The organism is Streptomyces sp. CA-179760, from assembly GCF_050937045.1.
Taxonomy (GTDB): domain Bacteria; phylum Actinomycetota; class Actinomycetes; order Streptomycetales; family Streptomycetaceae; genus Streptomyces.
In genome coordinates this window covers 2786670-2843607 of sequence record NZ_JBNJLZ010000001.1, presented here as the reverse complement: position 1 = coordinate 2843607, position 56938 = coordinate 2786670, and the positions used below count along the sequence as shown (strand labels likewise).

At 71.2% G+C, this 56938-nt stretch carries 43 protein-coding genes and 5 pseudogenes (2 of these 48 only partly in view); 21 read left to right on the top strand and 27 right to left on the bottom strand.

Annotated features, from left to right (window positions below; genetic code table 11):
* Positions 1–195, bottom strand: partial view of a hypothetical protein gene (locus tag ACQEV8_RS12695; RefSeq protein WP_432972648.1) — the 5' portion only. It extends 75 nt beyond the left edge of the window; the window shows 195 of its 270 coding nt (coding positions 1–195); its start codon is at positions 193–195; its stop codon lies beyond the left edge, outside the window.
* A gap of 287 nt (positions 196–482) precedes the next feature.
* Here ACQEV8_RS12695 and ACQEV8_RS12690 point away from each other — a divergent pair, with 287 nt between their 5' ends.
* Complete coding sequence (locus tag ACQEV8_RS12690) at positions 483–836, top strand: hypothetical protein (protein WP_432959745.1); 354 nt, start codon at positions 483–485, stop codon at positions 834–836.
* Positions 833–2989, top strand: coding sequence for a tetratricopeptide repeat protein (locus ACQEV8_RS12685; RefSeq protein ID WP_432959744.1), 2157 nt, complete (start codon positions 833–835; stop codon positions 2987–2989). Before ACQEV8_RS12690 ends, ACQEV8_RS12685 begins: the two co-directional genes overlap by 4 nt.
* Before the next feature lie 52 nt (positions 2990–3041).
* Here ACQEV8_RS12685 and ACQEV8_RS12680 read toward each other — a convergent pair whose 3' ends face one another.
* Both ACQEV8_RS12680 and ACQEV8_RS12675 read right to left on the bottom strand, forming a co-directional pair.
* Positions 3042–3245: a DUF397 domain-containing protein gene (locus ACQEV8_RS12680; protein WP_432959743.1), complete on the bottom strand. Its 204-nt coding sequence runs from the start codon at positions 3243–3245 to the stop codon at positions 3042–3044.
* On the bottom strand, positions 3242–4114 hold the full coding sequence (locus ACQEV8_RS12675; RefSeq protein WP_432959742.1) for a helix-turn-helix domain-containing protein: 873 nt from the start codon (positions 4112–4114) through the stop codon (positions 3242–3244). Before ACQEV8_RS12675 ends, ACQEV8_RS12680 begins: the two co-directional genes overlap by 4 nt.
* Positions 4115–4318: 204 nt before the next feature.
* On the opposite strand from ACQEV8_RS12675, the gene ACQEV8_RS12670 reads away from it, so the two are divergent.
* Entirely contained in the window at positions 4319–5131 is an 813-nt protein-coding gene (locus ACQEV8_RS12670; protein WP_432959741.1) for an ATP-binding protein, read from the top strand.
* 130 nt (positions 5132–5261) lie between these two features.
* Positions 5262–5657: pseudogene (locus tag ACQEV8_RS12665) on the top strand (Uma2 family endonuclease); the annotation flags it as partial.
* A 248-nt stretch (positions 5658–5905) separates the two neighbouring features.
* Here ACQEV8_RS12665 and ACQEV8_RS12660 read toward each other — a convergent pair.
* From ACQEV8_RS12660 to ACQEV8_RS12645, 4 genes and pseudogenes are all read right to left on the bottom strand, one after another.
* Entirely contained in the window at positions 5906–7432 is a 1527-nt protein-coding gene (locus ACQEV8_RS12660; protein WP_432959740.1) for an HsdM family class I SAM-dependent methyltransferase, read from the bottom strand.
* Positions 7433–7590: 158 nt separating this feature from the next.
* Entirely contained in the window at positions 7591–9213 is a 1623-nt protein-coding gene (locus ACQEV8_RS12655; protein WP_432959739.1) for a type I restriction-modification system subunit M, read from the bottom strand.
* Positions 9214–10061: 848 nt separating this feature from the next.
* A pseudogene (locus ACQEV8_RS12650) lies at positions 10062–10646 on the bottom strand (restriction endonuclease subunit S); the annotation flags it as partial.
* Positions 10643–14323, bottom strand: coding sequence for a DEAD/DEAH box helicase family protein (locus ACQEV8_RS12645; protein ID WP_432959738.1), 3681 nt, complete (start codon positions 14321–14323; stop codon positions 10643–10645). The pseudogene ACQEV8_RS12650 and the gene ACQEV8_RS12645, both read right to left, overlap by 4 nt.
* A 278-nt stretch (positions 14324–14601) precedes the next feature.
* Here ACQEV8_RS12645 and ACQEV8_RS12640 point away from each other — a divergent pair, with 278 nt between their 5' ends.
* Complete coding sequence (locus tag ACQEV8_RS12640; RefSeq protein WP_432959737.1) at positions 14602–14724, top strand: hypothetical protein; 123 nt, start codon at positions 14602–14604, stop codon at positions 14722–14724.
* 8 nt (positions 14725–14732) lie between these two features.
* On the opposite strand, the pseudogene ACQEV8_RS12635 reads toward ACQEV8_RS12640, so the two are convergent.
* The 4 genes and pseudogenes from ACQEV8_RS12635 to ACQEV8_RS12620 form a co-directional block, all read right to left on the bottom strand.
* A pseudogene (locus ACQEV8_RS12635) lies at positions 14733–25393 on the bottom strand (amino acid adenylation domain-containing protein).
* Positions 25353–26690, bottom strand: coding sequence for an MFS transporter (locus ACQEV8_RS12630; RefSeq protein ID WP_432959736.1), 1338 nt, complete (start codon positions 26688–26690; stop codon positions 25353–25355). Before ACQEV8_RS12630 ends, ACQEV8_RS12635 begins: the two are co-directional and overlap by 41 nt.
* Before the next feature lie 158 nt (positions 26691–26848).
* The gene (locus ACQEV8_RS12625; protein WP_432959735.1) at positions 26849–27199 is read right to left on the bottom strand and encodes a MazG-like family protein; all 351 of its coding nucleotides are present in this window, start codon (positions 27197–27199) and stop codon (positions 26849–26851) included.
* A gap of 202 nt (positions 27200–27401) precedes the next feature.
* On the bottom strand, positions 27402–27977 hold the full coding sequence (locus ACQEV8_RS12620) for a DoxX family protein (protein ID WP_432959734.1): 576 nt from the start codon (positions 27975–27977) through the stop codon (positions 27402–27404).
* A gap of 230 nt (positions 27978–28207) precedes the next feature.
* Between ACQEV8_RS12620 and ACQEV8_RS12615 the strand changes: the two genes are divergently transcribed.
* Together ACQEV8_RS12615 and ACQEV8_RS12610 are read left to right on the top strand one after the other, a co-directional pair.
* On the top strand, positions 28208–28534 hold the full coding sequence (locus tag ACQEV8_RS12615; RefSeq protein ID WP_432959733.1) for a nuclear transport factor 2 family protein: 327 nt from the start codon (positions 28208–28210) through the stop codon (positions 28532–28534).
* A 58-nt stretch (positions 28535–28592) separates the two neighbouring features.
* Positions 28593–29579, top strand: a complete 987-nt coding sequence (locus ACQEV8_RS12610) for an aldo/keto reductase (protein ID WP_432959732.1) — start codon at positions 28593–28595, stop codon at positions 29577–29579.
* 253 nt (positions 29580–29832) lie between these two features.
* On the opposite strand, the gene ACQEV8_RS12605 is transcribed toward ACQEV8_RS12610, so the two are convergent.
* Entirely contained in the window at positions 29833–30612 is a 780-nt protein-coding gene (locus ACQEV8_RS12605; RefSeq protein ID WP_432959731.1) for an SDR family oxidoreductase, read from the bottom strand.
* Between the two features lie 134 nt (positions 30613–30746).
* Between ACQEV8_RS12605 and ACQEV8_RS12600 the strand changes: the two genes are divergently transcribed.
* Complete coding sequence (locus ACQEV8_RS12600; RefSeq protein WP_432959730.1) at positions 30747–32387, top strand: alkaline phosphatase D family protein; 1641 nt, start codon at positions 30747–30749, stop codon at positions 32385–32387.
* Here ACQEV8_RS12600 and ACQEV8_RS12595 read toward each other — a convergent pair.
* Positions 32374–33417 carry a Gfo/Idh/MocA family protein gene (locus ACQEV8_RS12595; protein WP_432959729.1) on the bottom strand — a complete coding sequence of 348 codons (1044 nt, stop codon included), beginning with the start codon at positions 33415–33417 and terminating at the stop codon, positions 32374–32376. The genes ACQEV8_RS12600 and ACQEV8_RS12595 overlap by 14 nt on opposite strands.
* Before the next feature lie 85 nt (positions 33418–33502).
* Here ACQEV8_RS12595 and ACQEV8_RS12590 point away from each other — a divergent pair, with 85 nt between their 5' ends.
* From ACQEV8_RS12590 to ACQEV8_RS12575, 4 genes are all read left to right on the top strand, one after another.
* The gene (locus tag ACQEV8_RS12590; protein ID WP_432959728.1) at positions 33503–34846 is read left to right on the top strand and encodes a multidrug effflux MFS transporter; all 1344 of its coding nucleotides are present in this window, start codon (positions 33503–33505) and stop codon (positions 34844–34846) included.
* Positions 34847–34857: 11 nt separating this feature from the next.
* Positions 34858–35973, top strand: coding sequence for a serine hydrolase domain-containing protein (locus ACQEV8_RS12585; RefSeq protein ID WP_432972645.1), 1116 nt, complete (start codon positions 34858–34860; stop codon positions 35971–35973).
* A 187-nt stretch (positions 35974–36160) separates the two neighbouring features.
* Positions 36161–37150 (top strand): small ribosomal subunit Rsm22 family protein, encoded by a 990-nt coding sequence (locus tag ACQEV8_RS12580; protein WP_432959727.1) that lies wholly within the window; start codon positions 36161–36163, stop codon positions 37148–37150.
* 82 nt (positions 37151–37232) lie between these two features.
* A complete protein-coding gene (locus tag ACQEV8_RS12575; RefSeq protein ID WP_432959726.1) occupies positions 37233–37586 on the top strand; it encodes a hypothetical protein in 354 nt (117 codons plus the stop codon).
* 215 nt (positions 37587–37801) lie between these two features.
* Here ACQEV8_RS12575 and ACQEV8_RS12570 read toward each other — a convergent pair whose 3' ends face one another.
* Positions 37802–38014: a DUF6243 family protein gene (locus tag ACQEV8_RS12570; protein ID WP_432959725.1), complete on the bottom strand. Its 213-nt coding sequence runs from the start codon at positions 38012–38014 to the stop codon at positions 37802–37804.
* Positions 38015–38127: 113 nt separating this feature from the next.
* Here ACQEV8_RS12570 and ACQEV8_RS12565 point away from each other — a divergent pair, with 113 nt between their 5' ends.
* Complete coding sequence (locus ACQEV8_RS12565) at positions 38128–38757, top strand: TetR/AcrR family transcriptional regulator (protein ID WP_432959724.1); 630 nt, start codon at positions 38128–38130, stop codon at positions 38755–38757.
* Here ACQEV8_RS12565 and ACQEV8_RS12560 read toward each other — a convergent pair.
* On the bottom strand, positions 38736–39656 hold the full coding sequence (locus tag ACQEV8_RS12560; protein ID WP_432959723.1) for a glycerophosphodiester phosphodiesterase: 921 nt from the start codon (positions 39654–39656) through the stop codon (positions 38736–38738). The genes ACQEV8_RS12565 and ACQEV8_RS12560 overlap by 22 nt on opposite strands.
* 191 nt (positions 39657–39847) lie before the next feature.
* Between ACQEV8_RS12560 and ACQEV8_RS12555 the strand changes: the two genes are divergently transcribed.
* Complete coding sequence (locus ACQEV8_RS12555) at positions 39848–40576, top strand: bifunctional DNA primase/polymerase (RefSeq protein WP_432959722.1); 729 nt, start codon at positions 39848–39850, stop codon at positions 40574–40576.
* Positions 40577–40619: 43 nt separating this feature from the next.
* Here the strand turns inward: ACQEV8_RS12555 and ACQEV8_RS12550 are convergent, their stop codons facing one another.
* From ACQEV8_RS12550 to ACQEV8_RS12525, 6 genes and pseudogenes are all read right to left on the bottom strand, one after another.
* Complete coding sequence (locus tag ACQEV8_RS12550; RefSeq protein WP_432959721.1) at positions 40620–41612, bottom strand: hypothetical protein; 993 nt, start codon at positions 41610–41612, stop codon at positions 40620–40622.
* Positions 41575–42538, bottom strand: a pseudogene (gene efeU, locus ACQEV8_RS12545) (iron uptake transporter permease EfeU); the annotation flags it as partial. The gene ACQEV8_RS12550 and the pseudogene efeU, both read right to left, overlap by 38 nt.
* A 4-nt stretch (positions 42539–42542) precedes the next feature.
* Positions 42543–43784 (bottom strand): iron uptake transporter deferrochelatase/peroxidase subunit, encoded by a 1242-nt coding sequence (efeB, locus tag ACQEV8_RS12540; protein WP_432959720.1) that lies wholly within the window; start codon positions 43782–43784, stop codon positions 42543–42545.
* Positions 43785–43796: 12 nt separating this feature from the next.
* Positions 43797–44945, bottom strand: a complete 1149-nt coding sequence (gene efeO, locus ACQEV8_RS12535; RefSeq protein ID WP_432959719.1) for an iron uptake system protein EfeO — start codon at positions 44943–44945, stop codon at positions 43797–43799.
* 97 nt (positions 44946–45042) lie between these two features.
* Entirely contained in the window at positions 45043–45873 is an 831-nt protein-coding gene (locus ACQEV8_RS12530) for a heme ABC transporter ATP-binding protein (protein ID WP_432972642.1), read from the bottom strand.
* The gene (locus tag ACQEV8_RS12525) at positions 45873–46958 is read right to left on the bottom strand and encodes a FecCD family ABC transporter permease (RefSeq protein ID WP_432959718.1); all 1086 of its coding nucleotides are present in this window, start codon (positions 46956–46958) and stop codon (positions 45873–45875) included. The genes ACQEV8_RS12530 and ACQEV8_RS12525 overlap by 1 nt, the downstream gene beginning before the upstream one ends.
* A 64-nt stretch (positions 46959–47022) precedes the next feature.
* Here ACQEV8_RS12525 and ACQEV8_RS12520 point away from each other — a divergent pair, with 64 nt between their 5' ends.
* Positions 47023–47667, top strand: a complete 645-nt coding sequence (locus ACQEV8_RS12520; protein WP_432959717.1) for a PhzF family phenazine biosynthesis protein — start codon at positions 47023–47025, stop codon at positions 47665–47667.
* 70 nt (positions 47668–47737) lie between these two features.
* Here the strand turns inward: ACQEV8_RS12520 and ACQEV8_RS12515 are convergent, their stop codons facing one another.
* Positions 47738–48385, bottom strand: coding sequence for a heme oxygenase (biliverdin-producing) (locus ACQEV8_RS12515; protein WP_432959716.1), 648 nt, complete (start codon positions 48383–48385; stop codon positions 47738–47740).
* A 353-nt stretch (positions 48386–48738) separates the two neighbouring features.
* Here ACQEV8_RS12515 and ACQEV8_RS12510 point away from each other — a divergent pair, with 353 nt between their 5' ends.
* Positions 48739–49572: a PIG-L family deacetylase gene (locus ACQEV8_RS12510; protein ID WP_432959715.1), complete on the top strand. Its 834-nt coding sequence runs from the start codon at positions 48739–48741 to the stop codon at positions 49570–49572.
* 439 nt (positions 49573–50011) lie between these two features.
* Here the strand turns inward: ACQEV8_RS12510 and ACQEV8_RS12505 are convergent, their stop codons facing one another.
* Positions 50012–50248 (bottom strand): hypothetical protein, encoded by a 237-nt coding sequence (locus ACQEV8_RS12505; RefSeq protein WP_432959714.1) that lies wholly within the window; start codon positions 50246–50248, stop codon positions 50012–50014.
* A 138-nt stretch (positions 50249–50386) separates the two neighbouring features.
* Positions 50387–51244: a type I methionyl aminopeptidase gene (map, locus tag ACQEV8_RS12500; protein ID WP_432959713.1), complete on the bottom strand. Its 858-nt coding sequence runs from the start codon at positions 51242–51244 to the stop codon at positions 50387–50389.
* A 58-nt stretch (positions 51245–51302) separates the two neighbouring features.
* Here map and ACQEV8_RS12495 point away from each other — a divergent pair, with 58 nt between their 5' ends.
* Positions 51303–51533 (top strand): hypothetical protein, encoded by a 231-nt coding sequence (locus ACQEV8_RS12495; protein WP_432959712.1) that lies wholly within the window; start codon positions 51303–51305, stop codon positions 51531–51533.
* On the opposite strand, the gene ACQEV8_RS12490 is transcribed toward ACQEV8_RS12495, so the two are convergent.
* Positions 51534–52802, bottom strand: coding sequence for an MFS transporter (locus tag ACQEV8_RS12490; protein WP_432972639.1), 1269 nt, complete (start codon positions 52800–52802; stop codon positions 51534–51536).
* Positions 52803–52933: 131 nt separating this feature from the next.
* A complete protein-coding gene (locus ACQEV8_RS12485) occupies positions 52934–53539 on the bottom strand; it encodes a hypothetical protein (RefSeq protein WP_432959711.1) in 606 nt (201 codons plus the stop codon).
* A 148-nt stretch (positions 53540–53687) separates the two neighbouring features.
* Between ACQEV8_RS12485 and npdG the strand changes: the two genes are divergently transcribed.
* Together npdG and ACQEV8_RS12475 are read left to right on the top strand one after the other, a co-directional pair.
* Entirely contained in the window at positions 53688–54407 is a 720-nt protein-coding gene (npdG, locus tag ACQEV8_RS12480) for an NADPH-dependent F420 reductase (protein WP_432959710.1), read from the top strand.
* Positions 54408–54481: 74 nt separating this feature from the next.
* On the top strand, positions 54482–54661 hold the full coding sequence (locus ACQEV8_RS12475; protein WP_432959709.1) for a hypothetical protein: 180 nt from the start codon (positions 54482–54484) through the stop codon (positions 54659–54661).
* A 4-nt stretch (positions 54662–54665) separates the two neighbouring features.
* Here ACQEV8_RS12475 and ACQEV8_RS12470 read toward each other — a convergent pair.
* A pseudogene (locus ACQEV8_RS12470) lies at positions 54666–55465 on the bottom strand (site-2 protease family protein).
* Between the two features lie 113 nt (positions 55466–55578).
* Here ACQEV8_RS12470 and ACQEV8_RS12465 point away from each other — a divergent pair.
* On the top strand, positions 55579–56154 hold the full coding sequence (locus tag ACQEV8_RS12465) for a DUF6578 domain-containing protein (protein ID WP_432959708.1): 576 nt from the start codon (positions 55579–55581) through the stop codon (positions 56152–56154).
* 77 nt (positions 56155–56231) lie between these two features.
* Positions 56232–56938, top strand: partial view of a BTAD domain-containing putative transcriptional regulator gene (locus tag ACQEV8_RS12460; protein WP_432959707.1) — the 5' end (the start) only. Its footprint extends 2569 nt past the window's final position; only the first 707 of its 3276 coding nucleotides appear in the window; the start codon lies at positions 56232–56234; the stop codon falls past the right edge of the window.

Below are 56938 nucleotides of genomic sequence, written 5' to 3'. Positions count from 1 at the left end.
TATCGAGACGCCCGGCGGCAACTTACCGCTGAGTGACTCCGTGAGGTCCCGGCCGATGACGGCGATGTCTCCGTTCGCAAGCTCCCAGATGTCGGGGCAGTCAGGGTTGTCGGTGGTGTTTCCCAGTTCCTGTGGTGACTTTCCCAGGCGTCGCTTGAATGTTGTGGCCGGATCGGCTTCCCAAGGCCTACGCATGGCCATCGCCCCCTCGATTAGGCCAAAGTCTCCCCAAGTTAGCACTCGGCCAATCGGCTTGACCATGCCAAAACCGGCCTGGCCGATGATCCCACGCTGTTCCATCCGGCTCGGGAGTGCGACGATGAGTGGTCACGAATCGGCAAGCTATCAAATCCCGGCAGATGCCGAGAATCCTACCTATTTGGCATATGGTCGTAAGATTCATAATCCTTGCTCAGGGGGGAACTGCGGACCCGGAGACAGCTTTACTCGCACAGAGCGCGGGAGTCACGCTGGTCACCTTGATGACAACCGACGTCTGGCATCGCACCCGGGAAGGAATCACGCAACTATGGCGTCGGACGCAGCCGCACCGTGCCGAGGCCGTCGTCGCGGAGTTGGAAGCCACCCGCGAAGACGCCTTGGCGGCCGGTGAGGCCGACGACCGGGAGACACTCGGCGAACTGCACCTGGAGTGGCAGGGACGACTCCGGCGGCTGCTCGCGGCCCACCCAGGCGCCGCTGAGGAACTGCGCCTGCTCCTCCACGAACTTGAGCCGAGGGACGCGACCGGCTCCGTGATCACCCAGCACGCCAGCGCGTCCGGCCAGGCCCGGATCTACCAGGCCGGACGAGACCAGCACAACGCGCAGCCATGACAGGGGCGATGGACGGACACGCCGAGGATCGTGGCCGTGTCTACCAGGCGTCGGGCGACCAGCACATCAGCGAACACCACCACTACGCCGATGAAGCGGCCACGCCAGGGGGCCCCGACTCGGTTCGCCGCCCGGCAGTCGGTCGGCCCCCGGTCCTTCTGCGCGACCGCGTCGAAGTGCTGGAACGTCTGAAAGCGGGTGTACGCGCGGGACGCGGTGGTGAAGCCTATGTGCTGTACGGCATGGGGGGCTGCGGCAAGACCGCGGTCGCCTACACGTTCTTCCAGGCGGTCGTCCACGAGTGCGGCAGGGTCGGCCTGTGGGTCAGCGCATCCGACCGCGCGAGTCTGCGCGCCGGCATGCTCGCGGTCGCGGCCGACCGAGGCGCCCGCGACGGCGAACTGCTGGCCGCCCGCAACGGCCTGCGCGCCGCCTCCGATCTCGTCTGGCACTACCTCGACCGCTCCGCCGAGCCCTGGCTGCTGGTGCTCGACAACGCCGACCAGCCCGAGATCTTCCGTGACGGCAGCTGGCTGCGCACCAGTCCCGGAGGCATGGTCGTGGTGACCACACGCCGTTTGGCCGCCCGTTGGTGGCCCGGGGCGGAGTTGCAGCACATCGGCGTACTGCCTGGTGAGGACGCCGCGCGCGTACTGCGCGACCTCGCCCCGCACAGCGGTACCCAGGAGGAGGCGGAGCGGATAGCGGAACGACTCGGCAGGCTGCCACTCGCCCTCACCCTGGCGGGCGGCTTCCTCTCCCAACAAGTGCTCGATCCCTGGACCCTGGAGGCCTACGGTCGCCGTCTCGACGAGGACGAGAGGGTACGAGTCGGGCTCATCGACCAAGGAGCCGATGCCTTGTCCCCACAGGACCCCCGGCACATGGTGGGGCTGACGTGGCAACTGACACTCGACGCGTTCGAGGCACGAGGGCTGCCCGAGGCGACCGCGCTGCTGAGACTGCTGGCCCGTTTCGCGCCCGAACCGTTGCCGCTGGTTCTGCTCAACCGACCCGAGATCGACGCCGCGCTGCCTCGCGCTCGCTGCGAGGCAGCGCTGAGAGCACTGCTCGACCAGTCGCTGACCGAGTTGGTCGACGTCGGTGCGCGATGCGCACAGAGCCACGGGGTGCTGCTCGACAGCGTGGCGGCGGCGACTCCGGCCGCATCGGTCCCGGTACTCGACACCACGGCCGTCCGCCTGCTCGACGCCGCCTTTCCCGCGCTCCCCGACGCGGGCCCGCACGATCCGCTGCTCCGGCTGCTCGTTCCCCATGCCCTCGCTCTGCTACGACGCGTCGACGGCCCCCCGACCTCGGCGGACGCGCTGGCCGTGGCTACCCGGCTGGCCGTCGCCCTGCACCGCACCGGAGACTACGTCTCTGCCTGGGAGACCGCCCGAGCCGCAGCGGACACCGGTGAGCGGCAACTCGGCGCGGAGCACCGGTCCGTACTGGCCGCCCGTTCCAGGGCAGGCCGCGCGCTCTTCCGCATGGGCAGATACGCCGAGGCCGAGGCGTTGCTTGAGCGCGTCCGAGCGGCTCAGAACCGTCTGTTCGGGACTGACGATCCCGACACTATGGACAGCGCTCATGGTCTTCAGCTCGTGCTGGGGAATCTCGGCAGACGGGACGAAGCACTCGCGCTCCTCCGGTCCGTGGTCGCCGGCCGAGGCAGGGCGCTGGGCCCCGCGCACCCTTTGACCCTGCGCTCCCGCTCCAGCCTGCTGGTCCTGCTGTCCGCCTCCGAGGCCGTCACCGAACAAGACGGCGCACTGCTTAACCTGCCCTCGGAATGCGACCGCCTTCTCGGCCCGGATCACACGGTGACCCTGGGCGCCCATCACAACCGCGCCTGGGCGCTGTACCTGTTGGGCCGTTTCGACGAGGCCGACCAGGAGATACGGCAGGTCACCGAGGCCTACTGCCGGCGCTTCGGCCCCGACTACCCGACCGCGGTCTCGGCCCAGCAACTCCTCTCCCGCACCCGGGCCGCGCTCGGCCATGTGGAGGCGAGGGCAGAGCTGATGACGGATGTCGTGGCCCGACGGGAACACAGCCTGGGGCCCGACCACCCGTTCACGGTTGCCGGCCGGAAACTGCTGAACGCGTTCACGTCGGGGCGGTGGCGCCCGCCTGGTGTGGAGGGGTGACGGGCATATGTACGGCTGTCGGGGCCGACCTCGGCGCGTTGGCGGGCCGTTCTCAGCGGAGGTGGTCGACGAAGGCGACCCAGGCGCGCGGGGAGAAGGCGAGTGCAGGGCCGCTGGGGCGCTTGCTGTCGCGGACGGGGACGAGGGCGGGGAGGTTGTCGGCGACCTCGACGCAATTGCCTTGCCCGCCGCTGTAGCTGCTGGCACGCCACGCCGCTCCCGGGAGTGCGGGACGTATGTCGTGGTCCTGGCTCATGCTCGGTACTCCTTGGCGGTGCGGCGGATCAGCCTGAGCGATTCCGTCGGTGGCAGCGCGGTGGTGCGGGCATCGTCGAAGAGGGCGCGGTAGTACGCGACCTCCGGCTCACGCTCCATCCAGATGTTGCCGGTCGGGGTCTCCGTCAGTACGAGGTCGAGCGATGTCACCTGGGGAAAGCTCAGCAGCAGGTACGGGCCGAACATACCTGAGTGGGCACCTCGTGAGAACGGCAATACCTGGACGGTGATGTTGGGGAGCTCGGCCATCGTGGCAAGGTGCTCCAGTTGCGCTCCCATCACCGCGGGACCTCCCACGTGCTGTCGGAGGACTCCTTCCGCCAGTACCGCCCAGAGCGACATGGGGTCCTCGTCGGTGAGGCGTTGCTGTCGAGCGAGCCGCACCTGGACGAACTGGTCGATCTCCTCCGGCGTCGTCCAGGCCCTTGAAGCGACTGTCACGGCACGGCCGTACTCAGAGGTTTGGAGGAGGCCCGGGACGAGCTGCACCTCGTAAGTCCGGACGGTGTCGCAGATGGCCTCCAGCTCGATCTGATCGCGGTACGAGTCGCCCAGGACGGAGCCGTACCGGTGCCACCATCCGTCGCGACGGCGCCGGTTGGCTCGCAGAGCCATGGCTGCGAGGCGGTTGCGTGTCTCCGGGGCCTCGACCCGGTAGGCGTGCATGAGCGCGTTCAGATCAGGGGTGCGGACGGGTACGTGCCCGTTCTCCATCCGGCTGATCTTCCCCTTGGTGCAGTCGAGCAACTCGGCGGCTTCAGCCATGGAGACACCCGCAGCCTCACGGAACTTGCGGAGTTCGTCGCCAAGTTGACGCCCGAGCACGGTGGACGGTTTGACAGTAGGCATGTCCGACTCCTACCAGAGGCTGGCGGTTTAGAGCTTGGCACTTACCCGAAGGAGTGAAACAAGCCTAATAGGCTCCATGCAATATTGCGCCGATCCATATGCTGCGGAGCACTGCTGATGCTCGCTACTCGACTGGCGCGGCAGCGCGGCAACTCGATCACTGGCTACCGACCCTCAGGGGACGTCATGGCACGGAACTCCACCTTGAACGAAGTCACCTTCCGCCTGCCCCGGTCCCGTCAGAGCGTGCCGAGGTCCCGGGCCGCCTTACACGCCGTACTCGGCGGCTGGGGCGTTAGCCAAGACGTCCTGGAGCCCGCGGAGTTGGTGCTCTCCGAGCTCGTGACCAACGCGCTGCGCGTGCCCGTGCCGCGCGACCGGCAGGTGGGCGTACGGATCGCGCGATCGCTGGAAGACGGGATGTTGCGGCTGGAGGTCAGCGACGCGGGCGCGGGCAAACCGGAAGTTCGGCTCCCCTGTGACGAGGAGACCGGCGGGCGCGGGCTGCTGCTCGTGGAGGCGATGGCTCACCGCTGGGGCGTGGAGGAGCGCGTTGGTGGGGTCGGGAAGACGGTGTGGGCCGAGCTGAAGGCACAGGACATCATGGCTGGGCCGGTCGGGAGCGTGGTGGTCGTAAGCGGATCCCTGGCCCGAGGTGGACATATGAGTGCGCGGCACGCCGAGACACCGGACCCAGGACTGCGGCACCTCAGGACTGTGGCCGACATCCGTGCCGCGCTGCGGGACGGGCAGGGCTTCCCGGGCGACGCCGAGAGCTTTGAGGCCGACCTCGATCGCGCCCTGGACCCTGCCACGGCCCCCGACCTTCACCAGGTCGCCGACGTCATCAAGCCGTATGCGGCCAGCATCCGCGCCTTCAGCGAACCCGGCTTCGACGATGTGGTGCAGGAAGGGCTCGACCTCATCGCCGAGATCAAGAAGGCGACCAGGAGTGAGCCGTGCCAGCCTGTTCTCCCTCTCCGCCCAGCAGTGAGATCCACGTCGCGTGATTGTTGAGACGCTCCCGGCAGGAGATCCAGCCAGGCAAGGAGAGCGGTGGCACCTTGGGCACCCCGGCTCATCACCCCATTCCCGTCCGCGTGGGCACCTGCGCGAGGCCGCGGAGAGCGTCGAGCAGGCCACGGGTATGAGTGTGGGGATCATCGGAGGAACACTCGTGATGTCCCCCAGCCCGAGCGGCAAGCTCGCCGGGATCATCATCGACCTGCGCGATGCCGTCCGCCCCGGGCTCTCGACCTCCTACGACGCGTTCGAGAACGTGCCCGTCCCGATGCCCGGTGATCCGGACGACTACGCGACCCCCGATCTGACTATCGGCCCTCGTACGTTCAAGGACGACGACGGCTGGCTCCTGGACGCCGACGCGGTCGAACTGGCCGTGGAGGTCATCTCTCCGACCGAGCGGCTCAAAGGCATCAACGAGAAGACCGCCTGGTACGCGGCTGCGGGTGTGGCACTCCTGTTGCAGGTCGACCCGCGGACGGGCACGTGGTCGCTGTTCGGCTGGCCTGGGGAAGGCGAGTACAGGAGCGTCGTCCGCGGCAAGTACGGCGAAAAGGTGCCGTTGCCCGCCGAACTCGGCGGCGATCTGTCCACGGTCGGCCTGGGCTTGTACGGGACGCGACCGGGTCGCTGGCCGTGGAGTGCCCTCCCTCGGGGAAAGCGGGTATGCGGGAGTGAGCAGCCCTTGGCTGGTTCACCGTGGTCATCCGGTGGGCGGGTCGCCGTCGGTCGGACCGAGTCCTTACCGGCGACGACCCACTGTCGCGCTCACTGCCCCAGCAGCGCCTCCGCGACCTGGCGGAAGTGGGCGGCGGCCTCGTCGAGCCGGTCCGCCACCTCGGAGGCGATTTCCTTGGGGGAGCCGAAGTCGCCGAGTTCCGGGGCCAGATGGGCCTTGAGGTCGAGGCTCGTCTTCGGGCGGGCGAGGAGTTCTGCCGCCGGGTAACGACGGAAACGTTTCGACGCCGACTCAGTCCGTGCGGTGAAGCCCCCCTCGGGGAGGCAGGAGGCGATGAAGTCCTCGAAGTCGGCCTCGGTGACCGGGTTTCCGGTGTCGGTGTGGTGGTTCCCCGTGCGGGCGTCGTACACCCACAGGTCCCTCGTGGCGGGATCACCGTTCGGCTTGGGGGCGGACTTCGTGAAGAAGAGGATGTTCGACTTCACGCCCTTGCGGTGGAACAGCCCGGTCGGGAGCCGTAGGAGGGTGTGCACATCGCAGTTCCTCAGCAGGTTGTGGCGCACGATGGCCGCCGCGCCGCCGCCGAAGAGGACGCCGTCAGGGACGAACACGGCCGCCCGCGCACCCTGGGGCAGGGTGATCGCCAGGTGCTGGAGGAAGTTGGTGGGGAAGTCCCCGTAGGTCCAGAAGTCGTCGCGCATGGTGGCGTCGGGCTGGACGCCGTTGCTCTTGAAGGGCGGGTTGCAGATGGCCACGGTGGGCACGACACCGTGCACCGACCGGACGACCGGGCTCCTGCGCTTGAGTGTGTCCGCGAGCTGGATGGGGGCGGGGGCGGCGAACGGACGGCCGGTGTGCAGCAGGATGTTCAGCATGGCCAGCCGGCACATCTGCGCGTCCAGGTCGGCGCCCGCGAGGGCGGTCGGCGGCAGCTGCTGGTTGGCGGCGAGCATGGCGTTGTAGGCGGCGATGAGCGTCGTGCCCGTGCCGCACGCCGGGTCGATCACGATGTCCTCGGGGCCCACGCCGAGCACCTTCGTGATGGCGTTCAGGATGGGGAGGGGCGTGAGGGTCTGACCGGTGTCGATCTTGCGGTCGATGTCGTCGCGGCAGTCGCGCAGCATCCGCGAGAAGGCCCCACCCAGTTCGGCCTGGCGGACCGTCAGCCACTGGTAGGGGGCGATCTGCTCGACGATCAGCTTGTTCAGCTCGGCCATGCGGTCGAGGTCCCAGGGCTGGGCGTCGCGGAAGACGACGCTCGCGGTCTGCCGGTCGGGACGGTTGGCGAGGCTCTGGTCGCCGAGTTCGTCCATGAGCCTGGTCAGTGCGGTGTGCAGGGCGTCACCGCTGAGCAGCGCGAGGTCCGGCCAGGCTCCGGTGGGCGCGACGGGCGGGTGCGCGAAGCGGGCCGAACGCTGGGCGCGCTCGTGGTCCAGCTTGAGGAAGAGCAGATAGCCGACGTGCTCCACGAACTGAAGGCGGGTGATGGCCCGGGTGCTGGTCTCCTCGCGGTAGAACTTCCAGAAGCGGTCCGCTATCTCGTCGCCGTTCCAGAGTTTCTCCGGTCGTACGGTTGCCGCCGCCGCGCCGTTGCCTCGGCCGAACCCGTTGGCCATGTGTCACCCAGTCCCTGTGTCAAGTCCCTGGCCTGGCCGTCCGTGTCCGTACTGTCCGCACGGATACAGAGGCCATGCCTCCCGTTACCGGGAGCGGGCTCTGGCAGGCCCTCGGGCCACCGGAGCCTGTGTGAGGCTCGGCCGGGAGGGAGACCGGGTTACCGCTCCTGGGGTGTGCTGTCGTCCGTGGTGCCGTCTTCGGAAGCGCTGGTGGTGCTGGTGGTGCCGATGGAGCCGTCGGTCGCCCTTGCGTTCGCGGCCTTCTTCAACGCCTGTGCTACAGCGGTGAATTCGGCCAGGGCCGTCTCCAGGTCCTCCACGATTTCCTGGGCGATCACGTCCGGTGGAGCGAGCGCGGCGGAGGAGGCGGAGGCCGACTGAAGGACCGTCAGGTCGAGGTTGACCTTGTCACGGGCGATCAGTTCATCGTACTCGTATGCACGGAAGCGCTCACTTGGCTTTCGGGCCGAGTAGTCCGTGCCGCCCGAGTGGAAGGCGGCCACGAACTCGTCGAGGTGCTCGCGGCGCAGGGCGCGCTGCTTGAGCGTGAAGCGCTGGTCGGTGCGGAAGTCGTAGACCCAGAGCTGCTTGGTCGCGGGCTTGCCGCCGGGGCGGGGCGGGCGCTTGTCGAAGAACAGGACGTTCGCCTTGACGCCGTTGGCGTAGAAGATGCCGGTGGGCAGGCGCAGCAAGGTGTGGACGTTGGTCAGGTCCAGCAGACGGCGGCGGATCTCGGCGCCCGCGCCGCCCTCGAACAGCACGTTGTCGGGGAGGACCAGGGCGGCTCGGCCGTTTGTCTTCAGCAGGGTGTAGATGTGCTGGAGGAAGTTGAGCTGCTTGTTCGTGGTCTGCGTCCAGAAGTCCTTGCGGGAGGTGTACGCCTCGCCGGTGACCGAGCCGACACCGAAGGGCGGGTTGGCGAGCACGATGTCGTAGAACTTGTGCGGCGACTTCGCCAAGGAGTCCTGGATGGTGATCAGCGGGCGGGCCTCAGACGTGCCGATGCCGTGCAGCAGCATGTTCATCAGGGCCAGCCGGGCCGTCTCCCGGACCAGTTCGTAGCCGGTGATCGCGCCCGTCTGGAGCTTGCGCGCCTCGTCGCCGTACAGCTGCTCCTCGTAGCGCTCGACGATGTGGGCGTGCGCGGCGATGAGGAAGCCACCGGTACCACAGGCGGGGTCGGTGATCGACTCGCCGGGACGTGGTTGCAGGCAGTCGACCATGGCGTCGATGAGTGGGCGGGGCGTGAAGTACTGGCCGGCGCCCGTCTTGCGGTCCTCGGCTCCGCGCTGGAGGAGGCCCTCGTAGGCGTCGCCCTTGAGGTCCTGGTTCTCGCGGGTCCAGGTGTAGGGGTCGATCAGGTCCTTGATGAGGCGTTCCAGGACGGCGGGCTCGTGGATCTTGTTCTGCGCCTTCGTGAACACCTCACCAAGCATCGTCCCGCCGTTGCGGCCCAGCTGCCGGAGGACGTGCTCGTAGTGGTCCACCAGATCCTCGGCCGACCGGCTGGTGAGGCTCTGCCAGTCCAGGCCCGACGGGACGAGCGGCTCCTCCGGCATGTTCTTGCGGAACCTGGCCGGCCGGTTGGCGCGCTCGTCCGCCATCTTAAGGAAGAGGAGGTACGTCAGCTGCTCGACGTAGTCGAGGGTGGAGACGCCGGAGTGGCGCAGCAGCTCGCAGTACGACCAGAGCCGGTTGACGAGGGTCGAGGTCGTCTCACCGGCGGAGCGGCGGGGGCCTGGGGTGGTGGCGCTGTTCATGAGGGTGGGGGTGGTGCTCATTCGGGCAGTTCTCCCTGACCGGGCGGGGCGGGGCGCGGCTTGCGCGGGGCGCGCTTGCGGGGTGCCGCTTTTGCGGTCACGCGGGCGGCGCGGATGCGGTCGAGCAGGGCGGAGGCAGGCTCGTCGGCGGGGTCCTGAGGGACGAGGGCGCCGGTGAAGGCGGCGTGGAGGAGGGCGGCGCGAAGTTCGGTGCTCTCTTCCTGCGCCGCGATGACGGAGGCCGCGAGGGGCGCTATGGCCGCCTCTTGCTGCATGACCCACTCAATGGATTCACGCTGTCTGGGGAGCGAAGGCAGCGGGAAATTAACATTCTCAATCGTTGCCTGATCGATCTTAGGCATGGATCCGGAAAGGCCGCGTGCGTTCTGGCGGAAGTAAAAGAGGATCCGGTTTGTGCGAAGAGCCAATGCCACGTACTCCGGTAGTGCACGAGACTGGTCAACACGAACGCGGATGAGGAGGTCGGGGTAGATTGCCCAGTTCCTATCTCCTCGATAAATAGCGGACGTGCCCACAAGCTCGGCAGAATTGGAGCGCTGTACGAAGATGTCCAGGTCTTCTAGCCAAAGGCTCTTTACCCGGTTTGGGTCTGCGCTGGTGACTTTGGTGAATTGTGGGTCGAAATCATTCTTGGTCACGGCGGTTAGCGTGAGCGTTCGAACGCCAATTCCGTCCGTCGCCGCTTTAGCTGACACACCGTTTCGAAGGGGTTCTCGCAAAATCTCCTGCAACCTTGTCCATGAGGACTGGGAATGCTGCGAGATGGCTGCGTCGGCAATGCTGGAACGGAGGTCTGACGTCAGCCTGTTTGCGTCGACCAGTGCCTCTTCACCTGCTTCGATGTGGCTGTTCTGCTGCTCAATCTCGGCAACGATCCGGCGCTGCTCAGCAATCGGCGGCACGGGAACTTTAAGCGATTCCAGGTAAGGTCGAGGAACGCGTCGTTGACCTACGGCGCCAGACATGTTCTGCTCTGCGTTGGCGCGCACATCGCGCTGTAGCAAATAGTGCATCAAGTATTCCGGAAGCACCGCCCCGCAGCTCCGCAGAACATGGAACTCGGTGCTGCCGAGAGCACGACCGTCGAGCAACCCTCGGGCTACCGCGATCTTCCCGTTCTCCATGCAGGGCGTGATCTTGGCGAAGAGAACATCGTTCTCCTGGAAACGTGTGAGGGACTTCTTCTTCAAGTCTCCGTATCGCACATGGCTGGACGCGTCGATGCGCCCTGTTTCGGCCTCGACCGAAGCCATGGGTACCTGGGAGATGAAGTCGTCGTCGCCGGGATCGTCATCGAAAGCGCGAGGGTTGACATCGCACAGTTCCTGCAGCGTCGCCCACGCCCACCCTGGTGGCAACCCACCGCCAACCCCGCCCGGAAGCTCCTCGCCGCCGTCACCGGAATCCGAACCCAGTCCTAGACCCAGCGTCACGCACCCAGCTCCCTGTCCAGTTCGTCGAGGATCTCTTCCGCCCGCTCCTCGCCGAACTCCGCGAGGAATCCGTCCGTGCCGTTCATCTTCGTGAACGGGGCATAGTCGAGGTCGGCGGTGTCGAAGCGTACACGCTGGATCGTGGCCTCGGCGATGCGGTCGAGCCACCACCGTTCGGTGTCCGTGAAGGTCACGCCCGCCTGTTCCTGCCCGGCCAGCCAGGCCGCGTACCGCTCCTCCACCGCCTCCGCGTGGGGGCGTGGCGGGGTGGCGCCCCCGTCCGCGCCGCCCTCCAATTCGTAGCGCAGCAGGGCCAACAGGTCGGCTGCCGTGCGGGCGGCGGAACGGTTTGCCGTCACGGCCTCGCCCACCTGCTCGTACGACCGCCACAGCTTGTCCGCCGTCCAGGAGCGCGGCGGGCGGGCCACGGCTCGCGCCAGGTCCTTCAGGCGCCGCAGAGCCTCACGCGGCGGTACCGGCGACTCCGCCGAGAAGGCGATGGCGAGCGCCGCCATCTCGCCCCGGTGGTCCTTGACGTACGCCTGCCAGTCGCGGACGGTCTCGCGCGCCGTCGTCTCGTCCTCCGGCACTGCGCCGGCTGAGACGAGGGCGTCGCGGCTCGTCTCGTCGTAGAGGATGTCCTTCGCGCGGCGCATCTCCAGCAGTCGGGTGCGCAGCTCGGGGTTGGAGGCCAACGGGCGCAGCGCCCGTTCGGTCACGTCCTTCACGGCCTGGGCGGGGTCGAGGCCGAGGCGTTCGGCGGCTTCGCGGGTCTTGCCCTGTTCGTCGATCGAGACGGCGTCGACCATCTTGTGGACGATGTGCTTCAGCGGTACGCCGCCGGTCAGGCCCTCGATCTCGGTGCGCTCGTCGTCGGTCATCTGGAGGTCCAGCTTGGCCAGACGGGAGGCGAGGGTGGAGATATGGCTGTCCTCCGCGACGCCCCGGGCGGTGAGGCGGAGGAGTCTCTCCAGGTTGAGGTCCTTCTCCGTGTGCTGCTCCAGCGGACCGGCGTCCACCTTCGGCTTCCGGGTCACACCCACCGCGTCGACGATCACGAAATGCGTCTTGGGGCCGACGCCCGGGGTGACACGCTCGAACTCGGTGAGGGAGAGGGTGCGGGCGCCGCGGCCCTTCATCTGCTCGAAGTAGGCCCAGCTCTTGACGTCCCGGAGGAAGAGCAGGCATTCGAGCGGCTTGACGTCCGTGCCCGTGGCGATCATGTCCACCGTGACGGCGATGCGGAGCTGTGGCAGGTTGCGGAAGTCGGAAAGCCGTTCCGCGGGCTTCTTCGCCGCGTGGGTGATCTTGGCGCAGAAGTCGTTGCCCTTGCCGAAGACGTCACGGACGACCTCGACGATCTCCTCGGCGTGGTTGTCGTTCTTGGCGAAGATCAGGGTCTTGGGGACGTACATCTCGTCCCACAGCAGTTCGCCGGTCTCCCCGTCGCGCTTGGCACGCGCCGGGAAGATCTCGGTGAACAGACGCTCGCGGAAGGTCTGGATCACCGTACGCAGCTGGTCCTTACTGATCACGCCGACGCCGACTTCCGTCGCGCCGTAGGAGACGTCCTCGTCGAAGTCCTCGTAGCGCTGGCGTCGGGTGCGGCGGTCGCGGACCGGGATGACGCCCCGCGCGATGACTCCGCCCTCACCCGTTATCCGCGTCACGATCTCGTACACCTGGAAGTCGACGTTGACGCCGTCGGCGACCGCCTCAGGGTAGGTGTACTCGCTGACCAGGTTGCCGTTGAAGTAGCCGAACGTCTGGGCGACGGGTGTCGCGGTGAGGCCGACCACGGGAGCGTCGAAGTACTCCAGGACGGAACGCCACTTGCCGTAGATGGAGCGGTGGCACTCGTCGACGATGATTAGGTCGAACGACTCGGGCGGGATGCCGGGGTTGTAGCCGACGGAGATCTCGCCCGGCGTGTCGTACGAGTACTCCTCCTCGCCGTCCTCGCCTGGAGTGGAGGGGACGGTCGCACCCGTCAGCTCCATGTACAGGCGCTGCACGGTGGAGACGACGACCTTCGCTGAGGGGTTCATGCCGTCGGCGCCGAGGCGCTGCACGTTGAACAGGTCGGCGAAGGTGCGGTTGGTGTCGGGCGTGGTGAAGTTCTCGAACTCGTTCTGTGCCTGGGCGCCCAAGTTGTTCCGGTCCACCAGGAACAGGACCCGCTCTGCCTGCGCGTACTTGAGCATCCGGTACGAGAAGGTGACCGCCGTGTACGTCTTGCCGGCTCCGGTCGCCATCTGGACCAGGGAGCGGGACTGGCCCGTGCCCTGCTGGCCCTTGCCGTGCGCCACCGACTTCTCCACACCTTGCACCGCCGTGATCTGGGCGGGGCGCAGCGGGCGCTTGTCCAGGTCAGGCATGCGTAGGCGCAGCCGGGCCCGGTAGGAGGGCGCCTGGGGGTCCTGATCGGCCTGGCGGATCCAGCGGGCCAGGGTGCGGGGCTGGTGGAAGGAGAAGATCCGCCTGCTGCGCGAGTCGGGGTCGAGGGTATTGCGGAACCGCGTCTCGCCGCCGTCCGAGACGTAACGGAAGGGCAGCGGGGTGCGCCAGGCGATCAGGCGACGCTGTGCCTCGGTGGGGTGGTCGGCGTACCGGTCGGCCTGCGCCTCGGCGGCGGTCAGGTCGGCGCCCTCCCGCTTGGCCTCGATCACGCCGACGAGCTTGCGTTCCACGTACAGGGCGTAGTCGGCGCGGCCGGTGGCCGTGGTCGTCTCGCGGACGGCGACGCCGCTGCCGCGCCGGTCGCCCTGCACGTACAGGTTGAGGCTGCCGCCCGCGTCCTGGACACTCCAGCCCGCCTCGGCGAGCATCTCGTCCAGGCGGGTGCGGACCTGCGCCTCGGTGAGGGGCTCGCGGGCCGCCTGCTCGGCGTTCTCCAGAAGACGCGCGCGCTCGGCCACGGCCTCGGAGGCGGCGGCGGGACTGGTGATCTGAAAGCGCAGCAGCTGGGCGTCGGCCGCGGACTGGGCCTGCTGCAGGTCCGCGAGCCGGTCCTGCATTGCTGCCACCTGGCGGGCAAGCTCCTCGCGCTCTGCCGCAGCTTCGGCGAGTTCTCTTTCCGCCGTGAAGCGGGCGGTCTGCTCCGCCTGTGCCTGGGACGCCTGGCCCTCGTAGGTGAGACGGGCCTCCTCCAGGGCGCGCCGGGTTTCCTCCACCTGTTTGCGCAGGGCGGTGTTCTGAGCGGCCGGCGTGAGTACCGGGTCCGGCGGAACGAACGTACGCTGCTCGCGGGACCCCGTGAGCAGGCGGTGGTACCAGACACCCAGTCGGTGACAGGTCCGCAGGGCGCTGAATGCGTCGTCCGGATCGTCGTAGTCGTCGTGGTTGGCCTTGTTGCCGAGCACGCGGACCTCGTGGAAGGCCGGCCCCACGTTGCCGTGCAGATAGCCGTCCTTGTCGAGGGCGGCTAGGCGCTCGATCTGCTTGCTTCCGGTGAACTGGACGCGGCCTCGGCGCACCAGGTCGGCAGCGAGGGCCTCACCGAACTGCCGGGACTTGATCAGCGAGGTGTTCGGGTCAGCGAAGACGTTGGCCTCGGCGCTTGAACCGTAGGCGACGAGCAGCGGCAGATGGTCGTACAGGAAACCGAAGTTTCGTGATGTGCGGGCGAGTTCGGCGAGTCTGGGATCCGGCGTCTGTGCCGCGCCACCTGCGCTCATCAGAGGGGTACCGCTCTTCCTGGGCTGCTGTACAACGTAGGACCCACTGGGTGTTTGAAGGGCACTGAAGGGATCATCGAGCCTAGCGCTGGAGGTGGGTAGACGCCAGGAGTTTCGACGTCATGGGGGCCGACTGGAAAGTGCCCGGTGACAGGCCATAGTGGCCCGCCGTCCGCCGCTTCCAGTGGCAGGAATACTCGGGATCAATACGACGCCGGTGACGATCTATGCCGTTCTCATGCCCCAGTGGCCCTCCGCCCTCGGCGCTCCGCCCACCCATGATCGTCATCGCCGTGCTGCCCGGCCGCAAGGCCACGGGCAAGCCCGGCGACGACGAGCCGGCGGCGGAAGCGGACCGGGACGAGGAGTCCGCGGAGCCCGCCGGGTCCGCCCAGCGGTGACGCCCGGCCTACCCCCGCAGGAACCGGGTGAACGACCTGGCCCACCCCTCGACGGTCTCCCCGGTGAACAGGTCCGTCGAGTACTCGAAGGTGACCGTGACGCGGTTGCCCTCGGGGGCGATCACCACGTACAGCTCGTTGCGGGACACGCCCCGGACGGGGAGGGCGCGGACGGCGGTCGAGACGCCCTGGAGGTCCAGGGCCGGCGGCTCCGTGGTGATCACTGTGAACAGGACCGTCGGGAACAGGGCGCCCTTCAGGCCGGGTGACACCAGGGACACCACGTCCGTCAGGGGGAGTTCCTGGTGGTCGAGGGCCGTGAAGAGGGAGGTGCCGAGTTGCGCGACCAGGTCGGCCAAGGTCTCCGCTTCGGACAGCCGGGCCCGCAGCAGTACGGCGTCACCCAGGATGCCGACGGTCTCCGAGCGGTCCCGTCGAACCCGGTTCGCGCTGGACGCCGCCAGGACGATGTCGTTCCCCTCGCCGCACAGGTCGCCCAGCCACCTGGCGAACAGGGCCGCGAGGACCGTGTAGGTGGTGGTGCCCAGGCGGGTCGCCGTGTCGGCCAGGCGGGCGGGGGTGTCGTCGTCGATGACCCAGGTGTGCAGGGCGCCCCGGCCGGACAGCGTGCCGGGGTGCGGGTGGTCGTAGGGGAGGGACGGGCGCAGGGGGATGCCGTCGAGTTCCGTGCGCCAGAAGCGTTCCAGGGCTGTCCTGCGGTCGTCCGGCAGGGCGTGTTCCGACCGGGCGAAGTCGGTGAACTGGGATACGTCGACGGGTAGTTCAGGGTACCTTCGCGCCCGTCGCGCGTTGTACAGCTCCTCCAGGTCGCGCCGGATGATGCCCAGGGACCAGCCGTCGCAGACCGCGTGGTGGAAGACCGTCACCAGGATCCAGTGGTCCGGGGCGAGCCTCGCCAGGCGGAAGCGGTGCAGCGGGGCTCGGTCCATCGCGAAGGGCGTGGACACCTGCGCGTCGCACCAGCGGTCCACCCTGTCCGCCGACGCCCCCGTGAGGTCGGTGATCGGCAGCGGGACCGGGATCTCCGCCAGGACTTCCACCGCGTACTCCCCGTCCCGCCGCCGTACGGAGCGGCTGCGCAGGGCGTGATGGCGGGCCACCAGGTCCGTGAGGGCCTGGTGCAGGGCGCCGGGGTCCACATCGCCGCGCAGGTCCATGCGGTGTGCGATGTTGTAGACGCTCGGGTCGGTGAGCGCGTGGTGGCGGCGCCACAGCCGGCGCAGGGTGGACGGCATCGGCGCGCTGTCCACGACACGGCCCCGTGCCGCGCTGCCCCGGACGGTCGGGTCCAGGAAGAAGTCGGCCATCGTGAGGTCGACGCCGGCCTCGTCCCGCATCCGGTTCAGCAGCCTGATCGCGCTCAGGGAGTGACCGCCGAGTTCGAAGAACGACGTGGTGACCGGGACCGGGTCCGCGTCCAGTTCCTCGCACCACAGGTCGTGCAGCGTCTTCTCCAGGGCCGTGGCGGGCACGGAGGCCACAGCCGCGTCGTCGGAGCCGTCGCCCGGCTCGGGCAGGGCGGCGCGGTCCAGCTTGCCCGAGGCGTTCACCGGGAGGCGGTCCAGGGACACCCAACGGCGGGGCACCAGATGGTCGGGCAGGTCGGCGGCGAGCGCGGCGCGCAGGGAGTCGAGGCCGGCCGTCGGGTCGACGGGGACCACGTACGCGACCAGTTCCGTGTCGCCGTGACGGTCGCGGCGCGTGAGGACCGCCGCGTCCCGGACGGACGGGAGTGCCGTCAACGCCGCCTGGATCTCGCCGGGTTCGACCCGGTAGCCGCGGATCTTGACCTGGTCGTCCGCACGGCCCAGGCAGTCCAGGGTGCCGTCCGTACGCAGACGGCCCAGGTCGCCCGTGCGGTACAGCACCCCGCCCGTGCCGTCGTCGAGGAAGACGGCGGCGGTCTCGGCGGGGCGGTCGTGGTAGCCGTACGCCACCGGGATCCCGCCCACATGGATCTCGCCGACCGCCCCCACCGGGACCTGCCGGCCCGTGCCGTCCAGCAGCAGGACGCGTGCTCCCGGCACCGGGGTACCGATCGGCGGCCACTCCTCGCCCTGCGGGTCGACGCGATGCGAGGTGACGATGACCGAGGTCTCCGTGGGGCCGTACTGGTTGAACAGCGTGCAGCGCGGGTGCGTGGTGAGGAAGCGGCGGAAGGCGGCCGTGAGCTGGAGCGCCTCGCCGGCCGAGAACAGCTCGCGCAGGGACGGCAGTTCGGGGGCGGTCTCCATCAGGTACTTCAGGGGAGTGCAGGGCATGAACATCCGCTGCACCTCATGGCGGCGCACCGACTCGGCCACCGCCGCCGGGTCGTGCCGTACAGCGTCGTCGACGAGGACCAGCGCGGCTCCCGAGGCCAGCGTCGTGAAGATCTCCTGCACGCTGACGTCGAACGCCGGTGACGTCCACTGCAGGGTACGGAGCGCCGGGTGGCTGCTCAGATGCCCCTGGACCAGGTTCGCCGGGCCCCGGTGGGGTACGACGACGCCCTTCGGACGGCCGGTCGAGCCCGAGGTGTGGATGCAGTACGCCGGATCCTCCGGGCCGGATCCCTCCGGCACGGGCCCGGTGGGGAGCGTGTCGTCCACCTGGTCCACCCACTGGACGGGCAGCCCCGTCGCCAGGTCCGGGTGCGCGGTGAGGGCGGCGTCGGAGGTGAGCAGGAGGACGGGTGGGGTGTCGGCGAGCAGCAGTGCGAGACGGGGGGTGGGGAGGGACGGGTCGAGGGGGAGGTAGGCCGCCCCGCTCTTGAGCACGCCGAGCAGGGCCGTGATCAGGTGCGGGCCACGCGGCAGGAGCACCGCCACCCGTTCCCCGCGTACCGCGCCCCGGGCCCGGAGCTGCCGGGCGAGGCGGTCGGCCGCCGCGTCCAGGTCCGCGTAGGAGAGGTGCTGGTCGCCGTTGATCAGCGCTACGGCGTCCGGGGTGCGGCGGGCCTGCCGTTCGAACAGGCCGTGCAGGGTGCCGGGGGACGCCGTGTCGTCCACGCCCGCCGGGTGCTCCCAGCGGGCCAGGGTCTCGCGGTCGGCGGCGGTGAGGGCGGTGAGGGCGGTCAGTTGGGGCAGGGGCGCGTCGGGGGCGGCCAGGGCGCGGCGCAGCACCTGCTCGACGTAGTCCACGAAGCGGCGCACCGTGGCCTCGTCGAAGAGGGCCGTGTCGTACTCGACCATGAACCGGACGCCGCCCGCGTGATGGGTGAGATAGACGCTGAGGTCGAACGGGGCGCGGGCGCTCGGCACGTCGAGCAGGGTGGCCGTCAGACTCGGCGGGTCGAAGGGGGCCTCGCCCTCGTTCTCGTACTCCACCATCACCTGGAACAGCGGATTGCGGCCCGGGTCGCGACGCGGGTTGAGCGCGCCCACCAGCTCGTCGAAGGGGACGCCACTGTGTTCGTACGCCGAGGTGCTGCTCTCGCGGACCCGGCGCAGCAGGGCCGGGAAGTCCGGGTCCCCGGTGAGGTCCAGGCGCAGCGGCACGGTGTCGAGGAACAGGCCCACATGGTCCTCGGCACCGGCGGGACGCGCGGCTACCGCGGTACCGATCACCACGTCCCGCTGCCCGCTGAACCGGCCCAGGACCGCGCCGATCGCGCCGGTCAGCGTCATGAAGAGCGTTGCGCGATGGCGGGCCGCGAACGCCCGCAGACCGCCGGTCAGTTCGGCGTCGAGGGCGTGCGTCAGGCTCGCGCCCGCTCCCGATCTGACCGGTGGGCGGGGCCGATCGGTGGGGAGCGTCAGCTCCGGCGCGTCGCCGAGTCGCCGCCGCCAGAAGTCGAGGGACGCGGGGTCCGGTTCGGTGGCCGTCGGCGGTTCGGACAGGGGCCGCGGTCGCGGACTTCCGTCCCGCCGCGCGCGGTAGTACGAGGCCAGGTCGCGGGCCAGAACGGCCGTGGACGACGAGTCGAAGACGATGTGGTGTGCCATGAGGAACAGCAGGTGGTGCTCCGGGGCCAGACGGAGCAGGCGGGTCGTGACCAGCGGGCCCGAGGCGAGGTCGAGTCCGTGGTCCGCCGCGAGCGTCGCCCGCAGCGCCTCCTCCTGCGTCGACCCCGTGTGGTCCTCCACCGGGCAGTCGAGCGGCATACGGTCGCGTATCTCCTGGTACGGGACACCGCCCGTGTCACCGAAGACCGTGCGCAGCGCCGGGTGGCGGTCCGCGACGCGGTCCAGCGCCCAGCGCAGCGCCGGTACGTCCAGGGGGCCGTCCAGGCGGATCGCCTTGGGCTCGTGGTACATGGCGGTGCCCGGGTGCAGTTGCTCCAGGAACCAGATGCGGCGCTGGGCCGGGGTGAGGGGGGTGCGGGGCGGCGTGCGGCGGGGCTCGGGCAGGGCCCGCGCCTTCGCCTGAGGGGTCCCCTCGGGGGTCGCCTCGGGGTCGCCTTGGGGGTCGCCTTGGGGGTCGCCTGCCGCAGGCGGTCCAGTACCGGCAGCGCCGCCAGCACCTTCTCCCTCGGTACGCCGAAGTCCACGAAGCAGGCGATCTCGTCCGCTCCGCTGGCCAGCAGACGCCCTACGGTCTCCGCCGCCGTGTGCTCGTCGCCGATCAGCGCGCGGGAGTCGCAGTAGCGTTCGTAGGCACGCCCGAGGAGGAACTCCACGTCCTCCTCGGGGGTGTTCTCCAGGTCCACCTGGAAGCCGAGACTGTTGGTGACCTGGTCGAAGAGGGAGAGGGAGGACCGCAGATACGACAGGAACGGCCGGTACGCCTCGGCGCGCGCCCGCTCCGCGTCGTCCTCCAGGTACGTGTGCACCAGCACCACGACCCGCCCCGCCGCCGGGTCCAGACCGTGCTCGGCTCGGCAGCGCCGGTACAGCGCGATGTTCTCGGCCAGCTGCTCCACCGTCTGCGTCATCAGATTGGTGACCACGCCGAGGTCCTCGGCGGCCGCCCGGCGGTAGCTGTCCGGGTTCCCCACGACGGCCACGTACATCGGCGGCCGTTCCTGTACGGGACGCGGGTGCAGGCGGACCTCCACCGGGGTGCCGTCGCCCGCCGTCGTCTGCAGCGGCTGCCCCGACCACAGGTCCCGTACGGCCGCCAGGTGCTCGTACATCACCTCACGGTGCCGCCCGAAGTGCTGCGGGGCGAGCGCGAAGTCGGTGGCGTGCCAGCCGCTCGCGAAGCACAGGCCCGTCCGGCCGCCGGAGATGTTGTCGACCACCGACCATTCCTCGGCGACCCGGGCCGGGTGGTGCAGCGGCAGCACCACGGAACCGGCGTGCAGCCGGACCCGGCTGGTCCGGGCGGCGAGGGCCGCGGCCAGCACCGAGGGGTTGGGGAAGAGCGCGCCGAAGGAGTTGAAGTGCCGTTCGGGGAACCACAGGGCGTGAAAGCCGTGCTGGTCGGCGAAGTCGGCGGCGGCCATGATCAGGCCGTATTTGTCGTGGTCGGTGTGCTCGGGGTAGTCGCCGAAGAAGTAGAGGCTGAAATCGACGGCTCCTGAGGGGGCGGTGGGCTCGGCCTGCGCGGAGCGGGGCGCCGGCACCTGTTCCGGAGCGGTCGGTGCCGTCGTGGCGCCGGGCGCTGCCGCGAGTACGTCCAGCTGGCGGGAGATCATCTCGCCGACCTGGTCCACGAGTCGCTCCGCCAGCCGTAGCTGCTGACCGAACAGGGAGTGGAGGTCCGGGGAGGCCTCCTGGGGAGCGGCGGGCGTCACCGGTGGGTCCTCGGCCACAGGCTCCCGCACCACCGGTGCGTCGCCCCGCAGCGGTGCGACCCCTCGCAGTCCCGAGACCCGTTCGGCCAGTCGGCGCGGCGTGTCGGCCGAGTCGAACACCTCCCGGACCGGGACCCGGACGCCGTACCGTTGTTCCAGCTCCGTCGTCATGCTCATCAGGGAGAGCGAGTCGGCGCCGAGTTCGAAGAAGGAACTGTCGGGGGTGACGTCGGCGGTCGAGCGGCCCAGCTTGTCCGCCGTCAACTGCCGGATGGTGTCCACGACTTCGTCAGTGCCCGGTTCCGGCCGCTCGGGTGCCGCCACCGGCGTCCCGGTTCGGTACGGCACCCTGCTCCGTCGCAGGGGATGCCCGGGGAGCGGTACCCGGCCGGCGTCGTCGCCGAGGAGCGCCCGCCAGTCCAGGTCGGCACCCCTGCGGTACAGCGAGCCGAGGGCCGTCAGGAACCCGTGGGCCTGCTCGGCGGCCTCGTCCCCTTCGCCCTGTCCGCTCAGCCAGCGGGTGTCGGGAACGCAGTGCCGGCCGAGCCCGGTGAGGGTCCGCCCCGCGCCGATCTCCACGAAGTCCCGGAAGCCCTGCTCGACGGCCTTGTCCATGGCGAGGTCGAAGCGGACCGGCTGCCGGGCCTGCCGGGCGAGGTAGTCCACGTCGACGGTCCAGCCCACCGGGCGGGGTTCGCCGTCGGCCGTGGTCACCAAGGGGGTGTGCAGCGGCCGGTACGTCACCTCGCGCGCCCGGGTCCGGAACTCGTCCAGGGCGCTGTCGATCTCCGCGGAGTGGAACGCCCGGTCGACCGGCAGCGCACGCCATCGCAGGCCGTCCAGGTCGAGCAGCCGTGCCGCCTCCTTCAGGGCTCCCGGCGGGCCCGAGAGCACCTGGGCGCGCGGGCCGTTCACCGCGGCGAGTTCCGCACCGGCGGCGTCCGCGACCCGCCGCGCGGTGGCCCGGTCGGCCCGGACGGCGAGCATGCCCCCGGCCGGGCAGCGGGCCTGCATGAGGCGCCCGCGCCAGGCGGTGAGCCGCAGCCCGTCCTCCAGGCTCAGGGCACCGGCCGCGTACAGGGCGGCGTACTCGCCGACGCTGTGGCCGAGCAGCAGACCGGGGCGTATCCCGGCGGCCCGCCAGGCGTCGGCCAGCGCCGCCTGATGGGCGAAGAGGGCGGCCTGCGCGGTCTCGGTGGGCCAGATGTCGTCTTCCACAGAGGGACCGGCGAGACCGGGGGCGGCCAGGAGCGTTTCCAGCAAACTCCCGCCGAACTCCCCGGCGTAGAGCTCCTCGCACCGGTCGAGCGTGGCCCGTGCGGCCGGTTGTGTGGCGTGGAGGCCGCTCGCCATGCCGCGGCGGGCGCTGCCCTGGCCCGGGAAGGCGAACGCCACAGGACCGGGAGGGGCGGCCTCGGGGCGGCCGTCCTCCTCCAGCGCGCGGGCGAGTTCGCCTGCCGTGCGGCCGACCACGGCGGTGCGTGCCGCGCGGTGCGGCCTGCCGAGGGCCAGGGTGGCGGCCACGTCGGCGGCCGGGAGGCCGGGCCGGGCCAGCAGCCGGTCGCGGAGCGCGGCCGTGAGCTCGGCGAGGGCCTCGGTGTCGTGAGCCGACACGGGTACCAGGACGGGCCGTTCCTCAGCGGAACGAGGGCGAGCGGGCGGGGCCTCCTCCAGCACCACATGGGCGTTGGTGCCGCCGACGCCCAGCGCGCTGACCCCGGCCCGGCGAGGCACACCGTCCGCTACCGCCCAAGGCCGCAGTTCCGTGGCCAGCGTCAACGTGCCGTCCGCCAGCGGGAGTTCCGGGTTGGGACGGTTCAGGTGCGGTGTCGGCACCAGGGTGCGGTGGCGCAGCATCAGGACCGTCTTGATGAGCCCGGCCATTCCGGCACAGCTGTCGAGGTGCCCGATGTTCGGCTTCACCGAGCCGACGACACAACCGCCGGAACGGCCCGAGCACCCCGCGCCCTCGCCCAGCACCCGGGCCAGCGCCGTGAGCTCCACCGGGTCGCCGAGCCGCGTTCCCGTGCCGTGTGCCTCCACGTACGAGATCGTCTCGGCGGGTACGTCGGCCCGGCGCAGGGCCTGCCGTACGACATCGGCCTGCCCCTCGACTCCGGGTGCGCTGAAGCCGACCTTGGCGGCGCCGTCGTTGTTGACCGCGGAGCCCAGGATCACCGCGTGCACGGTGTCGCCGTCGGCCAGCGCCCGGTCGAGGCGCTTGAGCAGGACGGCGGCCACACCGTTGCCCCCGACTGTGCCGTCGGCCTCCGCGTCGAAGGCACGGCACCGTCCGGTGGGGGACAGGATCGACCCGGGGTGGCTGCGATAGCCGGACTCCTGGGGCAGATGCACGGCCGCCGCGCCCGCCAGCGCCAGGTCCGTCTCGCCGGTCAGCAGCGCCTGGACCGCCAGGTGCACCGCGACCAGCGACGTGGAACAGGCCGTCTGCACACCGATCGCCGGGCCGGTGAGACCGAGCCGGTAGGCGACCCGGGTGGCGAGGAAGTCGGGCTCCTGCCCGATGGCCCGCTGCATGTCGGCAGCCGGATCGGCGGGGTCGGCCGGGGCGTGCGGCGAGCCGGTGGCGGACGGCTGCTGGTGGTCGTAGAGGTTCATGCCCGACCCGGCGAACACCCCGACCCTGACGCCCGGCGCGGTCGCCGCGTGGCCGCCGTCCTCCAGCGCCTGGTGGCAGCACTCGAGGAACAGCCGGTGCGCGGGATGCGTGAGCCCGGCCTCCTTGGGGCTCAGCCCGAAGAAGTCCGTGTCGAACTCCTCGACGCCGTCGAGGACTCCGGCGACGGGCACGTGCCCGGAGGTCGTGGGCACCGGCCCGGATGCGATGGGCTGAGGCTCGCCGAACACCCGTACGCTGTCCACGCCGTCCCGCAGATTGGCCCAGAACCCTTCCGCCGAGTGCGCGCCGGGGAAGCGCAGCGCCAGCCCGATGACGGCGACCCGTCGCTCGGGGGAGTGGGTCGTGCCGTCACAGGTCTCCGTTTCCGGCGCGGCTGCCGTCGCGGGCCGGCCCGCGAGATACGCGGCCAGCGCCGTGACGGTCGGATGCTCGAAGAACGCGGTCTGCGCGATCGGCATGCCGAGTCGTTCCGCCAGCCGGTTCCGCAGGCGCACCAGCAGTACGGAGGTCAGGCCGAGTTCGTAGAACGGCACGTCAGCTTCGACCGGGCGGCCGAGTACGGCGGCCAGTTCGTCCCGGACCGCTCGGGTGACGGTGTCCGCGTCCGGCCGGGCAGCCGGGGCCGTGGCGTCGAAGCCACCGTCGATCAACCTGCTCTGGAGTTCCGCGCGGCGCACCTTGCCCGCCGGCGTGCGCGGGAACTCGTCCGCCGGGACGGGCAGGACGTACGCGGCGGTGAGCCTGAGGCGGGTGAACAGGGCCGCCTTCAGCTCCGCGGCGATCCGGGTGTCCTCGGGGGCGCCGCGGCTGACGAAGAACACGGCGAGTTCCTCCGTGCCCCGCTCCGGATGCGGGATGCCGCAAGCGGCGATCTCGCCCTGCCGCACACCGTGGACGGTGGTGGCGGTCTCCTCCACCTCGTGGCAGTACACGTTGTGGCCGTTGAGGATGATCAGGTCCTTGCGCCGGCCCGTGATGACGACCTGGCCGCCGTCGAGGAAGGCCAGATCGCCCGTGTCCAGCCAGTCCCGCCCGGCGGGATAGGCCGCGGCGTCCGCCTCGGGGTTGTCGACGTAGCCGGGAGTGAGCCGCGCGGGGGAGTGGACCTGGAGCCGGCCGATCCGGCCCGGCGGGGCGAGGTCGCCGTGGTCGTCGACGACGCGCAGGGTGACGCCGTGGGCGGGCGAGCCGGACGCGACGAAGGTGACGCAGTCGGCGTCCGGGGCGTCCGCTCCGGCCGGTACCAGGTCCCCGCCCAGGCTGCTCTTGAGCAGGCGGTGCACGGTCCCGGGCCGGTCGATCCGGCCGTAGGTGACGGCCGTGACCGTCTCCGCCATGCCCCAGGCCGGGGCGAGGTGCTCCTCGCGCACCCCGTACGCGGCCGTCGCGTCGAGGAAGCGGCGCAGCACCGGCAGCACGACCCGCTCGCCACCGCACAGCAGCGACTTGAGGCCGCGCAGATCCCAGTGGCCGTCGGGACGCTCGGCGAGCGCGTCCGCCACCAGCCGGTAGGCGAAGGTGGGCGCCCAACTGTGCCGCGCCCGGTGTTCGTGGAGAAGGTCGAGCCAGCGCAGCGGGTCGGTGAGCACCTGCTCGGTGGGCGCGTGGACGTTGGTGCAGCCGGTGAAGACGGCGAGCAGGTGGTAGAGCAGGAAGGCGCCGCTGTGGTCGACCGGCAGCCAGTTCACCATGGTGTCGTCCGGGCGGACGTCGAGGATCCGCCGGCTGCTCGCCGCGAAGTCGGCGAGTCCGGCGTGCGTCAGCCGCGCCACCTTCGGTACGCCGGTGCTGCCCGAGGACAGCATCAGCAGGGCGGTGTCGGACGGGTCCGGCGTGACGTGGTCGCCGTCGGCGTCTCCGGCCGGTGCGTTCAGGCAGTCCGCGGCGAGGGCGACGCGCGGCGCGGGCGTGGTGTGGGCGAGTGCCGCCGCGCCGGGCGCGTCGGTCAGGACCAGGGGCCGGCCGAGTAACGCGCAGGCCTGCCGCAGTCGTTCGAGGGCCGGAGAGCCCGGCGCGGGATGCTCGGCGATGGCCACCGGCAGGGCACCGCCCAGCACACAGGCCCAGAAGGCGGGGAAGAACTCGGCGAGCGGCAGCCCGCACAGCACCACCGCGTCGCCGCGCCGCACCCCGCGGGCTCTCAGGCCGGCGAGCATACGGCGGGCCGCGTCCAGCAGTTCGGGATACGACCGCGAGGCCGTCGTGCCGTCGGCGGCGACGGTGACGACGGCTCCGCCGGAAGCGGACCGGGCGGCGCTCAGCAGCGCCCGCACGGCGTCGACCGGATCGGCCTCGGTGCGCTCGGGCTCAGGGCCCTGGCAGAGGGCGTGCCCCCGTAGACGTTCCATGCGTGTCTTCTCCCTTGTCCCCGCTGATTTCCCTGTCGGCGGACGAACGGTCCGGTTCTCCGCCGGTGGACGATCGGTCTGAGTGATCCTGGTCTCTACGCGCGTCGCGCCGCCGGACGGTGAGCAGCAGCAGAGTCAGCGCCCCACACGCAGCCGCCCCGTGGAAGAAGCCCACGACCGCGAGCGCGGGCAGGGCCTCGAGCGCGGCCGCGGCGGCGATCGTGCCCAGGGCGAACCCGGACTGCTCGGCGGTGGCGGACAGTCCGAACAGCCGGCCGCGCTGCCGGTCCGGGGCCGCCTGGAGGCGCGAGGTGTAGACGATCTCGGTCCAGCCGTCCGCGAACCCGGCCGCCACGGCCGCCGCGATCAGGGCCGGGGCGGGCGGTCCGGTGAACGCGGCAACGAAGCACAACGACATCGCGCAGGTGCCGAGGGCGAACGCGCGCTCGCCCCAGGACGTCCCGTGCGACCGTCGTTTGAGGACCTGGTGGGCGAGCAGGGTGCCCACCGCCCACGCCGCCCAGAACCGGGCCATGAACACCGCCGGCTCGGACGGCTCGGCAGCGTGCGCCGCCAGTGGCAGGGCGACGTTGTGCGACGCGGACGCCAGCGCGTCGAGCCCCCGCAGCGCGATCAGGCCGAGCAACGGGCCCGCGAGGCCCGCGATCCGGCGCCGCAGCCGGCCGTCACGCTTCAGCGAGGACCCGGCCCGACCGTCTTCCGCGGCGCCCGGGTCGCTCACCGAGACGCCGTCGCCGCCGGTGTCGGTGCGCGGCCGGAGCATCAGCACCGCTGCGGCGGACACCGCGAAGCTCGCGGCGTTGACCCCGAACGCGACGCCGAAACCACCGAGCGAGATGACCGGCGCGGCCGACGCGAAGCCCAGCACCGTGGCGACGGACCGGGCCGTGACCAGCACGCCGTTCGCCCGGGCGCGGTCGTCCTGCCCGACCATGACCGGAACCGCGCTGCGCAGGGCGACACTGAAGAACGTGTTCCCCGCGCCCAGCACGACCACCGCCCCGAGCAGCACCCACAGCGGCGTGCGCGACGCCCAGAGGGCGAGCACCACCATGGCGAGGGTCTGGGCGAGGTCCGTCGCCACCATGACGGTCCGGCGCGTGAGCCTGGCGGTCACGGCCCCGGCGGTGAGCCCGGCCGTGACACCGGACAGCAGCCGCACCGCCATCACCGCACCCACGCCCAGGGCGCTGCCGGTGACCTCGTACGAGAACAGGCTGAGCGCGATCAGATTCAGGTAGGTCCCGTAGGCCGACACGGCGTGCGCGACCACCAAGGACCGGAACCTTAAGTCCACCCCCGTCACCAAACTCCCCACCCGGCAGGGCCAGGATTCGGCCGCTCGGCATATTCGTTCGAAGCGTAGCCCGGCGAAGCGGCGGGGGCGGGGCGTTGCCGACTATCGGATGATCAGCGTCGGGGAGTATCGGGTGATCAGCCCGGCGAGGCCAGCGACCGCTCCCTCACCCGCTCCAGATGCCGGGCGAACACCGCGCGCGCGTCCGGCGTCAGGGTCCGCAGGGCCACCAGCGCCGTGATCACCACGTCGCACAGTTCCGACTGGACGTCGTCCCAGTCGTGGGTCACACCCTTGCGCGGGTTCTGGCCGGTCGCGCCGATCACCGCCTCGGCGACCTCCCCGACCTCCTCGGACAGCTTCAGAATGCGCAGGAGCACGCCCTCGCGGCCCTCGACGGGGCGGTTGGTGTCGAGCCACTCCCACAGGTCGTCGATGGCACCCCACAGCTCGGGCGAGGGCGGGGCGGGCGGTGTCTGATCGTTCATGGGGCGGCAGCCTGCCACGAGGGTCTGACAGTGAGGATGTGGGCGGCATCGCTCGGGGGTCTGACTCTGGGTCTGACTGGCGCTTCGGCTGCCTGTGTGTTGAATCGTCGGCCCGCGGGTGGTGTCACTGCGTGTGCTCGCGGGTGTCCGTGACCTCATAGGAGCTTGGCCGTCGGGCCTCTTCAACGCCCGGTCCGCCGCCCTACTCCAGGTACTCCTCGTCGAACAGCGGGTCCTGCTCGCCCTCCCTCGCCTTCCGCAGCCGCCTGGTGCGCGCCCCCACGACCAGCACGGTTCCCGCCGCCGTCGCGGCGAAAGCCGCCGGAATCATCCAGCCCCGGTTCACCGCGTGCCCGAGCAGATGGTCCAGGGAGAGCCGTCCCGGGCCGGTGACGGCCAGGCCGGCGGCCGTCAGGCCCAGCGTCGCCGCGTACTCGTAGCCGCCGCCCTGGTTGAAGAACCCGTTCGGTGTGTGCACCGAGGCCGCCCCCGCCATCGCGCCGGCCGCCGCGGCCCCGGCCGCCGGAGTGGCCAGGCCCAGGGCCAGCAGGGTGCCCCCGCCGGTCTCGGCGAGGCCGGCCGCCGTCGCGCTCGCCTTGCCCGGGACGTAGCCGACGGACTCCATGAACTGCCCGGTGCCCTCGATGCCGCCCCCGCCGAACCAGCCGAACAGCTTCTGCGTGCCGTGGGCGGCCAGCACACCGCCCGTCCCCAGCCGGAGCAGCAGCAGGCCCAGATCACGTCGGTGGCTCAGATCACGTCGGTGGTAACGCCTCACGTCGTCTCCCGGAGCAGACAGCAGGAACACGGACAAGCAGGAACACGGACAAGCAGGAACACGGACAAGCAGGAACACGGACAAGCAGGAACAGCGGACGGCACAGCGGAGCACTCCTCCGTTTCCACCGTCGCACCCCTGACCCCCAGCGACACCCGGCGGAGCCGCCCGGGACGCCGTTCGGGTGGCACGGGTGGCGGGGGCCGCCGACCGGCACGAGGCTGACTGGCATGACGATTCAGACCACGCGCCTCAGTGACCCGGCCGTCCGTGCCTTCGTGACCGCCGTGAACAACCACGACCGCGACAGCTTCATGGAGCTCCTCGCACCGGGCGCGACCATGGCGGACGACGGCTCCGACCGCGACCTCGCCGACTGGGTGGACCGGGAGATCTTCCTCTCCCACGGCCATCTGCGGGTCGACAGCGAGTCCAACGACGGCCGTTCCCTCGTCGCCCACTACAACAACGACACCTGGGGCGAGATGCGCACCCGGTGGAGCTTCACGGTCGACGAGGACGGCAGGATCTCCCGCTTCGAGACCGGGCAGGCCTGAAAAGACCCTGCGCGAGGTCTTGTGTTCGTCCGCGCTCCAACTCATAGCGTCCCCGGGCATGGACACCACACGCACACTGGGACGCAGCGGCATCGAGGTGAGCGCCCTGGGCTTCGGCTGCTGGGCGATCGGCGGGGAGTGGCAGGGGCCCGACGGGCAGCCGTTAGGCTGGGGAAAGGTCGACGACGAGGAGTCCGTACGCGCGGTGCGGCGCGCCCTCGACCTGGGTGTCACCTTCTTCGACACGTCCGACAACTACGGCACCGGGCACAGCGAACGCGTGCTGGGCCGGGCCCTCGGCAAGCGCAGGGCCGACGTGGTCGTCGCCACCAAGTGGGGTTACCTCTTCGACGAGCGGACGCGGACCGCCGACGGCAGCGACGACTCCCCGGCCCATCTGCGCCGCGCGCTGACCGCGTCCCTGCGCCGCCTCGACACGGACCATGTGGACCTGTACCAGTTCCACATCGGGGACGCGGCCCCCGAGCAGGCCGCGCGGCTCCGTGACACCTGCGAGGACCTGGTGCGCGAGGGGCTGATCCGCGCCTATGCCTGGAGCACCGACGACCCGGCCCGCGCCGCCGTGTTCGCCGAGGGCCCGCACTGCGCCGCCGTGCAGCACGCCCTCAACGTCCTTCAGGACGCACCGGAGATGCTCCGGCTGTGCGAGGAGGCGGGGCTGGCCAGCATCAACCGCAGTCCGCTCGCCATGGGGCTGCTCACCGGGAAGCGCCGGGCCCATCAGCCGCCGGAGAGCGGCGACATCCGCAGCAGGCCGCCGGTCTGGCTCCAGGGGTTCGGTGACGGATCCGGCGCCGACCCCGAGTGGCTCGCCCGCGTCGAGGCCGTCCGTTCCCTTCTCACCAGTGAGGGCCGGACCCTCGCCCAGGGCGCCCTGGCCTGGCTGTGGGCCCGCAGCCCCGCCACCCTCCCCATCCCGGGCTTCCGCTCGGTCGCGCAGGCGGAGGAGAACGCGGGTGCGATGGCGAAGGGAGCACTGACCGGCGGGCAACTGGCCGAGATCGACCGGTTGCTCGGCCGGTAGCCGCCGTCGAGCTGTGCGGCAGTCGTTCCACGTACCGGTGCGTACCCCGCGGTCCCACGCGAGGTCCACCCCCACCCGGTGCCGTGGAACGACTGCCGCCTCCCCCCTGGATGTGGCTGACGGAAGCTCTCTGCTCCAAGTGTGAAGCTTTGGTGTAGGAGAGTTGAGCATAAGCGCCCGACCGGCCGCAATAGGGCGGACGTTGCAATTCCGGTTGTGCAGGTTGACGAGTTGACGACTGCGGGACCGGCGTTCAGCCGCGCCCGATGTACGGCATCGCCGTGGCGAGCACGGTCGCGAACTGCACGTTCGCCTCCAGCGGCAGCTCCGCCATGTGCCGCACCGTGCGGGCCACATCGGCGACGTCCATCACCGGCTCCGGCACCACCTCCCCGTTCGCCTGCAGCGCTCCCGTCTGCATACGGGACGTCATGTCGGTCGCCGCGTTGCCGATGTCGATCTGCCCCACCGCGATCCCGTACGGCCGCCCGTCCAGCGACAGCGCCTTGGTCAGGCCGGTCAGCGCGTGCTTGGTCGCCGTGTAGGCCACCGAGTGCGGCCGGGGCGTGTGCGCGGAGATCGAGCCGTTGTTGATGATCCGCCCGCCCCGCGGGTCCTGCTCCTTCATCTGCCGGTACGCCGCCTGCGCGCACAGGAACGCCCCGTTGAGGTTGGTGTCCACCACATGCCGCCACGCGTCGTAGGGCAGCTCCTCGACCGGCACGCCGCCGGGCCCGAACGTGCCCGCGTTGTTGAACAGCAGGTCGACCCGCCCGAAGCGCCCGACGGTGTCGGTGAAGAGGGCGGACACGTCCTCGGGGCGTGAGACGTCCGTCCGTACGGCGAGGGCCGCGCCCCCGGCTCCCGGAGCCGCGCCCCCGGGCGCCAGGGCCGCCGTCTCCTCCAGCGTCTCGACGCGCCGGCCCGCCAGCGCCACCGACCAGCCCGCGCGGAGCAGTTCCACGGCGACCGCCCGGCCGATGCCGGAACCCGCCCCGGTCACCACCGCGACCGCATTTTCCTTGGCATTCATGGGCCCGCAGCGTACGGGAGGCCCGGCCACGCGGAACTCATCCGTCCGTCACGTGAGCGCGGTGTACACGTCGACCAGGTGTCGACCCCGGCCACTCCAATGCCCGGTGCAGCCATTCGCCAGGGGAGGACCGGATGACACCCGCAGCACGCCCGTCCCAGCACGCCCCCGAACTCCGCGCGGCAGCCCGGCACATCGGCCGCCGCGGCTTCCTCACCACCACCGGGGCCGCCGCCGCGCTGGCCTTCGCGACCAATCTGCCCTCGGCCGGAGTCGCGGCCGCCGCCGAACTCGACGCCGCGCGGATCACCGGGAACCCGTTCACGCTGGGCGTCGGCTCCGGCGACCCCCAGCCCGGCTCCGTGATCCTGTGGACCCGCCTCGCACCCGCCCCGTTCCAGGCCGACAGCGGACTGCCCGCCGAGCGCGTCACCGTCCAGTGGGAGCTGGCCCACGACGAGCGGTTCCGCCGCGTCGCCCGGCGCGGCACCGTCACCGCGCACCCCGAGTTCCACCACACCGTCCACGTCGAGGTGAGCGGCCTGGAGGCCGGCCGCGTCCACTACTACCGCTTCCGCGTCGGCCGTTGGGTCAGCCCGGCCGGCCGCACCCGAACCGCCCCGGACCCCGGCAGCCGCGTCTTGGGACTCACCCTCGCCGCCGTCTCCTGCCAGGCCTACCACGACGGCTACTACACGCCGTACGCCCATCTCGCCGCCGACGACGTCGACCTCGTCCTCCACCTCGGCGACTACCTCTACGAGTACGCCGTCGACTCCGCCGGCGGGCAGCGCAAGTACACCGACCGCGTCCTGCCCGGCCTGTTCGACCGCGAGACGCTGACCCTGGACGACTACCGCCTGCGGTACGCCCTCTACAAGTCCGATCCCGACCTGAGCGCCGCACACGCCGCGCACCCCTTCGTCGTCACCTGGGACGACCACGAGACCGAGAACAACTACGCCGACGAGATCCCCGAGAACGACGTCCCGCCGGAGGAGTTCCTGCTGCGCCGTGCCGCCGCCTACCGCGCCTACTGGGAGAACCAGCCGCTGCGGCGCCCGCAGCGCCCGGCAGGACCGGACATGCGGCTCTACCGCCGCCTGACCTGGGGCAGGCTCGCCCAGTTCGACGTCCTGGACACCCGCCAGTACCGCTCCGACCAGGCCTACGGCGACCAGGCGCACGTCCCGGGACCCGAGTCCGACGACCCGGCGCGCACCATGACCGGCGCGGCGCAGGAACGCTGGCTGCTCGACGGCTGGCGCTCCTCGCGGGCGCTGTGGAACGTCGTACCGCAGCAGGTCATGTTCGCCCGGCGGCACATGGACGCGACCACCCCGTCCCGGGTGTCGATGGACGCCTGGGACGGCTACAGCGCCTCACGCCGGCGTGTCCTCGACGGGGCGAAGGCCGCCGGCGTGGAGAACCTGATGGTGCTCAGCGGCGACGTCCACTCGGCGTACGCCTTCGACATCAAGGACGACTTCGGCGACCAGTCCTCGGCCACGCTCGGCACGGAGATCGTGGCCACCTCGATCTCCAGCGGCCGGGACGGCGCCGACAAGCCCGCGACCTGGGACACCTACATGGGCGCCAACCCGCACCTGAAGTTCTTCAACGGACGGCGCGGTTACGTCACGGTCGCCCTCGGGCAGGAGTCGGCACGGGCCGACTTCAAGACCGTGCCGTACGTGACCCGGCAGGGGGCGCCGGTCACGACGGCCGCGTCCTTCGTCACGGAGGTGGGGGAGCAGGGGCTCAAGCCGGCGTGAGGTGCGGCTCGCCCGTCTCACCGGGGTACTCGCCCGTCTCGCCTGGGTAGCGGACGCCGACGCGGTCCCGGATCGCGTCGAGCGTCCGCATCACGGCGAGCGTGCCGTCGAGCGGGACGAGCGGCGACTCGGTCTCCCCGGCGCGCACGGCGCGCATCACCTCGGCGGCCTCGTGGCGCAGGCTGTTGCGCGGCCCGTCCGCCGGATCGGCCGTGAACTCCTCGGCGTCCCGGCCGTCCCGGTGCAGGACGAAACGGTCCGGGAAGAAGAACCCGCCCGGGATGTCGATCCGGCCCCGCGAGCCGGTGACCGAGGCGGAGGTCGCCGTACCGCCGACGATGGAGCAGTGCACCGAACCGAGAGCGCCACTCTCCCAGGAGAGCAGTGCACCCGTCTGGAGATCGACGCCCTCCTCCGAGAGCACCGCTCGCGCCGCGATGTCCGACGGCTCCCCGAGCAGCAGCTGCGCGAACGACACCGGATACACGCCCAGATCGAGCAGCGCGCCCCCGCCCAGCTCCGGGTTCCGCAGCCGGTGCGAAGGCGGAAAAGGACCGGCCAGCCCGAAATCGGCCTGCACCGTGCGCACTTCGCCGATCGCCCCGTCGTCCACCAGCGCCTTCAGCCGCCGCACCAGCGGATTGCAGTACATCCACATCGCCTCCATCAGGAAGCGCCCGTGCTCCCGCGCCAGCGCGACGAGTTCCGCCGCCTCGCCGGCGTTCAGCGTGAACGGCTTCTCGCACAGCACGTTCCGCCCGGCCGCCAGACACAGACCGGCGGCGGTCCGGTGCGCCGTGTGCGGAGTGGCCACGTAGACGACATCGATGTCCTCGTCCCGCGCGAGCTGGTTCCAGTCGCCGTACGCCCGGGGTATCCCGAACCGCTCCGCGAACGCCTTCGCCGACTCCTGTGACCGCGACGCCACCGCCACGACCTCCGCGTCCGGCAGGTCGAACAGATCCGCCGTGAACGCGGCCGCGATCCCACCGGTCGCCAGGACGCCCCACCGCACCGTGTCCGCCGTCATACCGCGCCGCCTTCGCCTTGTGACCCCGAGCAGTCCGTACGAGCTGAGAGCATAGGGGGCGATCGAATCGAACAGGGAGGGACTCATGCCCGAGGGTGGGGCGTCCATATCGAACACCGCGCAGGGGGCCGCAGCAGGCACGGAGCACCCCGACCTCACAGCGCACCGCCGCACCGGGCTCCTCGTCACCTTCCTTCTCGGCAGCCTGACGGCCGTACCGCCGCTGGCGATGGACATGTACCTCCCGTCGCTGCCGGAGGTCACCCGGTCCCTGCACGCGCCCGCCGCGACGGTCCAGCTCACGCTCACCGCCTGCCTGGCCGGCATGGCCCTCGGCCAGCTCGTCGTCGGGCCGATGAGCGACCGCTGGGGGCGCCGCCGGCCGCTGCTCGCCGGGCTCGCCGTCTTCGTCGTCGCCACCGTCCTGTGCGCCCTCGCCCCCACCGTCGAGCTCCTGGTCGCCTTCCGACTGGCCCAGGGCCTCGCGGGCGCCGCCGCGATCGTCATCGCCCGGGCCGTCGTCCGCGACCTCTACGACGGCATGGCCATGGCCCGCTTCTTCTCCACCCTCATGCTGATCTCCGGGGTCGCCCCGATCGTGGCGCCGCTGATCGGCGGACAGGTGCTGCGCGTCACGGACTGGCGGGGCGTGTTCGTCGTCCTCACCGTCATCGGCGTCGCGATCGGCGTCCTCGTCTGGACGAAGCTGCCCGAGACCCTGCCGCCCGCCGAGCGCCACAGCGGCGGCGTCGGGGAGGCCCTGCGCGCGATGCGCGGCCTGCTCGCCGACCGGTCCTTCGCCGGCTACACCCTCACCGGCGGCTTCGCCTTCGCCTCGCTCTTCGCCTACATCTCGGCCTCCCCCTTCGTCATCCAGGAGATCTACGGCGCCTCCCCGCAGACGTTCAGCCTGCTGTTCGGCGTCAACTCCGTCGGGCTGGTCCTCGTCGGCCAGATCAACGGCAAGATCCTCGTCGGCCGGGTCAGCCTGGACCGGGTGCTGGGCATCGGCCTCGCGATCGTCATCACCGCCGCGACCGCGCTGCTGCTGATGTCCACGGGCGTGTTCGGCGAGGTCGGCCTCGCGCCCGTCGCCGCGGCGCTCTTCGTGCTGATGTCCGCGATGGGCATCACCCTGCCCAACACCCAGGCCCTCGCGCTGATGCGCACCAAGCACAACGCCGGCTCCGCGTCCGCCCTGCTCGGCACGACGTCGTTCCTCATCGGCGCCATCGCCTCCCCGCTCGTCGGCGTCGCCGGCGAGGACACCGCCGTCCCGATGGCCGTCGTCCAACTGGCCGCCGCACTGGTGGCGGTGGCCTGCTTCGTGGGAATGTGCCGACCTTGGAAGGCCTCCAAGGACTCGAAGGCCTCGAAGGACTCGACGACGCAGAGCACGCGCGTGAGCGTGGAGGGAGAAGACAGCTGAGCGCACCGAGACTGCGCGACGGCACGCCGGAACGGGCCGGACTCGACCCCGCGGAACTGCGCCATCTCGTCCGGGAGGTCCACGTCCTCACCACCGGGCGGCGCCCCTGGGCACCCGGGGCGGTCCTGGTCGTCGGGCGGGGCCCGGTGATCGCGGTGGAGGAGGCGGCGGGCTGGGCCGTCCGCTACTCGGCGTACGACGAGGACGCCGACGCCGGTGTGGAGCTGCCCGCCGAGGACCGGGTCCCGATGACCGTCGGCACACCCTTCGACCTGGCGTCCCTGACGAAACTGTTCACGTCCGTGGCCGCCGTGCAGCAGCTCGAGCGCGGCACGCTGGGCATCGACGCGAGGGTGGGGGCGTACCTGCCCGACTTCACGGCCGCCGCCCGGCACGGCATCACCGTGCGGCAGCTGCTCACCCACACCTCCGGGCTGCGGCCCGAACTCCCGCTGTACGACTGTGCCGACGCCGCGCACCGGCGGGCGATGCTCCAGGCGGAGCCGCCGGTCGGCGTGCCCGGCACGTACTGCTACTCCGACCTGAACATGCTCCTCCTCCAGTACGTCCTGGAACGCGTCACCGGCCGCGCCCTCGACGTCCTCGTCCGCGACGGCATCACCCGGCCGCTGGGCATGACGGCGACGGAGTTCGGGCCGTGCCCGGGGGCGGCGGCCACGGAGGACGAGCGGCGTCCGTGGGCCAAGGCGGACCGGGGGATGCTGCGGGGCGTGGTGCACGACGAGAACGCGTGGGCGCTCGGCGGTGTGGCCGGCCACGCGGGCCTGTTCTCCACGGGCCGGGACCTCGCGGTGTTCTGCCGCACCCTCCTCGCCGGCGGCTCCTACGGCCCCGCCCGCATCCTCGGCCCCGACTTCGTCGACCTCCTCTTCACCCCACCCGGCCTCGGCTTCTCCTTGGACCAGCCCTGGTTCATGGGCGACCTCGCCGGCCGGGGCGCGGCCGGCCACACGGGCTTCACCGGCACGTCCCTCGTCCTCGACCCGGCGACGGACACGTTCCTGATCCTCCTGACGAACGCGGTCCATCCGATCCGCCGCCGCCCGGACAGCGCCCCGAGGGCAGCGGCGGCGGCACGGGTGGCCCGGGCGGTACGGGGGATATGAGGGCGCCGCTCTCCCCGAGGGCAGTGCGCTCGGGGGCGACTGCCGCTCTCGGAGACGAGCTGCGGACCAGCCGGGCCGAGCGCCCGAGCGGTGCCCGCCCGGCTGCGCCGGCTCTCCACGCCCGAGCCTCCCCCGGCCGCGTGAGCGCCGCTCTCTCCCACCCACTCGCCCCTCGTAGAATCGCCGGGTGAACGCCCCCGCACCCCCGGCCGCCGAAACCCTCCGTGCCGCTCTCGCCGGCCTGCTCGACGGGCTGCCGCCCCGGCAGGCCTCGCGGGCGGTTGAGCGGCTGATCGCCAGTTATCGCGGGGCGACTCCCACCGATGCTCCGATCCTCCGGGACCGGGCCGATGTGGCCGCCTACGCGGCCTACCGGATGCCCGCGACCTTCGAGGCGGTGCGGTCGGCGCTGGAGGCGTTCGCGGATGCCGTGCCCGAGTGGGCGCCCGGCGGGCATCTGGACGTCGGCGGCGGTACGGGCGCCGCGGCCTGGGCCGTGACAGCGACCTGGGACGGGGAGCGGCCCGTCACCGTGCTCGACTGGGCCGAGCCCGCCCTGGCCCTGGGACAGGAGATCGCCGCGGCCGATCCCGCCCTCAAGGACGTACGGTGGCAGCGCTCCCGGATCGGAGCGGCGCTCACCCTCGAGAGCACCGATCTCGTCACCGTCTCCTACGTCCTCAACGAGCTGACCGCCCCCGACCGCACCGCCCTCGTCGACGCCGCCGCGGCCGCCGCACAGGCCGTCGTGATCGTCGAACCCGGCACCCCCGACGGCTACGCCCGTGTCATCGAGGCGCGGGAACGGCTGATCGCCGCCGGCTTCCACATCGCCGCCCCCTGTCCGCACAGCGCGGCCTGCCCCATCGTCCCGGGTACGGACTGGTGCCACTTCTCCGCCCGGGTCAGCCGTTCCTCCCTGCACCGCCAGGTCAAGGGCGGCTCCCTCCCGTACGAGGACGAGAAGTTCAGCTACGTCGCCGCCGCACGCTTCCCCGTGGAACCGGCCCCCGCACGCGTCGTACGCAAGCCCCAGATCCGCAAGGGCCAGGTACTCCTCGACCTCTGCGAGACCGAACCGTCCCTGAACCGCACCACCGTCACCAAGCGCCACGGCGACCTGTACAAGGCCGCACGCGACGCGGACTGGGGCGACGCCTGGCCGCCCGCCCCCTGATCACCGGCCTCCTGCCGGGTACGCCTAAGATCAACTCGCGCCTCTGGGCGTGAGCATGACGTACCAAAAACGGGAGGAACCTTTGAAGAAGCTTCTGATCGCCCCGGTGGCGGTCGCGACCCTGGCCCTGGCCGGGCTCGTGCCGAGTGCCTCCGGCACGGCGACCGTACAGAGCGACGACATGACGACCGTCGCGGCCACCGCGAAGTGCAAGAGCCTCACGGCGCTGTCGAACGTCAACGTGCGCAAGTCGGCCAGCACCAAGTCGACCATCCTGCGCCTCTGGTACAAGGGCACCAAGGGCTGTGACATCAAGGGCGTCGACGGCGGCTCGTACAAGAACGCCTGCGGGATCAAGAGCTACCACTACTGGCGCAAGGTCAACTACCGCGGCACCGTGGGCTACGTGCCCAACGTCTGCGTGAAGTACTCCTGACCGACTTAGCGGAACAACGCCTCCTCCGCCGACGCCCGGTCGGCGGGGGACTGGCTCGCGATGTCGACGCTGTGATTGCCGTGCGCGCATCGTGTTTCCTCCCGGGGGTCCGTCGGTGGCGGTCCGGTCGCGGTGGGCCCGACCGCTTCAGTGCCTCCGCCGGACGTCCCGGGAGGATCCCGCACGCGAGGGGGCTCCCCCCGGGCGGGGGAGGTTCACGACGACCGGCCGGTCGTACCGCCCTCCTGTCCTTCGCGCTGTTGCTGTCGCTTCTCCTGGAGCTTGCGCAGCAGCTCGCGCTTCTGGGCCTGCGGATCGAGACCGCCGCCGATCCGGCCGCCCCGGTCGCCGCCGCGCAGCGCCTCGCGGCCGAGGTTCCTGCGGGATCCGCCGACGCCCAGCATGTTTCCGGTTCCGCCTCGGGTCATGTCGAGGCTCCTCTCCTGAGTGCGATGAATACGACGAGACGTATCGTCTCGCTAATTGACTTCACCACTATCAGGCGAGACGCACCGTCTTGTCAACCTGATAAATTCGAGCCATGACCCTGAAGAAGACCGCGCAGCCCGCCCCCGACTCCACCCGGCGCAGCGAGAAGTCCCGTCGCGCCATCTACGACGCCGCCCTCACCCTGGTCGCGGAGGTCGGCTACCCCAAGACCACCATCGAGGGCATCGCCGCCCGGGCCGGTGTCGGCAAGCAGACGATCTACCGCTGGTGGTCCTCCAAGGCCGACGTCCTGCTGGAGGCCTTCCTCGACCTGAGCGAACAGGCCTCCCGGGACGCGGGTCCGGAGTACGAGTTCGCCATCCCGGACACCGGCGACCTGGCCGCCGACCTCAAGGCCGTCCTTCGCCTCACCGTCGACCAGCTCCGGGACCCCCGCTTCGAGGGCCCGTCCCGCGCCCTGGCCGCCGAGGGCGTGGTCGACGAGCAGCTGGGCCGCATCGCCGTGGCCAAGCTCCTCGAACCCTCGCTCCAGATGTACGCCGACCGGGTGCGCTCCGCACAGGAGGCCGGCCAGGTCCGCCCGGACGTCGACCCCCGCATCGCCCTCGAACTCTGGGTCTCCCCTCTCGCCCAGCGCTGGCTGCAGTACACCGGCCCGATCTCCTACGAGTACACCGACACCCTCGTCGACTACGCCCTTCACGGCCTCGCGCCCCGCTGAAGGGCCCTCCGGGCGTCCCGCTGGGCGACCTCCCTGGCCTCCCGGGCCTGCCAGGCCTCCAGCTCGGCGATGCGCGTCAGCCGTCCCGGCGCGTCCGTGATCACCCCGGTGCACCCCAGCTCCAGCACCCGGTCGCGCTGCGCGTCCGTCACCACCGTGTGCGCCCACACCCGCGCGATCCCCGAGTTCACCGCCCGCGCCAGGTCCGCGTCGCGCGCCCGGTGGTCCACGTCCAGCAGGTCGACGTACGACCGCCAGCGCTCCGGGCGGTCCGTGCGCAGCTGCCGCGCCGAGCGCCACAGCTGGGTGAGCAGGCCGAGGCGGTGGGCGCGCCGGGCCACCCCGGGGTCGTTGGAGTTCACGAAAACCGAGCGGGTCAGGCCACGGGCCCGGATCAGGCCGGCCAGCCGGTCCAGACTCCGCGGATCCTTCGCCTCCAGCATCAGCACGATCCGCCCGCCGAAACGGTCCAGGACCTCCGCCACCGTCGGCGGCCGCTCCGACCGCCAGCTCCCGGGCAGCACATCCCTCGGGCGCAGCCGTACGCCCTGCCACTCCCCGGCGTCCAGGCCGCGCACCGCGCCCCCCAGGTAGGTGGTGCGGTTCAGGGTCTCGTCGTGGAACACCACCGGCGTGCCGTCGCGCAGCAGCCGGGTGTCGAAGTCCAGCACCTGCGCCGTACCGCGCCGGTAGGCGGCCATCAGTCCCGCCATGCTGTTCTCGGGGACCTCGTGGGCGCCGCCGCGGTGGGCGACGTACGTGATCCGGGGGAGTGCCGCCACCGTCAGCGGGCCGGTGCCCCACTCCAGCGGCATCGGAGCGGTGCCGTGTCCCGTGAGGGTCAGCGCGGCCACGGAAGCCGCGGTGGCCAGGCCCGTCAGCGTGATCGTTGTGACCATGGCGATACGGTAGGGCGCGATATCAGGTCAAAGCGGGCAATGACACCGATCTTGGTGCGGCATATGCCTCGCTCGCCCCACCGGTACCCGTCTCATCGCTCCTGCCCCGGATGTGGGCACTGGCCCCCGGTGCGCGGGAAGATGGGACCATAGGGCATGCTGTTCCGCACGACGGCGAGGCGAGGGGATAGATGAGCGCGGAGTTCGGCGGCCGGACCGGCCTGCAGGGCAAACTCACCCAGTGGCTGCGCGCCGGGCGCCGGCCGAAGGAGACCGCCGGTGACGGCGGCCGTGAGGCCCTGCTGCTCGCCGCCGCCGGCGCGGGACTGCCCCTGGCGCCCGCCGCCCACCCGGCCGGCTACCGCTGCTCCTGCGACCGCGTCGGCTGTCCCACCCCGGCCCGGCACCCCGTGTCCTTCGCCTGGCAGACGCAGTCCACCACCGACCGCGCCCAGATCGAGCGCTGGGCCCGCCATCAGCCAGAGGCCAACTTCATCACCGCGACCGGCATGGTGCACGACGTCCTCGACGTGCCCCTGGATGCCGGTCGCGACGCGTTGGAGCGGCTGCTCGCGGCGGGTGTCGAGGTCGGTCCGGTCGCCGAGAGCGACGACGGCCGCATGCTCTTCTTCACCCTCACCCGCGGTACGCCCGAGGACGAGGACGAGTGGTGGCCGTGCGAGCTGGACTGCCACCCCGAGACGGCGGACGAGCACCCCGGGCTGCGCTGGCACTGCCGTGGCTCCTACGTCCTCGTGCCGCCCGCCCGGCTGCCCGGTGACGGCCAGGCGGTGCGGTGGGTGCGCGGGCTTGAGCACGAGCTGCCGGACCCGCTGAGCCTGCTGGAGGTGCTCACCGAGGTCTGCGGGCGGTACGTCGACGCCGACTCCGCGGGGTCGGCGTGGCCCTCGCGGCGCTGAGGCCCTGAGCGGGCCTGGGGCCTGAGCGGGCCGAGGCCCTGGGCTACGAGCCCTCCGCGGAGGTCATGCCCTGGATCCGGCCCAGGATCGTCACCTTGCCCTGGCCCTTCGGATCCAGCGCCACCTCGTTGGAGACGAACTCCAGCGTGAGTGACTGCTTGATCTCACCCTTCGTCAGGGCGAGTACGTCCTTGTTGGGGGTCGGGAACGTCGTGCCCGCGTAGGCCGTCTGCTTCTCGTAGTGCCGCGTCGTGAAGAACACCAGCGCGCCACCGTCCGTCGTGCGCAGCGCCAGCGGCCCGTAGTCGCCGTTCGTCAGCGGCTCGTCGATGTACTGGGTGACCAGGCCCGGCCTCTTGGTGTTCTTCTCGCGCAGGGCGCGCCACTGGCTGGTGTGCGCGCCGTCCGCGAAGGCGGCCCCGCCGTTCTTCAGATACGTCGTGTAGGTCTGGCTCAGATCGCCGGGCTGCGCCGCCAGGCCGGGCGTCTTCACGGGTACCGACTCGGCCCAGCCGTCCGCGTCCTTCTTGAACTCCGGGACCTTGCCGGGGGCGACGAGGGTCAGGTACGCGACCTGGAACGGGTCGTCGAGACCGCTGCGGGTGAACACGAGCAGCCAGCGGGCGGTGCCGCCCTTGTTGCCGGCGGCGTCGACGACGAACCAGCGGGGCCAGCCGGCCTTCTTCGGGATCGTGAACTTCGCGTCCGTCAGCTTCAGCGGCGAGTGGTTCGGGTTGCCGCCCGGGTTGTTCTTCCGGCCGGCCTCCAGACGAGCCGAGTCGATGTCGGCGAGGGCGCCGGTGGTGTGCTCGGCGTCCAGGGAGGCGTCGTAGGCCTTGTCCGCGTCGTTGTACGCGGTCGTGAACTCCTGGAGGGCCTTGGCGGCTTCGGCGCGGGTGGTCGACGGGAGGATCTCCCGTTCGCCGTGCACGACGACGCATCCGCTCGCCGTCAACGACAAAGCGGTCACCGAGGCCGATATGAGGGTCCTCCGGCCAAGCGTGCGGAGTGTTCGAGGGTCGCGATCCCTGATCATCGGGTGCCTTCACCTTCCCCTTTCCGGAGGCGAACCCTACCGGGTGCCTCCGGCGGTGGGGGCGGGGTGGGGTGGAGTGCGCCTCAGCTGTCCCGGGCCGGTGCTGTCGTCGTCCGGCGTTGGCCGAAGCCCGTCGGCGCCAGGAACAGCACCATGGTCGGGATCAGGTACAGCAGCCACACCGTCACCTGGAGGACCGTCGGGTCGGGCTGGAAGTTGACCACGCCCTTGAGGAGGGTGCCGTACCAGCTGTCCGGAGGGATCGTGCCGGAGATGTCGAAGGCCTTGTCGGTGAGGCCGGGCAGGAAGTCGGCCTCCTGGAGGTCGTGGAAGCCGTACGCCAGGACACCCGCGGCCACGACCACGAGCATGCCGCCGGTCCATGTGAAGAACCTCGCCAGGTTGATGCGCAGCGCGCCCCGGTAGAACAGCCAGCCCAGAGCGACCGCAGTCGCCAGACCCAAGGCCACGCCCACCAGCGGTCGCGGCGTGCCGTCGCTCGCCGCGTGGACCGAGGCCCAGACGAACAGGGCCGTCTCCAGGCCCTCCCGGCCCACGGCCAGGAACGCCGTGGCGACCAGCGCCCCCGTGCCCATCGCCAGCGCCGCGTCCAGCCTGCCGTGCAGCTCCGCCTTGAGATGGCGGGCGGTGCGGCGCATCCAGAACACCATCCACGTCACCAGCCCGACGGCGACGATCGACAGCGAGCCGCCGAGCGCCTCCTGGGCCTGGAACGTCAGCTCCTGGGAGCCGAATTCGAGCGCGCAGCCGAAGCCGAGCGCGAGGGCCACCGCCACGCCGATGCCGGTCCAGATCGGCTTCAGGGCGTCCCTGCGGTCCGTCTTGACCAGGTAGGCGATGAGGATGCAGACGACCAGGCTCGCCTCCAGGCCCTCGCGCAGACCGATCAGGTAGTTGGAGAACACGGGCTCAGGCCTCCTTGGAGAACAGCGTCCGGCCCCACCAGTCGTCCTTGTCACGGACGCCCGGCGGGATCGCGAAGAGCGCCGAACCCACGTGCTGGATGTACTCGTTGAGCGCGTCCGTCGCCAGACTGCGCTGGATCGGGATGAAGCCCTCGCGGACGTCCCGCTGGTAGGCCAGGAAGAACAGGCCCGCGTCCAGGCGGCCCAGACCGTCCGTGCCGTCGGTGAAGGAGTAGCCGCGGCGCAGGATCGTCGCCCCGTGGTTGGAGTCGGGGTGCGCGAGCCGGACGTGCGCGTCGGGCTTCATCGCCTTCAGGAACGGCTCGTCGCGCTCCTTCGCCTTGCCGACCGGGGCGCCCTCGCCCTTGTCGCGGCCGAAGATGTCCTCCTGCTCCTGGAGCGAGGTGCGGTCCCACGGCTCGATGTGCATACGGATGCGGCGGGCGACGAGGTAGGAGCCGCCCGTCATCCAGGACGGGCCGCCGTCCTTCCCGTCCACCCAGACGAACTTCCGCAGGCGGTCCGTCTCCGTGCCCGCGATGTTGCGCGTGCCGTCCTTGAAACCCATCAGGTTGCGCGGGGTCTGCGCCTCGGGCGTCGTCGACGACGTCTTGCCGAAGCCGAGCTGCGACCAGCGGATGACCACGGTGCCCATTCCGATGCGGGCCAGGTTGCGGATGGCGTGCACGGCGACCTGTGGGTCGTCCGCGCAGGCCTGGACGCACAGGTCGCCGCCGCTGCGGGTGGCGTCGAGGTTGTCGCCCGCGAACTTCGGCAGGTCGACCAGGGCTTCGGGGCGGTGGTCCGTGAGGTCGAACTTCTCGAACAGGTTCGGGCCGAAGCCGATCGTGAGTGTCAGGCGGGAGGGCTTGAGGCCCAGGGCCTCGCCCGTGTCGTCCGGAGGCGCCTCGGGCAGGCCGCCGTAGGCGCCCTCGCCCACCGGGTGCCCGGCCGTCATCAGCCGGGCGGCCTCCGTCCAGTCCTTCAGCAGCTGGACGAACTGTGCGCGGTCGTCGGTCGTCACGTCGAACGCGGCGAAGTGCAGCCGGTCCTGGACCGGGGTGGCGATGCCCGCCTGGTGCGTGCCGTGGAAGGGAACCGCGGCCCCGGCGCCGGCCGGGGCCGCGTCGTCGCCGCGTGCCATCGCGACCGCTCCGCCGGCCGCGGCGGCGCCGAGCGCGAGGCCCGCACCGCCCCAGCCGAGCAGCGAACGGCGGGAAGGGGACGGTGTGCTGGTGTCCGTCATCGTGGTGTCCCGCTACTTCGCGACCGCTGCGGCGAGCTTCGACAGCGGCTCCGCGAGGGCGTTCACCGCGTCCGAGAGCTCCTTGCGGTCCGCCTTGCCGACCTTGTCGTACGAGGTGAATTCGTACGACGTGGTGTTCGGGCGGTACTTGTCGAGCAGCTTGTCCAGCGCCGCGAACTGCTTGTCGAGTTCGGTGACGAGGGCCGCGTCGTTCTCCTTCGCGACCGGCTTCAGCAGCTCGTACGACTTCTGCGCGCCCTCGACGTTGGCCTTGAAGTCGACCAGGTCGGTGTGCGAGTAGCGCTCCTCCTCGCCGGTGACCTTGCCGGTGGCGACCTCGTCGAGGAGTTCCTTGGCGCCGTTGGCCATGGAGGTGGGGGTGATCTCGGCCTTGCCGACCCGCTTCTGCCAGTCCTTCAGATCGGTGATGAGCGTGCCGGCGAGTTCCTTCTCGCGGTCGCCGATCTTCTTGTCCTGCCAGAGGGCCTTCTCCAGGCGGTGCCAGCCGGTCCAGTCGGTGGCCGGATCCTGGCCGTCCTCCAGGCCGTCCTCGCGGACGTCGACCTTCGGGTCGATGTCGCCGAAGGACTCGGCGACCGGCTCGGTGCGCTCCCAGCCGATGCGGGAGGGGGCGTACGCCTTCTTCGCGGCTTCGAGGTCGCCGTCCTTGACGGCCTCGGCGAACGCCTCGGCCTTGGGCAGCGTCTCGTCGGCCTGGGCCTGGACGTAGGCGCGGTAGGACGCGACCGCCTTGTCCAGGCGCGGATCGCGCCGCACGGCCTTGCCGCCGGTGACCTTGACGGCCTGGCGGATGCCGCTGCCCTTCATACCGGGCTTGCAGGCGATCTGGTAATCGCCGGCCTTCACCTCGGCGGTGACGCGCTGCTTGGTGCCGGGGCCTATGTTCTCCCGCTCGGTGACCACGCGGTCGTCGGGGAAGAGGACGTAGACCTCGGTGACCTTGGAACCCTTGTTCTCGACGGCCAGCTCGACGTGCCCGGCCGGGAACTCCTTCTTCGACACCTCGCACTTGTCGTCCGTCGCCGTGACGTGGACGACGTGGTCGCCGTCCTTGGCGTTGCTCTTCTCGGTGCAGCCGGTGACGACGGTCAGGGCCGCCGCGACGGCGATCGCGAGGGAAGCGGGCTGGGCGGGTCGCATGAGGGCTCCAGGGAAGGGAAGGTGAGGCTCACCTAAGGGCCACATAAGGATGACCTAAGTGGCTCAAAATCGCCCTCAAGAATGAGTCAAGGAGGGGTCAAGGCTCCCGTCGGGGGACCACCAGGAGTGCTCCTGCCCGGGGGTGCGGGAACACCTCGACGGGCTGGTCGTAGACCTCACTCAGGAGTTCCTCGGTTAAGACCTCGGAGGGCGGGCCGTCCGCCGCGACGCGACCGGCGCACAGCAGCGCGACCCGGTGCGCGTAGGCCGCGGCGAGACCCAGGTCGTGCACCACCACGACCACAGCGTCACCGGCGTGCGCCCTTGACCGGCACAGCCGCAGCACCAGTTCCTGATGCCGCAGATCGAGCGCCGCGGTCGGCTCGTCGAGCAGCAGGAGCGGGGCGCGCTGGGCGAGCACCCGGGCCAGCGCCACCCGGGCCCGCTCGCCGCCGCTGAGCGCGGAGAACGGGCGCGAGGCGAAGCCGGCCACCTCGGTGGCGGCCATGGCCTCGGCGACGGCCCGGTCATCGTCGGCCGGGGACGTGGCGGTGGACGCGGCGTGCGGGGCGCGGCCCATGCGGACGACCTCCTCGACCGTGAAGGGGAAGGAGAGCGCCGCGGACTGCGGCAGGACCGCCCGGCGCAGGGCGAGATCGGGCGCGGGCCAGTCCGCCGCCGGGCGGCCGTGGACGCGTACCTCCCCCTCGGCGGCCGGGGCATCGGCGGCCAGGGCGCTCAACAGGGTCGACTTTCCCGCTCCGTTGGGGCCGACCAGGGCGAGGACCTCACCGGCGCGCACCGTGAGGTCGACCCCCCTCAGCACCTCGCGGGCCCCGAGCCGGACACACAGACCCCGGGTCTCGGCCAGGACGTCGCCGGGCGCGGGCCGGGCAGGGGGAGTGGGGCGTCGGGTACGCAGGCGGATCACGCCCAGCCTCCTTGTCGGCGCCGGGTGCGGCGCAGCAGCCAGAAGAAGAACGGGCTGCCGAGCAGAGCCGTCAGCACCCCGAGGGGGAGTTCGGCGGGCGCGGCGACCGTACGGGCCGTCAGATCCGCCGCCAGCAGGACGAGCGCGCCGAGCAGCGCGCTGCCCGGGATCAGGAACCGGTGCCCGGGGCCCGCGAGCATGCGCAGCAGGTGAGGGACCACCAGACCCACGAAGCCGATGATCCCGGAGACGCTCACCGCCGCCGCCGTCAGCAGCGCGATGACGAGGACCAGCACGATCCGCAGCCGCTCCACCTCCACGCCCAGATGCCGTGCGGGCCGCTCACCGAGGGCCAGGAGGTCCAGGCGGCGGGAGTACAGGGGCGCGACCGCCAGGCCGAGGACGGCGCACGGCAGGACCGCCAGTACCTTCGGCCAGGTCGCCTGGGAGAGCGAGCCGAGCTGCCAGAAGGTGATCTGATTGACCGCCGCCGTGTCCGCGAAGAAGAGGAACAGCCCGATCAGCGCCCCCGCGAAGGCGTTCACCGCGATGCCGGTGAGGATCAGCGTCACCACCTCCGTGCGGCCGCCCGAACGCGACATCGCGTAGACGAGCAGCACCGTCACCAGGCCGGAGACGAAGGCGAAGACGGACACCGTCCAGGTGCCGAGGACGTTCACGCCCAGGGCGATCGCCCCGACCGCGCCGACCGCCGCGCCGGAGGAGACGCCGATGACACCCGGCTCGGCGAGCGGGTTGCCGAACACGCCCTGCATCAGCGCACCCGCGCAGCCCAGCGAGGCACCCACCAGCAGGGCCAGCACGATCCGCGGGAACCGTACGTTCCACAGCACCGACTCGGCCACCCGGTCCAGGTCCCCGCCGCCCAGCCCCAGCCGGTGCTGCACGGAGGCCAGGACGTCACCGACCGGGACGGGATAGGCGCCGGTACCGGCGGCGACCGGGACCACGACGAGAAGGGCGGCGAGCAGCCCGGCGGTCAGCAGCCAGGCCGCCGTACGGCGTCTTCGGGGCGGGGCCTCGGGCGGCGCGCTCGTGCCGCGCCTCTCCAGGACGGTCATCCGGCCTTCCTTCGCTCTCTGTCGGTCGTCATGGCTGGTGAAAGGTTCAAGGCAGAATGCCCGTGTGACTGACTACGACGTACTCCGTGTCTTCTGCGGGCCGCGCGGTGGATACGGCAATGAACTCGGGGTCGTTCGCGAGGGTTCGGTGATGCCAGGCGAGAGCGACCGGCAGGAGTTCGCCGCGAAACTCGGGTTCAGCGAGACCGTGTTCGTCGACGATCCCGAGCGCGGCGTGATCGACATCTACACGCCGACCCTGCGCCTGCCCTTCGCCGGACATCCCTGCGTCGGGACGGCGTGGCTGCTCGACGTGCCCGAACTGGTAGTCCCCGCCGGGGTGGTCGGTGCCCGGCAGGACGGGGAGTTCTGCTGGATCGAGGCGCGGGCGGAGTGGGTGCCGCCGCGCACCCTGCGGCAGTACGGCAGCGCCGCCGAGGTCGACGATCTGGCCGTACCGCCGCCGGGGGAGTGGGTCTACGCCTGGGCCTGGGAGGACGAGCCCGCCGGCCGGGTCCGGGCCCGGGCCTTCCCCGGCCGCGACGACGGCATCGACGAGGACGAGGCCACCGGGGCGGCCGCCCTGCTGCTCACCGACCGGCTGGGCCGGGCCCTCAACATCACCCAGGGTGCCGGTTCCCAGCTGCTGACCGCGCCCCAGCCGGGCGGCTGGACCGAGGTCGGCGGCCGGGTCCACCTCGAACGCTGAACCAGGCGGAGGCCTCACGGACTCACGCCGATACGGCGCCAGGCCGGTACGGCCCCACGCCCGCACCCGCCTACGCCGACAGCGGGAACTCCTCGCCCAGCGCCTGGAACACCGCGTTGTTCAGCGCGTACGCCCGCTTGCACTCGGCCACGACCCGCTGCCGCTCCAGCTCGTCGCCGGGCACCGCGTCCAGCAGCGCGCTGTAGCTCCGCTTGAAGGCGGCAGGGTTGGAGATCTGCTCGAAGACGTAGAAGCGGACCCCGTCGCCCTTCTTCGGGAAACCCCACGCCTTCTCGGCCGTGTCGCGGATGATCTGCCCGCCGGAGAGGTCGCCGAGGTAGCGGGTGTAGTGGTGGGCGACATAGCCGGCCGGCCAGGCGCGGGCGCACTCGGTGATCCGCTCCGCGTACTCCAGGGTGGCGGGCAGCGCGCTGCTGCCCGATCGCCAGCCGGGGCCGCGCAGATACTCCAGGTCCCGCTCCAGCGAGGCCATCCGGAACAACTCCGGGCGGACGAACGGGCCGGCCACCGGGTCCGCCGCGAGCCGCGCGGCCGCCGACTCCAGTGCCCCGTACACGAACCACAGCTGCTCCGTGTAGCGCGCGAACGCGTCGACGCCCAGTTTGTGGCCCAGCAGGTCGCTCATGAAGGTCGAGCCCCTGACCTCCTCGTGCTGCTCTCGGGAAGCGGTCCGAATGAGGGTCGAGAAGGATTCCATGGGCGATACTTTCTATGGTTAGGCTAACCTAAGTCAATAGCCTTGCCGACCTGTTGTCGGTAAACTTCCCGACGAGGTGTCGGTAAAAACCTCGCACGCACCCTGTACGAAGGTGCAGCCGGGAACTCGAGACGATCGCCGCGGGGGCGGGGAGCTGCCTCCGTCACCTGCCGAGCGGCCGCGCCGGGAACAGCCGGGCCGGCCGGCACGGTTGCATCGACCGAGGGACCGGCGCCACACGGGCGGGGACACGGGGATCGCAAGGTCGTCCGCCCCGGCAGGATCCGGGCCCTGGGGTCGCGGGATGCCCGCGGCGCACTCGGACCAAGGTATTTCTGCAGGAGGACTGCTTGATGACTGACCGGCCCTTGACGCTCATGGCGGTGCACGCCCACCCCGACGACGAGGCCACCGGAACCGGAGGGGTCCTCGCGCGGTACGCGGCGGAGGGCATCCGCACGGTTCTCGTGACGTGTACCGACGGCGGTTGCGGTGACGGACCGGGGGGTGCCAAGCCGGGCGATCCCGGGCACGATCCGGCGGCGGTCGCACTGATGCGCCGTCAAGAACTCGAGGCGAGCTGTGACGTCCTGAAGGTCAGCGATCTGGAGATGCTGGACTATGCCGACTCCGGGATGATGGGCTGGCCGAGCAACGAAGCCCCCGGATCCTTCTGGCAGACCCCCGTGGAAGAAGGCGCGGCCCGACTCGCGGAACTCATGCGGCACTACCGACCTGATGTGGTCGTCACCTACGACGAGAACGGCTTCTACGGCCACCCCGACCACATCCAGGCCCACCGCATCACGATGGCTGCGCTGGAGATGACCGCGCTGACGCCGAAGGTGTACTGGACCACGATGCCCCGCTCGGGGATGCAGCGGTTCGGCGAGATCATGCGCGAGTTTCATCCGGACATGCCGGAGCCGGATCCTGCCGAGGCCGCCGCGATGGCCGAGATCGGCCTCCCCGACGATGAGATCACCACGTGGGTGGACACCACCGCGTTCAGCGGTCAGAAGTTCGACGCGCTGGCCGCGCACGCCAGTCAGGGCGAGAACATCTTCTTCCTCAAGATGGGCAAGGAGAGGTTCGGCGAGTTGATGGGCATGGAGACCTTCGTACGTGTCCAGGACCCCACCGGCGTGGCCGTACCCGAGAACGATCTCTTCACCGGACTGCGCTGATCCACCCATCCGGAGCAGAGCCCGGGAAGGCTCATCGGCCGTGTGTTCAGCGAGCACTCCTCACTTCGCGCAGTGCAGGAGGCCGGCCCCCCCTCCCTTCCATCCAGTCCGGCGGAGAGCGGGTAGATGGTGGCCGCCGCGCTGGGCCCTGATGATGTCTGCCTTGTTCCCAGCCGGCTGGACAGGGCGCGGCCCCAGGAAGAACGTGTCGCTCACCGCTCAACGGGCGGTGAGCCACGTAGCCCCCGTCTTCAATGAGCCGACCATGGATCGGGCACGGTGGGCACAGGCGTGTCTGCCCCCTGATGACGGACCCGCCTGTCTACTGGCTGACGGCGCCTGCTCACGTAACGCAATCGACGTCGTCATCCGGACCTGCCTGCGCCCGGCGCAACGCGGCGGTCAACTCGTCGCGCAGGTCGGGGAAGAGGTTGGTGCATTACGTCGGGTAGGCCAGGCCCTCCTTGAAGATGTGGTGGTTGAAGGTGGTGCGCAGCAGCGCCTCGTCGACGTTGATCTGCGTGCCGCTGGTTCCCGGCGGCGTGCCCTTGCCGGCGAGGGCGAGGCAGCGCTTGTCGCGGCCCGCGCCGCGGGTGAGGATCCAGCCGGGCCGGGTCGTGGGGGTGGCGGCGGTGACGGTCTCGTCCGGCGCACGGTCGACGGTGGGGATCGACATCTCTGTGCCCGGCCGTGATCCTCCCGCCGCGGCCCCGTAACTGAGCGACCCCCAGCCCTGGTTGTTGAAGCATGCCTACAAAGTCCACCCCGGCCGGGGGCCATGCCTAGCCGGCCGTCAAACGGTGTGCGTACGGTGCTACGGCAGCGTGAGGATCTCCGCGCCCGTGTCCGTCACCACGAGCGTGTGCTCGAACTGGGCCGTCCGCTTGCGGTCCTTCGTCACGACCGTCCAGCCGTCGTCCCACATGTCGTACTCGTGCGTCCCGAGCGTCAGCATCGGCTCGATCGTGAACGTCATCCCGGGCTGGATGACCGTCGTCGCGTGCGGGGAGTCGTAGTGCGGGATGATCAGGCCCGAGTGGAACGAGCTGTTGATGCCGTGGCCGGTGAAGTCCCGGACCACCCCGTAGCCGAAGCGCTTGGCGTACGACTCGATGACCCGGCCGATGATGTTGATCTGCCGGCCCGGCCGGACCGCCTTGATCGCGCGGTTCAGGGACTCCCGCGTCCGCTCCACCAGCAGCCGCGACTCCTCGTCGACCTCGCCCACCAGATACGTCGCGTTGTTGTCGCCGTGCACGCCGCCGATGTACGCCGTCACGTCGAGGTTGATGATGTCGCCGTCGCGCAGGACGGTGGAGTCCGGGATGCCGTGGCAGATGACCTCGTTGACCGAGCTGCACAGCGACTTCGGGAAGCCGCGGTAGCCCAGCGTCGAGGGGTAGGCGCCGTGGTCGCACATGTACGCGTGCGCCACCTTGTCCAGTTCGTCCGTGGTCACCCCGGGCGCGATCAGCTTCGCGGCCTCCGCCATCGCCCGGGCGGCGATCCGGCCGGCGACGCGCATCGCCTCGATCGTCTCCGGGGTCTGCACCTCCGGTCCGGTGTACGGCGTCGGTGCGGGCTTGCCGACGTATTCGGGGCGACGGATGTTTCCGGGCACGGAACGGGTGGGGGACAGCTCCCCCGGTGCGAGCAGCGACTGGCCAGACATGCCAGCGAGTCTAACCAGCGCCCATGGGGGAACATGTCGATGGCGAGAGGAGCTGGTCATGGCCCTGTTCAAGAAGCGCACGGTCGGCAAGCCGGGTGAGTGGTACTACTGCCTGGAGCACAAGAAGGTCGAGGAGGGGCCGGAATGCCCCAACAAGGACCGCTTCGGGCCGTACGCCTCCCGCACGGAGGCCGAACACGCGATGGCGACCGCCCGCGAGCGCAACCTCCAGTGGGAGAACGACCCCAAGTGGCACGACGCCCCGGCGGGCGGCCGGGACGAGAACTGATCACGCCTCGGCGGCCTGAGCGGCGGCTGCGCGTTTCTCGCGCAGCCGCACCGCGTGCTCGTTGCTCCGCACGTCGTACGTCATGAGCCTCGGCAGGCACACCGCCAGCAGTGCCACCGCGCCCACGCACAGCAGTCCGCCGGACCAGACCGACGTCCGCACCCCCAGCCAGGCCGCGAAACCGCCGCTGCGCATCTGACCGACCGTCGGTCCGACCGAGTACGACAGCAGCTCGATCCCTGCGAGACGACCGCGCAGCTCGTCCGGGATCGTCTGGTTCCACATGGCCGCGCGGAAGACGCCGCTGACCATGTCGGCGCCGCCGGCGAGAGTCAGGAACAGCAGCACCAGCCACACGTCACCGGCGACCCCGGCGCCCGCGATGGCCAGACCCCACAGTGCGGCCGCCAGCACCACCATCCGGCCGTGCCGGTGCACCCGCGAGGTCCATCCGCTGGTCAGGCTCACCAGCAGGGCACCCGCCGGGACCGCCGCGTACATCAGCCCCAGAGACCACTGCGCGTCCAGCTCGTCCGCGAGGAACGGCAGCAGGGCGAGCGGCATCGCCAGGAACATCGCGGCCAGGTCGACGGCGTACGTCCCGAGGAGTTCCTTGCGGCTCCACGCGTAGCGGGCGCCCTCCGCGATGGCCCGCAGCGAGGGCTTCACCGCCTCGTGGGAGGCCGGAGAGGCCGCGATGCGCACGATCAGCACCACGGACACGACGAACGTGGCCAGGTCGGCGCCGTAGGCCCAGCCGACACCGGCGTAGGCGACCACCACACCTGCCAGCGCCGGGCCCGCGACGCCGCCGACCGTCCAGCGCAGCGAGTTCAGGGAGGCCGCCGCCGGCAGGTGGTCGTAGGCCACGATCCGCGGCCACAGCGAGTCGAGTGCGGGCCGTTGCACGGAGACCAGGGCGGAGGACAGGGCGGCGACGACGTACAGCGGCCAGACGGCGGGCCGCGGAAGCAGCGCGTTGGCCAGCAGCACCACACTGAGCAGGCCCTGCCCCGCCTCCGTCCACAGGATCAGCTTCCGCTTGTCCCACGCGTCGGCGAGAGCCCCGCCGTACAGCCCGAACACCACCAGCGGCACCAGTTCCACGGCCCCGATGGCCCCGACCGCCGCGGCCGACTCCGTCAGCTCCTTCAACTGCACCGGCAGCGCGACGAACGTCAGGAACGTCCCGAAGTTGGAGATCAGCCCCGAGATCCACAGCCGCCGGAAGTCGGCGGAAGCACGCCAGGGGGACAAGTCGGGGAGCATGGCGCGGAGGCCGGAGGAACGTTCGGGGATGTCGTCGGTCACGAAGGGTCATGGTCGGGGGAGGGGTGTGGGCGGGCAACTGCTTTTCGGGGCTCGGCTGCTCATCGCGCGGGGGACGCGCGGGGGAGTCGTCACCAGCGGGCCGGAGGCGGCGCCGTCAGGTCGTCCGCAAGCCGGGACAGCCTGTCCCTGAAACGCCGGCGTCCTCGCGCGGGAGCCGGCAGCGCGTTCTCCCCGGCCGCCGCGCTGACCAGGTGCTGGACCGTGTCCAGGTCCAGTTCCGAACCGGCGGGGACGGCCAGGGACTCATGGGCCATCGCCGGCAGTTCCCCCGCGCCGGGGCCGAGGGCGAGGACCGTCGCCCCGGCGCGCCGGGCGTCGTACACCCGTTCAAGGAGTGGTGCGGCAGGGCCCTCGGGGGACACCACCAGCAGTGTCTCGCCCCGCCGGGCCGCCTCCAGCCTGCCGAGGCCGACCGCGAGATGCGCCGGGTCGCAGGGGCGCGCGTCGTGCCGTACCAGCGTCGGGGCCAGCTCCGGTGTGCCCGACCACGCGGCCTCGTCCACCAGGTGCGCCGCCAGGTGCCACGGCTCGTACTCCGGCGTGCCGACGAGCAGCAGCCCGCCCCCGTGTGACACCACCGATCCCCGCAGCGCCACGGCGAACCTCCGCGTGGCGCCCAGCCACTCGGTCCCGGCGAGCACTTCCCGCAGCAGCGCGACCCGTACGGCATCCATGCGACCGCATCCTGCCCGAGCCGCTCGCGGGTGAGGAGGAAGTCTCCAGGGATTCGCCCGGCCCGGGCAGTCGGGTCGCTCACCCGTCCCATGAGGGAACGACTGGGGGAGACATCTCAGGCACGGGCACAGACGTAGAGTCGAGGCCATGACCTCTACCGACAGTGCTGCCACCGACAACGCCCAGAAGGCCCCCGCCAAGGACCCCTGGGACCTGCCCGACGTCTCCGGACTCGTCGTCGGTGTGCTCGGCGGAACCGGGCCCCAGGGCAAGGGCCTCGCCTACCGCCTCGCCCGGGCCGGCCAGAAGGTGATCATCGGCTCGCGGGCCGCCGAGCGCGCCCAGGCGGCGGCCGGGGAACTCGGCCACGGCATCGAGGGCGCCGACAACGCCGAGACCGCGCGTCGCAGCGACATCGTGATCGTCGCCGTGCCGTGGGACGGCCACGGCAAGACCCTCGAATCCCTGCGCGAGGAACTGTCCGGAAAGCTCGTCGTCGACTGCGTCAACCCGCTCGGCTTCGACAAGAAGGGCGCCTACGCGCTCAAGCCCGAGGAGGGCAGCGCCGCCGAGCAGGCCGCCGCCCTGCTGCCGGACTCCCGCGTCACCGCCGCCTTCCACCACCTCTCCGCCGTGCTGCTCGAAGACCCGGAGATCGACCAGATCGACACCGACGTGATGGTGCTCGGCGAGGTCCGGGCCGACGTCGAGATCGTCCAGGCGCTCGCCGGCCGTATCCCCGGGATGCGCGGCATCTTCGCGGGACGGCTGCGCAACGCCCACCAGGTGGAGTCGCTGGTGGCGAACCTGATCTCCGTGAACCGCCGCTACAAGGCGCACGCCGGGCTGCGCGTGACCGACGTGTGAGCCGGTGAGGCCGATGGGGGACACTGGACGGCACCAGCAGTGCCCGCAGTGTCCCCCGACAGGAGCCGACCGCCATGCCCCGCCTCGCCACCTACGCCTTGATCGTCTGCGTCCTCTCCGTGGCCGCGGCCGTGGTCTCCTTCGTACAGGGCAGCTGGCTGGGGATCGTCTGGGTGCTGCTCGCCGGACTGTCGTCGAACATGGCCTGGTACTACCTGAAGCGCGCCAAGGCGCGGAAGTCGGTCACGGGCTGACCCCTCAGGGGGCGGCCGAGCAGAACTCGTTCGAGCCCTGCCAGAAGCGGTACAGCTCCTGACCGCAGTACGTCTCGAAGTCGCTGATCCGCAGCGACTTCAGGATCGTGTCGATCACGTCGAAGAACACGCCGTTCACCGCGGGCAGCCACAGCAGCGCGAACACGAACAGCAGGCCGAACGGCGCGAACGGCTCCACCTGGCGCCGGATCTTGTACGACAGCCACGGCTCGATCACGCCGTAGCCGTCCAGGCCCGGCACCGGCAGGAAGTTCAGCAGCGCGGCCGTCACCTGGAGCAGGGCGAGGAACGCCAGCGCGAACCGGAAGTCGCTCGGCACGCCGTCCAGGGCGTCGAGCCAGAACGGGGCGGTGCAGACGAGGGCGAACAGGACGTTCGTCAGCGGGCCCGCGGCCGAGATCAGGCTGTGCTTCCAGCGCCCCTGGATCCGCCCCCGCTCGATGAACACCGCGCCACCGGGCAGGCCGATCCCGCCCATGATCACGAAGATCACCGGGAGCACGATGCTGAGCAGGGCGTGCGTGTACTTCAGGGGTTCAGGCTGAGATAGCCCTTCGCGCCGACCGAGATGTCGCCACTGTGCAGGGCGGTGCGCGCGTGCGCGTACTCGTGCAGACACAGGGAGACGATCCAGGCCGCCGTCACGAAGAGGAACACGGCCACGCCGGGCTGCTCCGCGAACCCGGTCCAGGTCGCCCAGCCCGTGACCGCCGTCACGGCCAGAATCCCGACGAACACGGGACTGATCCGGCGCTCGCTGTGGCGGCTGGTGGCGGTGGTCATGGGGCTCCCTGCACTCTTCGGGTCTCCGGGCACGCGGTGGGACTGCCCGACCGTACCGGGCGCACCGGGAAAACGTCTCGCGCGGGGCGGTCGGTTCCGGAGAGGGTGGGCGGATGCGGCTTTGGCACGTGTTCTACGCGGACTGGCAGATGGAGTGCTGCGGCACGCCGTTCTCGGTGGGGGACGAGGTGAGCTGGCCCCTGCTCCTGGACCCGCCCGACGCGTACGGCGGCGACTGGCACGACCAGCTCACCGAGGTCGCCGGCCCGGTGGAGCACGTGGGCGGCGTCCGGGTGGTCCGGGAAGAGGCGGGCTTCACGGTGGCACTGGGCGGGGACCCCGACGCCGAGGACCGGCAGGGGCCGGAGCGCGGGGGGTGGATCCGGTCGGCCGGGCTGCTCTCCGTCGAGCGGCACGGCGCGTCCTGGCCCCAGGTGGCCGGGCGGGTACGGGCCGTGCAGGTACTCACCCAGGGTTACGCCGAGACCGCACCCGGCTCGCGCTCCTGGGAGCCGGTTTCGGGGGAGCGGAGTCTGAGACCGGTCGAGCGGTGCCCGAAGTGGTTCGCCGACGGTGCCGCGGAGCAGGGGCACCGGTGGAGGGAGTCGGGGGTGGTGGTGACCCTGGAGTCCCTGAGCACGGGCGCGGCCCCACCGAGGACGAAGGGGGCCGGGCGGCGTCGGGGCTGAGGGCGGGTGAGTCCGCGGCGAAGGCCGCTCGCCGCGCCGTGGAAACGTCGTGCCCCGACCTCGTACCACCGGAGACAATGGACCCCGTGCGCTACCGCATCCTCGGCACCACGCAGGCGCTCCGCACCGACGGCACGGTCGTCTCGGTGGGCGGGGCGCGGTTGCGTGCGCTGCTGACCGTGCTCGCTCTGCGGGCCGGCCGAACCGTGCCCGTGGGGCTGCTCGTCGACGAGGTGTGGGACGGTGCCCCGCCCGCCGACGGCCCGGCGGCGCTGCAGGCGCTGGTCGGGCGGTTGCGGCGGGCGCTCGGGGCGGACGCGGTCGCCTCCGCCGAGGGCGGGTACCGGCTCGCGGCCTCGCCCGACGACGTCGATCTGCACCGGTTCGAGCGGCTGGCCGGCGAGGGGCCGCGGGCCCTGGCCGACGGCGATCCCGCGAAGGCCGCCGTGATCCTCGACGACGCCCTCGCCCTGTGGCGCGGTCCGGCCCTGGCCGACCTCCCCGACCGCACCGCCGAGGCGGCCCGCCTGGACACCCGCCGCCTGGACGTCCTGCGTGCCCGCCACACCGCCGCCCTCGCCCTCGGCCAGGCCGAGCAGTCCCTGCCGGAGCTGACCGCCCTGTGCGACAGCCACCCCCTGGACGAGCCCCTCCAGACCCTGCGTCTGCGCGCCCTGCGCGGCGTGGGTCGCGCGGCGGAGGCCCTGGACGCCTACGAGGAGGTGCGGCGGCTGCTCGCCGACCGGCTGGGGGCCGACCCGGGCCCGGAACTGCGGTTCTTGCA

What these genes read in the sequence shown, in the direction of transcription:
- npdG (WP_432959710.1), top strand. Translation starts at nt 53,688, where the DNA reads ATGACCTCTACCGACAGTGCTGCCACCGACAACGCCCAGAAGGCCCCC.
- ACQEV8_RS12625 (WP_432959735.1), bottom strand. Translation starts at nt 27,199, where the DNA reads ATGAACGATCAGACACCGCCCGCCCCGCCCTCGCCCGAGCTGTGGGGT.
- ACQEV8_RS12660 (WP_432959740.1), bottom strand. Translation starts at nt 7,432, where the DNA reads ATGGCCAACGGGTTCGGCCGAGGCAACGGCGCGGCGGCGGCAACCGTA.
- ACQEV8_RS12590 (WP_432959728.1), top strand. Translation starts at nt 33,503, where the DNA reads ATGCCCGAGGGTGGGGCGTCCATATCGAACACCGCGCAGGGGGCCGCA.
- ACQEV8_RS12490 (WP_432972639.1), bottom strand. Translation starts at nt 52,802, where the DNA reads ATGCTCCCCGACTTGTCCCCCTGGCGTGCTTCCGCCGACTTCCGGCGG.
- ACQEV8_RS12565 (WP_432959724.1), top strand. Translation starts at nt 38,128, where the DNA reads ATGACCCTGAAGAAGACCGCGCAGCCCGCCCCCGACTCCACCCGGCGC.
- efeB (WP_432959720.1), bottom strand. Translation starts at nt 43,784, where the DNA reads ATGACGGACACCAGCACACCGTCCCCTTCCCGCCGTTCGCTGCTCGGC.
- map (WP_432959713.1), bottom strand. Translation starts at nt 51,244, where the DNA reads ATGTCTGGCCAGTCGCTGCTCGCACCGGGGGAGCTGTCCCCCACCCGT.
- ACQEV8_RS12550 (WP_432959721.1), bottom strand. Translation starts at nt 41,612, where the DNA reads ATGATCAGGGATCGCGACCCTCGAACACTCCGCACGCTTGGCCGGAGG.
- ACQEV8_RS12505 (WP_432959714.1), bottom strand. Translation starts at nt 50,248, where the DNA reads ATGTCGATCCCCACCGTCGACCGTGCGCCGGACGAGACCGTCACCGCC.
- ACQEV8_RS12485 (WP_432959711.1), bottom strand. Translation starts at nt 53,539, where the DNA reads ATGGATGCCGTACGGGTCGCGCTGCTGCGGGAAGTGCTCGCCGGGACC.
- ACQEV8_RS12600 (WP_432959730.1), top strand. Translation starts at nt 30,747, where the DNA reads ATGACACCCGCAGCACGCCCGTCCCAGCACGCCCCCGAACTCCGCGCG.
- ACQEV8_RS12675 (WP_432959742.1), bottom strand. Translation starts at nt 4,114, where the DNA reads ATGCCTACTGTCAAACCGTCCACCGTGCTCGGGCGTCAACTTGGCGAC.
- ACQEV8_RS12685 (WP_432959744.1), top strand. Translation starts at nt 833, where the DNA reads ATGACAGGGGCGATGGACGGACACGCCGAGGATCGTGGCCGTGTCTAC.
- ACQEV8_RS12495 (WP_432959712.1), top strand. Translation starts at nt 51,303, where the DNA reads ATGGCCCTGTTCAAGAAGCGCACGGTCGGCAAGCCGGGTGAGTGGTAC.
- ACQEV8_RS12525 (WP_432959718.1), bottom strand. Translation starts at nt 46,958, where the DNA reads ATGACCGTCCTGGAGAGGCGCGGCACGAGCGCGCCGCCCGAGGCCCCG.
- ACQEV8_RS12515 (WP_432959716.1), bottom strand. Translation starts at nt 48,385, where the DNA reads ATGGAATCCTTCTCGACCCTCATTCGGACCGCTTCCCGAGAGCAGCAC.
- ACQEV8_RS12510 (WP_432959715.1), top strand. Translation starts at nt 48,739, where the DNA reads ATGACTGACCGGCCCTTGACGCTCATGGCGGTGCACGCCCACCCCGAC.
- ACQEV8_RS12555 (WP_432959722.1), top strand. Translation starts at nt 39,848, where the DNA reads ATGAGCGCGGAGTTCGGCGGCCGGACCGGCCTGCAGGGCAAACTCACC.
- ACQEV8_RS12560 (WP_432959723.1), bottom strand. Translation starts at nt 39,656, where the DNA reads ATGGTCACAACGATCACGCTGACGGGCCTGGCCACCGCGGCTTCCGTG.
- efeO (WP_432959719.1), bottom strand. Translation starts at nt 44,945, where the DNA reads ATGCGACCCGCCCAGCCCGCTTCCCTCGCGATCGCCGTCGCGGCGGCC.
- ACQEV8_RS12465 (WP_432959708.1), top strand. Translation starts at nt 55,579, where the DNA reads ATGCGGCTTTGGCACGTGTTCTACGCGGACTGGCAGATGGAGTGCTGC.
- ACQEV8_RS12605 (WP_432959731.1), bottom strand. Translation starts at nt 30,612, where the DNA reads ATGAATGCCAAGGAAAATGCGGTCGCGGTGGTGACCGGGGCGGGTTCC.
- ACQEV8_RS12570 (WP_432959725.1), bottom strand. Translation starts at nt 38,014, where the DNA reads ATGACCCGAGGCGGAACCGGAAACATGCTGGGCGTCGGCGGATCCCGC.
- ACQEV8_RS12475 (WP_432959709.1), top strand. Translation starts at nt 54,482, where the DNA reads ATGCCCCGCCTCGCCACCTACGCCTTGATCGTCTGCGTCCTCTCCGTG.
- ACQEV8_RS12610 (WP_432959732.1), top strand. Translation starts at nt 28,593, where the DNA reads ATGGACACCACACGCACACTGGGACGCAGCGGCATCGAGGTGAGCGCC.
- ACQEV8_RS12680 (WP_432959743.1), bottom strand. Translation starts at nt 3,245, where the DNA reads ATGAGCCAGGACCACGACATACGTCCCGCACTCCCGGGAGCGGCGTGG.
- ACQEV8_RS12655 (WP_432959739.1), bottom strand. Translation starts at nt 9,213, where the DNA reads ATGAGCACCACCCCCACCCTCATGAACAGCGCCACCACCCCAGGCCCC.
- ACQEV8_RS12645 (WP_432959738.1), bottom strand. Translation starts at nt 14,323, where the DNA reads ATGAGCGCAGGTGGCGCGGCACAGACGCCGGATCCCAGACTCGCCGAA.
- ACQEV8_RS12595 (WP_432959729.1), bottom strand. Translation starts at nt 33,417, where the DNA reads ATGACGGCGGACACGGTGCGGTGGGGCGTCCTGGCGACCGGTGGGATC.
- ACQEV8_RS12615 (WP_432959733.1), top strand. Translation starts at nt 28,208, where the DNA reads ATGACGATTCAGACCACGCGCCTCAGTGACCCGGCCGTCCGTGCCTTC.
- ACQEV8_RS12640 (WP_432959737.1), top strand. Translation starts at nt 14,602, where the DNA reads ATGATCGTCATCGCCGTGCTGCCCGGCCGCAAGGCCACGGGCAAGCCC.
- ACQEV8_RS12690 (WP_432959745.1), top strand. Translation starts at nt 483, where the DNA reads ATGACAACCGACGTCTGGCATCGCACCCGGGAAGGAATCACGCAACTA.